General features: G+C 44.1%; 51 protein-coding genes (1 of these 51 running past the window's edge). 26 read left to right on the top strand and 25 right to left on the bottom strand.

The window, feature by feature from the left end:
- The 4 genes from ACMHKJ_RS17760 to ACMHKJ_RS17745 all read right to left on the bottom strand — a co-directional run.
- Nucleotides 1–2,531, bottom strand: the 5' portion of a protein-coding gene (locus ACMHKJ_RS17760; protein ID WP_413496019.1) for a fimbria/pilus outer membrane usher protein. Its footprint begins 28 nt before the window's first position; only the first 2,531 of its 2,559 coding nucleotides appear in the window; it begins with the start codon at nt 2,529–2,531; its stop codon lies beyond the left edge, outside the window.
- A 59-nt stretch (nt 2,532–2,590) separates the two neighbouring features.
- Nucleotides 2,591–3,262 carry a fimbrial biogenesis chaperone gene (locus tag ACMHKJ_RS17755; RefSeq protein WP_413496017.1) on the bottom strand — a complete coding sequence of 224 codons (672 nt, stop codon included), beginning with the start codon at nt 3,260–3,262 and terminating at the stop codon, nt 2,591–2,593.
- Nucleotides 3,263–3,325: 63 nt separating this feature from the next.
- On the bottom strand, nt 3,326–3,874 hold the full coding sequence (locus tag ACMHKJ_RS17750; protein ID WP_413496015.1) for a fimbrial protein: 549 nt from the start codon (nt 3,872–3,874) through the stop codon (nt 3,326–3,328).
- Nucleotides 3,875–4,756: 882 nt separating this feature from the next.
- Nucleotides 4,757–5,329, bottom strand: a complete 573-nt coding sequence (locus tag ACMHKJ_RS17745) for a histidine phosphatase family protein (protein WP_413496013.1) — start codon at nt 5,327–5,329, stop codon at nt 4,757–4,759.
- 327 nt (nt 5,330–5,656) lie between these two features.
- On the opposite strand from ACMHKJ_RS17745, the gene ACMHKJ_RS17740 reads away from it, so the two are divergent.
- The 6 genes from ACMHKJ_RS17740 to ACMHKJ_RS17715 all read left to right on the top strand — a co-directional run bounded on the left by ACMHKJ_RS17740 (nt 5,657) and on the right by ACMHKJ_RS17715 (nt 10,501).
- Nucleotides 5,657–6,160, top strand: coding sequence for a GNAT family N-acetyltransferase (locus tag ACMHKJ_RS17740; protein WP_067363906.1), 504 nt, complete (start codon nt 5,657–5,659; stop codon nt 6,158–6,160).
- A 22-nt stretch (nt 6,161–6,182) separates the two neighbouring features.
- Entirely contained in the window at nt 6,183–6,704 is a 522-nt protein-coding gene (locus ACMHKJ_RS17735; protein WP_413496011.1) for a DUF2569 domain-containing protein, read from the top strand.
- 12 nt (nt 6,705–6,716) lie between these two features.
- Nucleotides 6,717–7,157, top strand: a complete 441-nt coding sequence (locus tag ACMHKJ_RS17730) for an STM0539 family protein (protein ID WP_413496009.1) — start codon at nt 6,717–6,719, stop codon at nt 7,155–7,157.
- Between the two features lies 1 nt (nt 7,158).
- Nucleotides 7,159–7,971 (top strand): DUF2145 domain-containing protein, encoded by an 813-nt coding sequence (locus ACMHKJ_RS17725; protein WP_413496008.1) that lies wholly within the window; start codon nt 7,159–7,161, stop codon nt 7,969–7,971.
- A 344-nt stretch (nt 7,972–8,315) separates the two neighbouring features.
- Nucleotides 8,316–9,725 (top strand): purine-cytosine permease family protein, encoded by a 1,410-nt coding sequence (locus ACMHKJ_RS17720; RefSeq protein ID WP_413496006.1) that lies wholly within the window; start codon nt 8,316–8,318, stop codon nt 9,723–9,725.
- Complete coding sequence (locus ACMHKJ_RS17715; RefSeq protein ID WP_413496004.1) at nt 9,722–10,501, top strand: creatininase family protein; 780 nt, start codon at nt 9,722–9,724, stop codon at nt 10,499–10,501. Before ACMHKJ_RS17720 ends, ACMHKJ_RS17715 begins: the two co-directional genes overlap by 4 nt.
- A gap of 35 nt (nt 10,502–10,536) precedes the next feature.
- On the opposite strand, the gene ACMHKJ_RS17710 is transcribed toward ACMHKJ_RS17715, so the two are convergent.
- Together ACMHKJ_RS17710 and ACMHKJ_RS17705 are read right to left on the bottom strand one after the other, a co-directional pair.
- A complete protein-coding gene (locus ACMHKJ_RS17710) occupies nt 10,537–11,274 on the bottom strand; it encodes a phosphatase (protein ID WP_413496002.1) in 738 nt (245 codons plus the stop codon).
- Between the two features lie 112 nt (nt 11,275–11,386).
- Nucleotides 11,387–11,887 carry a 2-thiouracil desulfurase family protein gene (locus ACMHKJ_RS17705; RefSeq protein WP_413496000.1) on the bottom strand — a complete coding sequence of 167 codons (501 nt, stop codon included), beginning with the start codon at nt 11,885–11,887 and terminating at the stop codon, nt 11,387–11,389.
- Nucleotides 11,888–12,092: 205 nt separating this feature from the next.
- On the opposite strand from ACMHKJ_RS17705, the gene ACMHKJ_RS17700 reads away from it, so the two are divergent.
- Complete coding sequence (locus ACMHKJ_RS17700; protein ID WP_413495998.1) at nt 12,093–12,755, top strand: HAD family hydrolase; 663 nt, start codon at nt 12,093–12,095, stop codon at nt 12,753–12,755.
- A 111-nt stretch (nt 12,756–12,866) separates the two neighbouring features.
- Here the strand turns inward: ACMHKJ_RS17700 and ACMHKJ_RS17695 are convergent, their stop codons facing one another.
- From ACMHKJ_RS17695 to ACMHKJ_RS17675, 5 genes are all read right to left on the bottom strand, one after another.
- Nucleotides 12,867–13,349, bottom strand: coding sequence for a GNAT family N-acetyltransferase (locus ACMHKJ_RS17695; protein WP_413495996.1), 483 nt, complete (start codon nt 13,347–13,349; stop codon nt 12,867–12,869).
- Nucleotides 13,342–16,905, bottom strand: coding sequence for a pyruvate:ferredoxin (flavodoxin) oxidoreductase (nifJ, locus tag ACMHKJ_RS17690; protein ID WP_413496061.1), 3,564 nt, complete (start codon nt 16,903–16,905; stop codon nt 13,342–13,344). The genes ACMHKJ_RS17695 and nifJ overlap by 8 nt, the downstream gene beginning before the upstream one ends.
- Nucleotides 16,906–17,029: 124 nt before the next feature.
- Nucleotides 17,030–17,269 carry a putative Se/S carrier-like protein gene (locus tag ACMHKJ_RS17685; protein ID WP_413495994.1) on the bottom strand — a complete coding sequence of 80 codons (240 nt, stop codon included), beginning with the start codon at nt 17,267–17,269 and terminating at the stop codon, nt 17,030–17,032.
- On the bottom strand, nt 17,266–18,069 hold the full coding sequence (locus ACMHKJ_RS17680) for an acyl-CoA dehydratase activase (protein ID WP_413495992.1): 804 nt from the start codon (nt 18,067–18,069) through the stop codon (nt 17,266–17,268). The genes ACMHKJ_RS17685 and ACMHKJ_RS17680 overlap by 4 nt, the downstream gene beginning before the upstream one ends.
- A gap of 9 nt (nt 18,070–18,078) precedes the next feature.
- Nucleotides 18,079–19,236, bottom strand: a complete 1,158-nt coding sequence (locus tag ACMHKJ_RS17675; RefSeq protein ID WP_413495990.1) for a double-cubane-cluster-containing anaerobic reductase — start codon at nt 19,234–19,236, stop codon at nt 18,079–18,081.
- A gap of 229 nt (nt 19,237–19,465) precedes the next feature.
- On the opposite strand from ACMHKJ_RS17675, the gene ACMHKJ_RS17670 reads away from it, so the two are divergent.
- The gene (locus ACMHKJ_RS17670) at nt 19,466–19,915 is read left to right on the top strand and encodes a VOC family protein (RefSeq protein WP_413495988.1); all 450 of its coding nucleotides are present in this window, start codon (nt 19,466–19,468) and stop codon (nt 19,913–19,915) included.
- A gap of 30 nt (nt 19,916–19,945) precedes the next feature.
- On the opposite strand, the gene ACMHKJ_RS17665 is transcribed toward ACMHKJ_RS17670, so the two are convergent.
- Nucleotides 19,946–20,377, bottom strand: coding sequence for a carboxymuconolactone decarboxylase family protein (locus tag ACMHKJ_RS17665; RefSeq protein ID WP_413495987.1), 432 nt, complete (start codon nt 20,375–20,377; stop codon nt 19,946–19,948).
- 145 nt (nt 20,378–20,522) lie between these two features.
- Nucleotides 20,523–20,867, bottom strand: a complete 345-nt coding sequence (locus tag ACMHKJ_RS17660; RefSeq protein WP_413495985.1) for a DMT family protein — start codon at nt 20,865–20,867, stop codon at nt 20,523–20,525.
- A gap of 247 nt (nt 20,868–21,114) precedes the next feature.
- Here ACMHKJ_RS17660 and ACMHKJ_RS17655 point away from each other — a divergent pair, with 247 nt between their 5' ends.
- Entirely contained in the window at nt 21,115–21,555 is a 441-nt protein-coding gene (locus tag ACMHKJ_RS17655; RefSeq protein ID WP_413495983.1) for a hypothetical protein, read from the top strand.
- Nucleotides 21,556–21,563: 8 nt separating this feature from the next.
- Here the strand turns inward: ACMHKJ_RS17655 and ACMHKJ_RS17650 are convergent, their stop codons facing one another.
- Nucleotides 21,564–22,457 carry a LysR family transcriptional regulator gene (locus ACMHKJ_RS17650; RefSeq protein ID WP_413495982.1) on the bottom strand — a complete coding sequence of 298 codons (894 nt, stop codon included), beginning with the start codon at nt 22,455–22,457 and terminating at the stop codon, nt 21,564–21,566.
- A gap of 93 nt (nt 22,458–22,550) precedes the next feature.
- Between ACMHKJ_RS17650 and ACMHKJ_RS17645 the strand changes: the two genes are divergently transcribed.
- The gene (locus ACMHKJ_RS17645; protein ID WP_413495980.1) at nt 22,551–23,087 is read left to right on the top strand and encodes a DMT family transporter; all 537 of its coding nucleotides are present in this window, start codon (nt 22,551–22,553) and stop codon (nt 23,085–23,087) included.
- A 127-nt stretch (nt 23,088–23,214) separates the two neighbouring features.
- On the opposite strand, the gene ACMHKJ_RS17640 is transcribed toward ACMHKJ_RS17645, so the two are convergent.
- Entirely contained in the window at nt 23,215–24,129 is a 915-nt protein-coding gene (locus ACMHKJ_RS17640) for a DMT family transporter (protein WP_413495978.1), read from the bottom strand.
- Nucleotides 24,130–24,251: 122 nt separating this feature from the next.
- Here ACMHKJ_RS17640 and ACMHKJ_RS17635 point away from each other — a divergent pair, with 122 nt between their 5' ends.
- Both ACMHKJ_RS17635 and aac(6') read left to right on the top strand, forming a co-directional pair.
- Nucleotides 24,252–25,142: a LysR substrate-binding domain-containing protein gene (locus ACMHKJ_RS17635; RefSeq protein ID WP_413495976.1), complete on the top strand. Its 891-nt coding sequence runs from the start codon at nt 24,252–24,254 to the stop codon at nt 25,140–25,142.
- A gap of 20 nt (nt 25,143–25,162) precedes the next feature.
- Nucleotides 25,163–25,603 carry an aminoglycoside 6'-N-acetyltransferase gene (aac(6'), locus tag ACMHKJ_RS17630; protein WP_413496059.1) on the top strand — a complete coding sequence of 147 codons (441 nt, stop codon included), beginning with the start codon at nt 25,163–25,165 and terminating at the stop codon, nt 25,601–25,603.
- A 49-nt stretch (nt 25,604–25,652) separates the two neighbouring features.
- Here the strand turns inward: aac(6') and ACMHKJ_RS17625 are convergent, their stop codons facing one another.
- The gene (locus ACMHKJ_RS17625; protein ID WP_413495974.1) at nt 25,653–26,210 is read right to left on the bottom strand and encodes an SMI1/KNR4 family protein; all 558 of its coding nucleotides are present in this window, start codon (nt 26,208–26,210) and stop codon (nt 25,653–25,655) included.
- Between the two features lie 2 nt (nt 26,211–26,212).
- Nucleotides 26,213–28,411, bottom strand: coding sequence for an ornithine decarboxylase (speC, locus tag ACMHKJ_RS17620; protein WP_413495972.1), 2,199 nt, complete (start codon nt 28,409–28,411; stop codon nt 26,213–26,215).
- 510 nt (nt 28,412–28,921) lie between these two features.
- On the opposite strand from speC, the gene ACMHKJ_RS17615 reads away from it, so the two are divergent.
- On the top strand, nt 28,922–31,558 hold the full coding sequence (locus ACMHKJ_RS17615) for a T6SS effector BTH_I2691 family protein (protein WP_413495970.1): 2,637 nt from the start codon (nt 28,922–28,924) through the stop codon (nt 31,556–31,558).
- Nucleotides 31,558–32,622 carry a DUF6708 domain-containing protein gene (locus tag ACMHKJ_RS17610; RefSeq protein WP_413495968.1) on the top strand — a complete coding sequence of 355 codons (1,065 nt, stop codon included), beginning with the start codon at nt 31,558–31,560 and terminating at the stop codon, nt 32,620–32,622. The genes ACMHKJ_RS17615 and ACMHKJ_RS17610 overlap by 1 nt, the downstream gene beginning before the upstream one ends.
- A gap of 29 nt (nt 32,623–32,651) precedes the next feature.
- Here ACMHKJ_RS17610 and ACMHKJ_RS17605 read toward each other — a convergent pair whose 3' ends face one another.
- Nucleotides 32,652–33,440, bottom strand: a complete 789-nt coding sequence (locus ACMHKJ_RS17605) for an SDR family NAD(P)-dependent oxidoreductase (protein WP_413495967.1) — start codon at nt 33,438–33,440, stop codon at nt 32,652–32,654.
- A 68-nt stretch (nt 33,441–33,508) separates the two neighbouring features.
- On the opposite strand from ACMHKJ_RS17605, the gene ACMHKJ_RS17600 reads away from it, so the two are divergent.
- Nucleotides 33,509–33,877, top strand: coding sequence for a MerR family transcriptional regulator (locus ACMHKJ_RS17600; RefSeq protein ID WP_413495965.1), 369 nt, complete (start codon nt 33,509–33,511; stop codon nt 33,875–33,877).
- Nucleotides 33,878–33,964: 87 nt separating this feature from the next.
- Here the strand turns inward: ACMHKJ_RS17600 and ACMHKJ_RS17595 are convergent, their stop codons facing one another.
- The 4 genes from ACMHKJ_RS17595 to ACMHKJ_RS17580 all read right to left on the bottom strand — a co-directional run bounded on the left by ACMHKJ_RS17595 (nt 33,965) and on the right by ACMHKJ_RS17580 (nt 42,065).
- Nucleotides 33,965–35,524 (bottom strand): methyl-accepting chemotaxis protein, encoded by a 1,560-nt coding sequence (locus ACMHKJ_RS17595; protein WP_413495963.1) that lies wholly within the window; start codon nt 35,522–35,524, stop codon nt 33,965–33,967.
- A gap of 178 nt (nt 35,525–35,702) precedes the next feature.
- Nucleotides 35,703–36,881, bottom strand: a complete 1,179-nt coding sequence (locus tag ACMHKJ_RS17590) for an OmpP1/FadL family transporter (protein ID WP_413495961.1) — start codon at nt 36,879–36,881, stop codon at nt 35,703–35,705.
- A gap of 82 nt (nt 36,882–36,963) precedes the next feature.
- On the bottom strand, nt 36,964–38,994 hold the full coding sequence (locus tag ACMHKJ_RS17585) for an alkyl/aryl-sulfatase (RefSeq protein ID WP_413495959.1): 2,031 nt from the start codon (nt 38,992–38,994) through the stop codon (nt 36,964–36,966).
- A 251-nt stretch (nt 38,995–39,245) separates the two neighbouring features.
- Nucleotides 39,246–42,065 carry an autotransporter outer membrane beta-barrel domain-containing protein gene (locus tag ACMHKJ_RS17580; protein ID WP_413495957.1) on the bottom strand — a complete coding sequence of 940 codons (2,820 nt, stop codon included), beginning with the start codon at nt 42,063–42,065 and terminating at the stop codon, nt 39,246–39,248.
- 425 nt (nt 42,066–42,490) lie between these two features.
- On the opposite strand from ACMHKJ_RS17580, the gene ACMHKJ_RS17575 reads away from it, so the two are divergent.
- The 11 genes from ACMHKJ_RS17575 (at nt 42,491) to ACMHKJ_RS17525 (ending at nt 53,205) form a co-directional block, all read left to right on the top strand.
- Entirely contained in the window at nt 42,491–43,384 is an 894-nt protein-coding gene (locus ACMHKJ_RS17575) for a helix-turn-helix transcriptional regulator (protein WP_413495956.1), read from the top strand.
- A complete protein-coding gene (locus tag ACMHKJ_RS17570) occupies nt 43,374–44,288 on the top strand; it encodes a LysR family transcriptional regulator (RefSeq protein ID WP_413495954.1) in 915 nt (304 codons plus the stop codon). Before ACMHKJ_RS17575 ends, ACMHKJ_RS17570 begins: the two co-directional genes overlap by 11 nt.
- Nucleotides 44,289–44,427: 139 nt before the next feature.
- Complete coding sequence (locus tag ACMHKJ_RS17565) at nt 44,428–45,342, top strand: helix-turn-helix domain-containing protein (RefSeq protein WP_413495952.1); 915 nt, start codon at nt 44,428–44,430, stop codon at nt 45,340–45,342.
- 1,045 nt (nt 45,343–46,387) lie between these two features.
- Nucleotides 46,388–46,624 carry a helix-turn-helix domain-containing protein gene (locus tag ACMHKJ_RS17560; protein ID WP_150384589.1) on the top strand — a complete coding sequence of 79 codons (237 nt, stop codon included), beginning with the start codon at nt 46,388–46,390 and terminating at the stop codon, nt 46,622–46,624.
- 132 nt (nt 46,625–46,756) lie between these two features.
- Nucleotides 46,757–47,302 carry a type 1 fimbrial major subunit FimA gene (gene fimA, locus ACMHKJ_RS17555; protein ID WP_413495950.1) on the top strand — a complete coding sequence of 182 codons (546 nt, stop codon included), beginning with the start codon at nt 46,757–46,759 and terminating at the stop codon, nt 47,300–47,302.
- 190 nt (nt 47,303–47,492) lie between these two features.
- Nucleotides 47,493–48,188: a fimbria/pilus periplasmic chaperone gene (locus ACMHKJ_RS17550; protein WP_413495948.1), complete on the top strand. Its 696-nt coding sequence runs from the start codon at nt 47,493–47,495 to the stop codon at nt 48,186–48,188.
- 39 nt (nt 48,189–48,227) lie between these two features.
- Nucleotides 48,228–50,816 carry an outer membrane usher protein FimD gene (gene fimD, locus ACMHKJ_RS17545; RefSeq protein WP_413495946.1) on the top strand — a complete coding sequence of 863 codons (2,589 nt, stop codon included), beginning with the start codon at nt 48,228–48,230 and terminating at the stop codon, nt 50,814–50,816.
- A gap of 10 nt (nt 50,817–50,826) precedes the next feature.
- The gene (locus ACMHKJ_RS17540) at nt 50,827–51,825 is read left to right on the top strand and encodes a fimbrial protein (protein ID WP_413496057.1); all 999 of its coding nucleotides are present in this window, start codon (nt 50,827–50,829) and stop codon (nt 51,823–51,825) included.
- A gap of 8 nt (nt 51,826–51,833) precedes the next feature.
- On the top strand, nt 51,834–52,367 hold the full coding sequence (gene sfmF, locus ACMHKJ_RS17535) for a fimbria assembly protein (protein WP_413495944.1): 534 nt from the start codon (nt 51,834–51,836) through the stop codon (nt 52,365–52,367).
- A 156-nt stretch (nt 52,368–52,523) separates the two neighbouring features.
- Complete coding sequence (locus ACMHKJ_RS17530) at nt 52,524–52,856, top strand: DUF1971 domain-containing protein (RefSeq protein ID WP_413495943.1); 333 nt, start codon at nt 52,524–52,526, stop codon at nt 52,854–52,856.
- Nucleotides 52,857–52,863: 7 nt separating this feature from the next.
- Nucleotides 52,864–53,205, top strand: coding sequence for a DUF1869 domain-containing protein (locus ACMHKJ_RS17525; protein WP_413496056.1), 342 nt, complete (start codon nt 52,864–52,866; stop codon nt 53,203–53,205).
- A gap of 63 nt (nt 53,206–53,268) precedes the next feature.
- On the opposite strand, the gene ACMHKJ_RS17520 is transcribed toward ACMHKJ_RS17525, so the two are convergent.
- From ACMHKJ_RS17520 to ACMHKJ_RS17510, 3 genes are all read right to left on the bottom strand, one after another.
- On the bottom strand, nt 53,269–54,201 hold the full coding sequence (locus ACMHKJ_RS17520; RefSeq protein ID WP_413495941.1) for a nucleoside recognition family protein: 933 nt from the start codon (nt 54,199–54,201) through the stop codon (nt 53,269–53,271).
- 269 nt (nt 54,202–54,470) lie between these two features.
- The gene (locus ACMHKJ_RS17515; RefSeq protein ID WP_413495939.1) at nt 54,471–56,570 is read right to left on the bottom strand and encodes an autotransporter domain-containing protein; all 2,100 of its coding nucleotides are present in this window, start codon (nt 56,568–56,570) and stop codon (nt 54,471–54,473) included.
- Nucleotides 56,571–56,791: 221 nt separating this feature from the next.
- Nucleotides 56,792–57,061 carry a helix-turn-helix domain-containing protein gene (locus tag ACMHKJ_RS17510; protein ID WP_413495937.1) on the bottom strand — a complete coding sequence of 90 codons (270 nt, stop codon included), beginning with the start codon at nt 57,059–57,061 and terminating at the stop codon, nt 56,792–56,794.
- Nucleotides 57,062–57,671: the final 610 nt, after the last annotated feature.

The raw sequence follows: 57,671 nt of genomic DNA, 5'->3' as shown, positions 1-57,671 counted from the left end.
AGCCCGTTAATCTTCCGCTTACCTTCGGTCTGATAAGAGAATTGACATTGATATTGATTGTCATCTCCCCAAATAACCCGGACATTGTCTGCTTGTGTTGCACCTGTAAGATATAATCGTCCGTAGTTACTGACATAAAACCGTTCTGATTTATTATCAGCTACAGCATAAGCACCAAATGGTATTTGGTTACCCGCACTGTCATACAGAGTCACTAATATTTTTGCACCAAGATTGGTATTATAATCAACTAATACCATCGCACCACGGGTCGGATATATTTCCTTTAATGCTGCTTCAATTTCTGCATTCTCAGGTAATGTCCGGGTATCAAGATTAACCACATTATTACGATAAGGTACAAGATTAGAAATAATGGCCAGACCGGAGCTGTCAGTTTTTGCTTCTGAACTATTAATAATACGAACACCTTCAGCTCCCGGTGCATAAACTAATCCGTTTGTATCCCCTAACGGGCGGGATAACGTTGCACCATACTGACTCATAACTAAGGAGCCATTAAGGCCATAGGATAATTGACGATTATCTTTTTTGTAGGAATAACCCGCATTCGCATCGCCATATCTGCTTTTATATTTTCCGTATACACTGCCATAATTACCACGATCCCGGTTACCATATCCCTGCTGTACATTCCAGGATAGCTGGTTATTATCCAGTGCGACACCACCTACACCTACATAATTATCAAAATCACCATCTTTATTATAAGATGCACCGTAATTTATCCAGTTATTTTTATATTCCCCACCTAATGGAATACTAAAGCTGACAGAAAGCACATGATCATTTTCCCGGTTTTTTTCAACATCATCATTTCTGTTGTTAAGTTTATTAATTGTGTTTTTATAATAAGAGTAATTAAGATTATATGAAACTGTATTTATAGTATTTGAGTAACCTATATTATAAGATTCAACATTCTTTTCTTCATTATTATAATATGTATCATATGTTTGATGGGACACAGATACGGACAGCAAACCAAAGTCGCCGGGTAACGCCTGAGAAACAGACAGATCCATCTGTCCCTTACGCATCAGATACGCCTCTGTATCCGCTTTTCCTGAATAATAATCAAACATATCAGTCATCGTAATATAGTCACCACTTATATAACGATAACTTGCAAAGCTAATATTTGTTCCCGTGCTTTCAAGTGATTTAGAATAGCGCAAACGGAATGCTCTGCCGTTCATGTCATCAACAGAGTCAGGAGCTGCACGGGTAAACATAATATCGGAAGCCAGTGCACCGACAACAGGGATATTCATTCCCAAGCCAATATCATAGGCCTGATAACGGGAAGCAGCCTGGACTCCACCGAATAATGTTGAATTATCTGTTAGTCCATAAAAAGCATCTGACTGAACAAATTTGGTCTTATCACCATTACCACTGTCATCATTATAAGAAGACGTATTATTCATGCGGTATTGGCCTGCTGTAATGCTGTATTTATATGTATCTTTTCGCTGCATAAAATCCAGTGAAGAGAACGGGATAATAAATCGTCGCTCACTGCCATCTATACCACGTTGCACAATATATAAATTGCTCCCGTTATTTAACGGAGAGACATCAGTTAATTCATATGCACCCGCAGGAACGTTGGTTCTGTATATAACATAACCATTCTGGGAAACTTCGATAGTGGAATCAATAGTGGCAACGCCGGTAATAGTCGGCGCGTAAATATTAGAGTAATTTGGTCTCATTTGATTATCAGACCATAGTTTCACACCGCGAAATGACACATTATCAAAAACATCTGAATCTGAAAAATTATCACCAATAAGTATATTACTCTTAATCGCCCGCAGTGGTCGTTCAAGATAATTGAGCTGATTTTCCCACTTTGAACTTCCGTCAGAATACTTATTCCAGGCACTGTGATTACGATATCGCCATGCACCAATATTCATACCTGAGCGCAAATTCAGATAAATACTATCACTTTTATCATTATTTTTTGTATTGTTATGATGAGTTCCGGACATGCTGTAATCTGTAAAAATAACAGGTATTCCGTCATCCCAGAGTGACTCCAGGTTTGCCTCTAACGCTTTTTTGTCAAATGCTATCTGTGGAAAATTAAGATATAAACGATTTTGTCCCCCTATAAATGTAGCTTTTGCATCCTGAATATCCCGGATATTCACACACTCTCCGGATTTATCCAGCAGAGAATAAAACTCTGGTTTTATTCCATAGCCTGCAAGTTGCGTATCAGATAAGCAAGGCTGTAATTCTCCGGTATTTTTATCACCAAAGAATAAGATATCCTGTGAATTTACATACTGTTCATTTAGATAAATATCAACACGATAGGTACCGGGTATAAATGATGCCCGTTCAAATGATGATAAATCAATCGATACCGCTTTACCTGACGGGTCGGTGACAAATGCAGGATCAAAATAATCATCTGCTTTTGCCTGGTTTACGTTCAATAATATAACGGCAAGTATTGAACTATAAATTTCGGTTCTGGCCGGCGCCCTTAACATAATAATTTCCCTGACTTATCCTTGTCGTGAAAAATATATTAAATAAATTATATAAAATACTAAAAATTCATTTCAAATAAATTCAACTTACCTAAATCATCGACAAAAGTATACTCTACCTTTGATACACTATTATTACCTTTCAGTGAAACCAAGATATCTGACTCTGGTGAAATATAACTTGGTGCCATTAATGATTTTTTATCCACCAAAATCTCACTGATACTGATATAATATTTTGTCGGATTAATAAATTTAAGATTATCACCTGATTTTTTTATGATGACTTTCTTAAACTCTTCTACCATTTCATTTCCTGATAGTGACTCCGGCCTATAAATAACCTTCACCTGATTATTGATAGCAAATGTCAATTTATTAGCATCATCATTCTTATTTGTTGATGGTATAAATTTAACATTCAGCCAATATAGAGATTCTTTATCTTGCGGTAAGTCTTTCACTAATAAAACCCGCAAGCTATTTGAGGTATTCGCATTCAATTTAAATAACGGAGGTGTTAATACAAAGTCTTCAGTTGATTTTTCACTTTCATCTAATACCCAACTTTGAATAAGATAGCTGGAATCATTTTTATTGTGAACGTTAATACTGCCTTCATTTTTTCCATCACTAATGACAACACGGGTTGAACCTAATGATATACCTGCATAACCTGAATTGATAAAAAAACTCATCAATACAAATGCAAGGATACGTGTTAATTTCATTGTAACTCCATTTGTTATTTATAGATAGGGTAGCATTCGCTACCCTATGAAGACCTATATCGATCAGACGTATCTGATAGTATATAACACTTGTGCTCTGAGTTTACCTGACTCAACAATATCAGCTAACTGGTAAATAAATGGATAGAATTTATACGTTGCTGTTTTTTGCTCGATTTGCTGCCAGTTATTTTCTTTACCATCCACTTTGATAAATGGTGCAGCCGCGTCATCTACAGCTTTTAAACCAAGAGCCAGACCTTTCGCACTATTACTGGTTTCAGCAAATTTAATCATGCTGTCATTATAGCGATCAGTCGCTTCCAGTCTCAAATTTGCCCACTGACCGGTACATTCTGTCAGTTTAATTTGAACTGCTTCATTTCCGCGGACCTGAGTATTAGACTGTGGAAATGCTGACATCTCAAAATCACCTAACATCACAGTAAAGTTTTTCTGTCCGTCATTGACCACACAGGTAGGTGCTTTAACTGAGCCAAGAAAATAAATACGACCCTGGTCGTGTACAGTATCGACTGTATCAGCAGCAGATGCAGCAGCACTGAATAACATAGCAACAGCAGCAGGTAAAACAGCATATTTCAGTTTCATAATAATTCCTTTATAGTATATAACCGTAGTATTTAACAACCCTGTTTTAATTTCGGCTGATTGCCGCAAATTAACTGTTAACTATGTGCAGAAATAATAAGTAACATTAGCATGCTAATGTTCTTCTCGTTTATTGATATTTTTATTTTATTTAGTAGTGCTAAAATTTCCATAAGAATAATCTATACCTATTCTAACCCCAGATATCCATCACCCATAGGGTTTTAACAGCACTGATATTATCATTACTATTTTTTCAATCCAGAATATTTTTACTTTTGCGTTATTTTTAGTAATAACACCATCTGAAACATTAATATTAAATACACCAGGATAGACTTAGCATGTTACTTATAAATTAAATCCAATATGAAAAATCTTAAATTTACGGCATTAAGATTTAATTTAAAATCATTAAGTACTTATTTAAAATAACGTGCATGACTAAATATCATTCAAATATCAATTAGTTATGGTGGCTCTTTCTTTTATATAAAAATGAAAATTGATTTTATAATTATAATTACTATATCTTACAGACGGCTAATATATACACTTGCCACTAAATAATTACCATTTCACCATATAGGTTTCTGATGAAGACCAATCATATTATTCAGTCAATACAGTACATGTATACTAACATTTTATAAAGATTCACATTGAAAAAAAACGCATACAATGCTCAGATTATTCCCTTGAATTTATTTTTCTTATTTTAATTAAGAGTTATCCCACAAAGCAACATATTCACATTTCTGTTTATCTTATAGTGGATTTACTTATTTTTAATGATATTATTTAAAATAAATTTTCACTAAAAAAATACAGTACATAAAATAACCTGAAAGTGATATTAATCAGTTAGCAGATTCCGTCTGCTTACTTTTCACTGAGATGATTCAATCCCTGGCTCTCCTTCGTAAAGGTTACCGTTGTTTTTTCTTTTTTGCGTTCAATGTTCAGTACCCAGAAAGAATCAAAATCATCACGCGGCCACACAGGAACGATTTCAGGGTCGCCTCCTGTCTGTTTTATAATATCTTTTACCACTTTAACAAGGTTGTCATGCTCCCAGACAATAAAAATCACCTGGTTATGATGCTGCTTATCCAGTAACGCATCACGCAGTTCTTTTGTTTCTTTGGCATGGAACTCCAGATGTACCGGCAGAGATACCCGAATAGCCACAGGGCTTATTGTCTGAAGTGATCGCAGTGAATTACCCAGCTTGCTCTGTTTTGGCGCTGCGGCATACAGCGCGTCAGGCTGTCCGTAACGGCTAAGTAAAACATCCGGCAATGCCAGTGCCCGGTTCAGTCCTTTGGCGGTTAATTGCCCGCTGTCATTATCCGGTTTTTCCCCGTGCCGCAAAAAAACCAGAGTTTGTGCTGAATGTGCCATCTGACTGATACCCAATAATAGTAATGCTGACGCGATAACCCGCAAGTGCATAGTGGTACTCCCCTGAGCCGGGAAAACGTCAGTGTAATGGTTTTCGGCGTATTCATCATGAATTTTTAAATTATTTTTATACTCTCATCTGACCTGCATTTTCCGGCGTTTGTCAGAGTGTTACGCCACACTATCCTCTGCCCTTTTCCATTATCAGCAAGTCTGTCCCGTAAAAAATTAATTAACAGGAAAAAATATCAGCATGTTTTTTTTATTTAGCCGCAGACCACCCGCCGTCCCATTGACAGAGACAACATAATAATGAGATTAATAAAAAAATAATACATGTGTAAATGCATGTAGTGAACGCATATAAGGACGATAACATTGCGCCAGATTACAGTACGGTTGGCAGAAGCAACAGATGCAGCTGCATTATACGAAATGCATAAAGATTTTAATTCTTATGCCAATACACTTCAGATGCCCTACTCTTCCCGTAAATTCTGGGAGCAGCGCATGAGTCAGAATGAAGCGTTATCCACCCGCCTGGTTGCCGTTGTTGAAGGTGCTGTCGTAGGGTTGCTGGGTATTAATCAAAACAGTAATCCCCGCCGCCGGCATGTGGTCAGTTTTGGTATTACCGTTGATAAAAGTTACCGTGGTCAGGGAATAGGCAGTACACTGATGCAGGCAATGATTGATTATTGCGATAACTGGCTGGATATCCGCCGCATTGAATTAGAAGTTTTTGCTAATAATCCGGATGGACTGGCGCTGTATGAAAAATTTGGTTTTCAGCGTGAAGGTATTGCCCGCGATTATGCTTTCCGGGATGGTCGTTATGTGGATGCGATTATCATGAGCCGGATAAGTAATCAGGCAAAATAATCCGTATTTTCGGGAAAATAAAATGGAAGCACCTGTCATAGAAACCCGGTGGTTATGTATTGAGTGCCATAAAAAAGAGATTGCACCCCATGCAGATTACTGCAGCGAATGTACTGAAAAGCTCTATTCGCGGATAGACGGGTGGCTCTGGTTGCCGTTAATCAGCTTATTTCTTTTTATTGTTTCAGGGATCTACTCCCTGCTCGGTTATTATACTGTTCTGAGTGACGGCTATCCGCTTCCCCGTAATATGATGCCCACACTACATATTATGGCAATAACCGATATTCTTTATATTGCAGGAGCCATCATCACCCTGACTTTCTTTTTGAAACGTTCCCGGCTTCTGCCGCGCGTTTTTACCGGGTTCATATTGTTGTACATAAGTGCCGAAGCCCTTATTTTTGCCAGTATTATCGGTTTTATCCCCTCTTCTGCAGGGTTCCTCACAACCTTACCGCTGATAAAAGCCCTCTTTTATGCGATGATTTGGCTATTCTATTTCCGGGTCTCTGATCGCGTGAAAAAAACATTTATTCATTGATAAGGAAACAGCATGAACAAGTTTATTTTTCCGGCAATGGTGTTTGCTGCCTCTTTGATCGTTCTGCCCTCCTATGCAGGAAAATTACCGGAAAATCCTTATTTATCGACTGCGGTACTCAGCAGCGCCGGTAGTGTTTACAGTTCTGTTATGATAAGCGGAGCTATTTTATCCCCTATTATTTTGCCTGCTCAGCTAATTGCTGAATCAGTGGAGAATAATAAAAAAGAAAAAGTAACCACGATTACGGCTAAGAACGCAAAAAAAGAAGATATCACTCTTTTGGTTGCAACTGAAAAACTGGAAAACAATCCGGTAAAACCCGGTGATAAACTTACTATAGAGCCTGCGGAAAAAGGTGCCGGTGCGTATCTGAAAAAAGACGGAAAAGTCATTTCCCACATGGTGACACAAGATGACCGTGAATTAACCCATCAGGAGAAAATGCCATAATATGCGCCTGCTGAAATCAGTAATCCTGACTGTCCTGCTCATTATATCCGGCCCGGCATTCAGCGGCAGTCAGAACTGCACGGATAAAACCCCGCCGACCCCGCAGGAAGCGGCGCTGCGTACCAGTCAGGCAAAGGTTTTGCATGACTGGCTGGAACAACAGGGCGACAGAGTTGTTCTGCTGGTGCGCCAGGGACAGACTCTCAGTGAGTACGGGCTGACATTTTCCCATGCCGGATATGCCGTAAGAGAACGTAACGGGACCTGGCGGGTATATCACAATCTTAATACCTGCGGGACGGCACAATCTGAACTGTGGATCCAGGGTTTGTATCAGTTTATTGATGATGATCTTGCCGGAAACACCATCGCCACACTGCATTTCCCGCCCGCCTTACAGTCGCAGTTGCTGAGAGTTCTTCGTGACCCCGCACTGCGTAAAGCGCTTCATAATCCTGATTACAATATGCTGGCGCATCCGTTTGCGACAGACAGTCAGAACTCCAACGGCTGGATATTGATGGTGTTTGCCGCCGCGCGCTCTGCGGGTGTTGATTCCGTGCCCGCCGGTGTGACCTGGCTGAAGTCTGAATTTTATATCGGCTCCTCCGCAGAAGCGGGACTGGTAAAACGGGCGCTGGCAGATAGCTTTATGCCCCATGTGTCGACAGACGGTCAGCCGGTAACCGGTATTATCACCTTTAATTCCGGCGACAGCCTGCTGGGATTTCTCAGCCGCTACGGGAAATTCCGGGTCGAATGTAACCACGGTAATTTCGGGTCTTCCGTCTGCCTGAGACCGTTACCTGAGTAACAACGCCGCCCGCTGCTGATTTTACCCTTATTCATTCAAACTGCAGGTTCGTTGGCTGCATCCTGAATGACGTTGGGTATATTTTCTGCTGCCGTCAACTCTGACGGCAGCGGTTTCCACGTCACTTTCTTCCCTGCACCTCTTTTTTTTCACTCATATTGTCACTTTCCCCGATAACCCGTCCGTTACATTAAATTTTCTTTTCCTTTATTTTTCATTAATTTAGTTGCTAATGAATACTTTATCGGGCTAATAATAAAACATAACAACAGTTCGATATTTTTGATTTCAGTCGTACTTTTACCGGCAACATGCCAACACAACACGGGATAAGGAAAAACACAATGAGCAAACAAGACACCTCACATGCGCCACAAACGCATGACAGTGATTTTATGTTTACCCCCATACCCATGACACACAGGCGGGAGACCTGGAAACAGATTCTCGTGTGGATAGGGTTTGGTTATGTCGCCACCGGACTTTTTATCGGCGGTGCACTGGCAGGTGCCAACGGCGGACCGGGGATGTCGTTCCCGATGGCGCTGCTGGCGATAGCCATCGGCATGGGATTGTTATTTATTCTCACCTCCCTGCTCGGCATCATGGCACAGCGCACAGGTCTGAGCCTGGCGCTTCTCAGTCGTTTTTCATACGGTTATCTGGGATCTAACCTGCCGATGATCGCGATGGGGCTGCTGACACTCGGCTGGTTTGCCGCTATCACCGGGATGGTCGGTGATATCTGGGGATCGTTTCTGGGTAATCCCAGCGGGATAATTGTCTTTGATCCGGGCGCACACGGTTATAACGGTGCGCCTATCACTCTTGAAATTTTTATCTCCTGTGTGGTCGCCGGATTACTATTCACTTACACCTCACTTCACGGCATGAAAGGACTGGAAATTATCGCCATTCCCGTTTCGCCGATCATTATGATTATTGCTGTCGTCACCGGCTATGCGATGTTACAGGAGGGCGGCGGGTTATCTGTCTTTATTGAAAATTCAAACCGCAATGAAGGGCTGATGCTGTCAACGGCGATCACCATGGTTGTCGGCAGCTGGATTGCCGGTGCCGTGATGGGTGTGGATCTGTTCCGTTTTAATAAAAGTATTTCTGCGGTTTTCTGGGGATCTGCGGCATGTTTTATTTTTACCAATCCGCTGCTCAATGTGGTCGGGTACATCGGCACTATGACTGTCGGAATGCCGAACTATGTTACCTGGATGATTGAAAAAAGCTTTTTGCTGGCCCTGCTCGGCGTTGTCACCTGGACACTGTCTCTGTGGACCACCAACGACGCAGAGCTTTACTGTAACTCACTGTACACCGGCCCGGTGCTGGACTCTGTAGGTATTAAAGTCAATAAAAACATCCTGATACTCTCAACCGGGATACTCGGCACGGTATTGGGCGCCATTGGCTTTTACCAGATATTCTTTGCTGATTTTATTAATTATCTCGGCATTATGGCACCGCCACTCGCCGGTCCTTTGCTGGCTGATTACTATGTCACCCGCAGATGTAAATATGATATCAGCCAGATTAACAGTCAGCCGAAATGCAATTATGCAGGCGTGATAAGCGCCCTGGCGGGGATGGCTTCAGGGCTGATTATGGCAATGAATAATATTCTGTCTGACTGGCCTACCGGCTTGTTAGCCCTGGTGTTTACCATCATCCTTTATCTGATTCTGCACCCGTTACTGGCTGCAAAAGCAGCATCACCGGCAGCAGGGAGATCATCATGAAAAAAGTTGTTTTAAATGAGTTCAATACCGAAGAACTGAAAACATTGTTCGATAACGGGCAAATTGACAGCGCCATTACCATTTTCGGCAGTTGTGAAAGCCACGGTCCGCATCTGCCCCTGGGTCCTGATCTGTTTGTGCCGGAGGCGGTTGCAAAACGTGCGGCACAGCGGTTATCGCGCACCATTGTGGTACCGGGCGTGCCTTTCGGTACATCCGCACACTATAACGGCACGCCGATGGCGATTAATATCCGCTTTGAAACCGTGATTGCCATTGCGGAAGATATGTTCGAAAGCCTGATCCAGTACGGCATCAAACACATTTTTGTCTTCAATGGTCATGACGGAAATATTCCGTCGCTGGATATCGCACAGCGCAATGTCAAAGCGCGCCATAAAGATGTGGTATTCGCTTTCCTGCCGGCATGGTGGTCAGTGCTCGGCAGCCGTCTCGGGGATAATTTTTTCCGTGAATGGGGCGGGCTGGGTCATGGCGGAGAAGGTGAATCGTCAATTACTGCGGCCGTCTGCCCGGACTTATGTGATTTAAGCAAAGCCGTGCGCCAGATGCCTGAGGACAGTATCCGCCATGGTGATAATGTCCAGATCATGTGGGATATAACAGAAGTGTCTGTAACAGGTGCTACCGGTGACCCGACTTACGCCGGTATTGAAAAAGGCGAAAAAATGCTGGATGCCCTGACGGATCTTGTGGTGGAAAGCATTGAGGCACTGGAAAAAACGAACTGGAATTACGATCTGCGTACAAAATAAAGTATCTGCCCCGCGCTGCTTTGCGGGGCTTTTTATCACAGCCCGGCAAATTCAGGAATGGGCTTGCGTCCGTGGGATTCAAGGAAATCCAGTACCCGGCGCGGTGTGACATTCAGGATCTGTGCGTCGGGAAATTCAATCTCGCGGAGCATCGCAAGCACGCGTTCAAAATTCCCCAAATACCCTGCATAGTGGGAATCAGAACCGAGAGAAACCCAGCCGCCACTATCCCGTACAGCCTCTGCTATTGCGCGGCAATGTTTCTCACTACCTGTCCGTGAGTGCAGAAATGATGAGTTATTCATCTCCAGTGCCACATTGCACTCTTTTGCCGCCTGAACTACTGCCTGAATATCAACCGGATACTTAGGGTTGCCCGGATGGGTAATAATCTGCACCTTGCCGCTGCGGATAGTGGCTATCATCGCCTGTGTATTTGCGGCCTGCCCCCGAGGTTGCAGAACCGGTTCATGAAAACCCGCCAGGATGATATCCAGCTGTTTTGCCATTTTATCTGTGCAATCTGTTTCGCCGGCCAGGTTTTTAATATTCGCTTCAATGCCGTACAGCAGCCCGGCTCCGTTAATCATCCGCGGCAGAACCGGCATATTAGAAAAATGCCACGAGTGAGGTGCATCTGCCATGTCCGGTCCGTGATCGGTTATCGCGAACAGCTTCATACCTTTTTCCGCCGCCTGCGCAAAATACTCACTGACAGTACTGTACGCATGCGTGCTGGCAATAGTGTGTGCATGTAAATCAACCGGATACATAAATCAGACCCTTTTTATATTAACAACCCTTTAACCCTGTCAGATTCTGAAAGGGCGCTTCAACCCGGCATACCCGCAACCGGAACAAAAACAGACGCGGGTATCAGATTTATCATTTATCCTTTCCCGCCTGTGCACAGCGTAGTGTATCCGCAATCCATACAGCCAGTTCCGGATGCTCCTCATGCCAGACAGTGATACCGCTTGCTTCAAACAGTGCTGTTGCCACGCCGGAACCGGTTTTCAGTGTGCCGTCGAACCGGCCGCTGTAAATAAGACCACTGCCGCAGGAAGGACTGTTGGCTTTTAAAATCACATGGGTGATGTGCCGCTGCTTCAGGTATTCAAGCGCCCGTTGCGCACCCTGCATAAAAGCGTCAGTCACATCCTCACCATCCTGAGCCACCACACGGGCGTGTCCCTGCCAGACATCTTTTCCGTCTCCGCCGGTAATTTCTGCCGGTGCGCGCGGAACCGGCAGGCCGCCGAGAATTTCCGGGCACACCGGAACAGCAAGTCCGTATTCCTGAAGCTTTTTCAGCGGGGCATACAACTTATGACTGCCGTCATACCGGACAGCTTCGCCTGCCAGACAGGCACTGATTGCGATCATGAATGACCCTCAGCGTTTGCCGGCTTCCCTTGATGCAGCCAGACAGTTTAATGAATAATAATCAATCAGGTGATAGTAATTAACTTATGACAGTGCAGCAAGTGATGTTATTCCGCTGCCCTTCCTGCGCTCAGGTTTATCCTTTCCGCTAAAAAAAGTGCTAGACTCAGCAGGATGTCTTTTTTTAACCGGAGTATGAGCCGTTATGCACGCACCTTCCCCGTCAGACAAACCGGTTTTATCCGTTTTTGATTTTGACGGCACGCTGACCCACAGTGACAGTTTTGTCCCTTTCCTGCGCTTTGCGTTCGGAAAACGTATTTTTACCCTGAAGATGCTGCGGCTGGTTTTACCGACTCTGCGCTGTTTTTCCCGCAGACTGACCCGCGACGAGTTAAAAGAAGTGCTGATCACCACCTTTCTGACCGGTGTCGAAGCCCGCTGGGTGGAAGAGAAAGCGAAAATATTCTGCTCACGCTACTGGGCAAAAATGATGCGTCAGGAAGGATTACAGGCTGTTGAGGCCGAAATTGATTCCGGAGCGGAAGTCACTTTGTGCTCGGCATCGCCGGAGCTGGTTTTGCGTCCCTTTACTGATCGTCTGGGGATCAAACTGATTGGCACACAGCTGGATGTCAAAGACGGTATTCTGACCGGAAAAATCAGCGGAAATAACTGCCGCTGCGGTCAGAAAATTGCCCGGCTGAAGCATATTTACGGCGATTTATCCGCTTATCATCTGCGTGCCTGGGGTGATTCACGCGGGGATTATGAACTGCTGTACGCCGCACAAGAGCCGCACTGGCGTCACTTTCACCGCAATCCGGCAAAATATGAAAAACGCCGTAAACAGTTTTCTGTCCGCTGACGGATAACATAAAACAGACGGTGGATCTGAGCGGGCAGTGAAAACACAGCCCGCTTTTATTTACCCTGCGTTGCCGAAATCGGTCCGGTCTTAATTATATTTTTCTGATTACTATCCGGCGAATAAATAAAATAACTCCGGATCCCCGTCATCCAGGTTATCCACCTGCCCGCTGAGGATAAATCCCTGACTCAATAACAGTGTCTGCATACCTTTATTAGATAAATTAACCGAGGTAAACAGCTTTTTTGTCCGGCATTGCTTTTGCAACGCAATCAGTAAATGACGTCCGATCCCCTGCCCGCGCTGCGTTTGTGAAACCATCAGCAACTCAATGAATCCACAGTGGAAAAAATGGTAATGCAATACGCCATAAGCCACAATATCAGCCCCGCGACGTACAACACAGCACTCTCCCTGCGCGACCCATTGCCGGATGTCCGCACAACGCTGAGTATCATGTACGGCAACGGTATCCAGTGCAATCAGCAGAGGAATATCCCGCTCTGTTGCGGGCAGGATTTCCTCTGTAATGGCTTCCGTTCCTGTATGTGTATTAATTATCGCTCCCTTAATCATCAGCCTGTTAGCCATCTTCCGCGCGATTGTCTGTTTCTGCCGGTTTTGCAGGAGCAGATTTTTGTGAAGCCAGCAATTCCAGCAGGGCATACTGTTTTGCAATCCGCTGTGATGCCTGATCCACCAGCATAGCGGCTCTTGACGGGTCACTGTTATTCAGCCGGTTAAAGCGTTGCTCCTGATTTATCACATCAGATAGTGGTACAGACGGCGAACGGGAGTCAAGGATCAGCGCTGCTTTGCCGGTTCCCTCACGGCGCGGATCAAAGCGGTACAGCGGCCAGAATCCGCTGGCTGTCAGGGATTTCATCTGATCGTAACTGAAGGCCAGATCGTAGCCATGTTCCTCACACGGGCTGTAAGCAATAACCAGTGACGGGCCGGGATACGATTCTGCTTCCTGAATCGCTTTAACAGTCTGGTTCATCTGTGCACCAATTGCAATTTGTGCCACAAAAACATTGCCGTACATCATCATCGACAATCCCAGATCTTTGCGGGACTTACCTTTGCCTTCTTCTCCAAATTTGGTCACCGCACCCATCGGCGTGGCTTTTGACTGCTGGCCGCCGGTATTGGAATAACACTGGGTATCCAGCACCAGCACGTTCACATTTTCACCGCTGCTCAGAACATGATCCAACCCGCCGAAACCGATATCATAAGCCCAGCCATCACCACCAATCAGCCAGACAGATTTCGGCAGCAGATAGTGCGCATCCTCCGCCAGTTCACGCGCGCGCGGATCCGGATTATCTGCCAGTAATGCCCTCAGCCCGGTAATCGCCGCCCGTTTATCATCCGCAGACAGTGCATCATCCGTCAACCGCTGTTGCAGCGCTTCCGGTAATTGTGACGCAAAGGACATCAGCAGCCGTTTAACCCGTTTTTTATGCTGATCCACCGTCAGCCGGAAGCCCAGCCCGAACTCAGCATTGTCTTCAAACAGTGAATTTGCCCACGCAGGTCCCCGCCCGTCTTTATTGGTGGTATAAGGCGTGGTCGGCAGATTGCCGCCGTAAATCGAGGAGCATCCGGTCGCATTGGCAATCAGCAGCTGTTCTCCGTAAAGCTGGGTCAGCAGTTTGATATAAGGCGTCTCACCGCAACCTGCACAAGCGCCTGAGTATTCAAACAGCGGTGTTATCAGTTGGGATGTGCGGATATCAATGCGCTCAATCTGTGAAGCGGGGGTATCCGGCAGTTGCAGGAAGAAATCAAAATTAGCTTTTTCTTCTGTCAGATGCGCCAGACGCGGCTGCATATTGATGGCGCGGATAGCCGGGTTTTCCCGGTCTTTTGCCGGACATACCTCATAACACAGGTTACAGCCGGTACAGTCTTCCGGTGCAACCTGTAAAACATAATCCAGCCCTTTCATGTCGCGGGCTTTGACCGGCAGACGCTGTAATGTTTCAGGCGCATCACCGAATGCAGCCGGCGCTGCCACTTTCGCGCGGATAGCCGCATGAGGACAGGCCGCCACACAATAATTGCACTGTGTGCAAAGTGAGGGTTTCCAGATAGGGATCATCTCTGCAATATTGCGTTTTTCCCAGCGCGTGGTGCCAACCGGCCAGGTACCGTCCGGCGGAAATGCCGAAACCGGCAGTGCATCACCCAACCCTGCCAGCATCATAGCCGTCACGGTTTTAACAAAGTCCGGTGCATCATCCGGTACTACCGGCGGGCGTGGCAGACTGTCAGGATCGACAGGTTGCAATGCAACCCGGATCAGAACGTCAGGCGTACGGGCAATCGCCGCCAGGTTGTTCTGAACCACCTCATTTCCTTTATTGCTGTAACTGCGGATCACCGCCTGTTGCAGACAGGCCTCAATTTCAGTCAGCGGCAGCAGTGCGGTCAGGTGGAAGAATGCAGTCTGCATCACGGTATTGATCCGCGCACCCAACCGGCATTCGCGGGCTATCTGATACGCATTGATGACATACAGCTGAGCCTGTTTTTCAACCAGCAGCGCCTGAACATCCTGCGGAATATGATGCCAGACCTTGTCTGCCGGATACGGACTGTTAAGCAGAAAAATTCCGCCCGGCGCAAGTTTTTCAGCAATAGCGTATTTATCCAGGAACTGCCACTGATGACAGGCAATAAAATCTGCCCGGCTGATAAGATAAGTCGCGCGGATCGGCTGCTCACTGATACGCAAATGTGAAACCGTCAGTCCGCCTGCTTTTTTGGAGTCATAGACAAAGAAGCCCTGCACATAATCAGTGGTATTATTACCAAGAATACTGATTGTATTTTTTGCCGCAGAAACTGTACCGTCGCTGCCAAGCCCGTAAAACAGCGCGCTGAGGCGGTGATTGATCGGTAGATTTGCCGGAACCGGCGCCAGTGAAAGCCCGGTAACATCATCCATAATCCCTACGGTAAACCGTCTTTTCGGCGACGTTAATGTTAATTCGCGGAAAATAGCCATCACGCAATCCGGATCAAACTCTTTAGATGATAATCCGTAGCGTCCGCCGGTTACCCGTGGCAGCACCGCCCGCTCCCCGTTCTGAAATGCCTCGGCAAAAGCGGTCATCACATCCAGATAAAGCGGTTCTGCCTGCGCGCCCGGCTCTTTTGTCCGGTCGAGCACGGCAATATTACGCACTGTTTCAGGAATAGCCGCCAGAAAATCTGCGGCAGAAAACGGTCGGTAAAGATGGACTTCCAGCACACCGACCGTTTCACCCTGAGAGACCAGTTTGTCCGCAACTTCTTCAGCAGGACCCGCTGATGAGCCCATCAAAACAATCAGCCGCTCTGCCTGCGGATGTCCGTAGTAAGTAAAGGGTTGGTAATGACGCCCGGTCACCTGCGCAAACTCCGCCATCGCTTGTGTCACATGCTGATATGTTGCGTCATACCACGGGTTGGTCGCTTCCCGCGCCTGAAAATAGGTGTCCGGATTTGCTGATGTCCCCCGTACAACCGGATGCTCCGGTGACAGTGCCCGGTCGCGGTGAGCGCGGACAGCGTCAGCCGGGATCAGTTTATTCAGCTCAGCACGGCTTACCGCAGTGATTTTATTCATCTCATGAGACGTGCGGAAACCATCAAAAAAATGAATAAACGGAATACGGCTGCGCAGCGTCGCTATCTGAGCGATTGTGGCAAAATCCTGTGCCTGCTGGACACTGTTTGAACATAAGAGCGCGCAACCGGTCTGGCGGACAGCCATAACATCTGAGTGATCTCCGAAAATTGAGAGCGCATGTGTGGCAACAGTCCGCGCAGCCACATGCAGAACAAACGGCATCAGTTGTCCGGCGATTTTATACAGGGACGGGATCATCAGCAGCAATCCCTGGGAAGAGGTAAACGTTGTGGATAATGCCCCGGTCTGAAGTGCGCCATGTACTGTGGCAATCGCGCCGCCTTCTGACTGCATTTCCATCATACGGGGAACATCTCCCCACAGATTCGGCTCACCACCTGCGGCCCAATGATCCGCATACTCCGCCATCGTGGAGCTGGGTGTAATGGGATAGATGGCGATCACTTCATTCAGTTGATACGCCACCCGCGCCACCGCCTGATTTGCATCAGTGGTGATCATGCTGTGTAATTCGTTGCTCACGATAATATCACTCTATGGTTTTTTTATTTTTTACAAAATAACAGAATAAAAAACGGGAGATTATCGTGATTGTGGTGTGTTATCTGTGTGTAAGCGACAGAACCTATTCTGCGATCAGTATGTATTCATCCTGTCCGCAGAGGTAAATATTACTGACCTGCGGGCGGGCGCGAAGCCCGGTCAGCATTCCGGCATCCGTATTCAGCCGTATTCCCAACCCGCAGGCTTTTCCGAGTGATGACGGAATATCGGTCACTGTGAACGGGCAGCCTTCCGCGGTGAGGTGTTTGCGCATCGCCACCACCCCCAGCATGTTGTCAAACAGGATCAGATAATCATTCACAGAATGTATGCCTCCGCCGGGTTTGCCGCCTGTTTCTGTAATTGCCGCAGCCCGTAAATTGCCGCACCGATCGCCCCGGCAAATTGTCCGTCAGGATGAGTAATAACCTCTGCCCCCAGATGCTGTGACAGCCGCTCACAAAAGACCTGACTGCGGCTGACACCGCCGCTGAACAATACTGCGGGAACGGTACTCAGGCGCTTGGCAAACCCGGCAGTACGTTGTGCCATTGAATTAACAATGCCTGACAGAATCGTCTCCGGATCAACGCCCGCTGATCGCAGGCTGATCACTTCCGATTCAGCAAAAACCGTACACATGCTGGAAATAGCATGTGGCTCAATACCCCGGATAGTATCATCAACGGCGGTGATGTCGGTTCCCAGCGTCCGGCTTATCACATCCAGAAAACGCCCGGTTCCGGCGGCACATTTGTCATTCATCAGAAAATCAGTGAGATGCCCCTGTTCATCCAGACGGATAACTTTGCTGTCCTGCCCGCCTATATCAATCACCGTCCGCGTCTGCGGGTGCAACCAGCGCGCGCCGATCCCGTGACAGGAGATCTCCGTGACCTGCTTATCCGCAAAATCAGCCAGTTTCCGCCCGTAACCGGTCAGGGTAAGAAACGGCGGTAAATCACACTCACCGCACAATGTTTCCCAGGCTTCCAGGATCGCCGACTGTGGTTTGAACGGCGTCGGAATAAGAAAACGGCGCAGGATCTCCCCGCCGTTTTCATCACTGAACAGAATACCTTTTGTCGCAGTAGAGCCGGAATCAATACCAATACTCAGCATTACAGCCCCCTATAACATTTCAATAAAGGCGGCAATACGGGTAGCAAGCTGTCCGGTGTCAGACGTGGAATAATCCGTTTCAATCGCCATATACGGAATATCATGCTTCTCACGGATATGACGATTTATCAGCAATGATTCTACGGCATAGGTATGACATGCCTGCAAAATAACATCAATAACACCATCGACATGATAATCTGTCACCATATCACTGAGCATATTCAGGCGCTGTGTATTGGGTGAGATACAGGAGCAACCGATAGCCAGGTATTTTTCGGTAAGGGCATCATAAACATCGGTTTGCGGATTTTCATCCACACATTGTTCCGTTGCTTTCGCGCCGGTACAGTTTTCGTAACCAACCACCCAGCCACCGTTTTCTTCAATGATACGCACTACTTTTTCCGCTGCACCGCCGATAGGACAGCCGGTAATAAGAATGCGCGGACGCGGATCCAGACGTTTTCCTGCGGCATATTCCGCACGGACTTTCGCCGTCAGGGTTTCCAGCTCATTGATGAGCACTGTTTTATCAAATTTGAATGTTGCACCATAGACCACACTCAGAAGCTCACGCCCGGTCAGTGCAGGCGGATTCAGTTGCCCGAGCCGGTAAAATTCCGTTAAAGCGCGGCGTTCGCGGTTGCGTAAATTAATCGCATCGCGGATCCCCTGCTCTGTGATTTCACAGCCGAACTGCTCTTCCAGACGTTTTTGAAAGCGGATAATTTCTGAGCGCCAGAGCGCGACAGATTCTGCACTTTCACTGTTATTCGGTAATTGCATCACATGGACAGGTTTATATTCTGCCATATATTCATACATCTTTTTCTTGCCGTCGCAGGTGGTTTCACCAACAACAATGTCAGAAAAATAGAAATACGGGCATTTATCGGTTTTACCGAATCCATAGCTGCTTTTTATCAGAGGACATAAATTGCGGGGTAAGGTTTTTTCTGCTTCTTCAATAGTTTCATCACTGGTGGAGCACAGAGAAACAACGGCAGCGCCAGCCGCCATAGCAATCTCCTGCGGCATAAAAGTACAGTAGGTTCCCACTAACGGAATACCCTGCTCTTTCAGTTCCATAACAGTAAGAAAGCCCTGCTGACGGGCATCGGAGAAATCAGAGAAAATAGACGGGAGTTGTGTAACTAATGACATAAGTAGACCTACCATTATCATTGCTAATATGTGGATGTGGCGTCAGGGTAGACCCATTAACAGTGTGGATAATTGAGGCAAATCATATTCGGGGTGAATATACCGGAGTGAACTGAAGTAACGTGATCTTTAATCACAATGCCCGCTGCATTGCCGCACCTTACGGAGAGATGCTATTTCGGGGCAACTGTGTAAGATGGATTATCACCCCTCTGACGGAGTCTGCGTTATGTCTGATTTTCCTGCTGTTCCCGGCGTTTTGTTTGTTGCCGGTTTTGGTCCGGTTACCCGCGAGCCTGCACGCAGTAAACATTTTTTTGCGGACAGTATCGGTCTGCCGCTGGCACCGATGGACGGTGCGCCGGATTATCTGATTGCAGACCATGACAAGTTACACGGTGTGAAACATTTTGCACTCTGGCCGCTCAGCCTGGCAGCACAGTCCTGTTTTGGTCAGGATACATGGCCGCAGACTCACCCGGAGCCACAGGCATGGGTAGAATTTGAGGTCGCGGATCTGCCCGCTGCCACCCGTTTTCTGACAGAACAGGGCTATCCGCTGCTGGTTGCGGACAGAACAGAACCGTGGGGACAATCCGTCACCCGCCTGCAAAGCCCGGAAGGTCTGCTGGTCGGGCTGACTATCACCCCGTGGTTGCGTGATAACGCCACCGAGTAATCATCCGGCGCGTGGTGGTTGTTATCCCTGTTACTGACGCAGGCTGACAGCCACCCGGTTAAATGCATTCATCAGCGCAACCGCAATGGTCAAATCACTCATCTCTTCATCAGAAAAATATGCTTTAACCTTTTGATACAACGCATCATCAGTTTGCTGCGCTGACAGGTGTGTAACTGATTCTGCCCATAACAGGGCGGCACGTTCACGGTCAGTAAACCGCTCACTCACCTGCCAGCCCGCCAGTGCATCCAGTGTTGTCTGCGGCACTGATTTTTTGCGCAGGGCACTGCTGTGCATCTCAAGGCAGAATGCGCAGCCGTTAATCTGAGAAACACGCAGGTAAACAAGTTCTGTTAACTCCGCACCCAATGCGCTGTTTTCCAGCGCATTTTTACAGGCTATCAGGCCTGAATATGCCGCAGGGCTGAGATTCGGATACTGTAAACGTAATTGTGACATGGCTGGCTCGCTCTTTATAAAAGGTCAGTAATATCCGGTAAACCGGAAGGAACAGTATAATAACTGTATATAAGAACAGTCACGTACTCATGATATGGATAAATTCACAGTATCGTTATCATAAATGTGTGATGCGCGGTTACGTTTAAAACGGCCCTTTAAAAATAAAAAATGCGCCCACAGCAATAAAACCAAAGCCGACAAGGTGATTAAGCGTAACGCCCTCCCCCAGATACATCACGGAAAAAACCATAAACACACAAAGTGTAATCACTTCCTGAATGGTTTTCAGTTCAGCGGCACTATAATACTGATGCCCCAGCCGGTTCGCCGGAACGGCCAGGCAATACTCGGCTAGCGCTATCATCCAACTGAAAAAAATTACAGCGTACAGCGGTTTATCTGTAAATTTCAGGTGCCCGTACCAGGCAAACATCATAAAAATATTGGATAAAACCAGAAGAATAACGGGAAAAAACTTTGCCAGCATGGGGAGATCCGTCAGAGGAGAAGAGTTGCGTTTCTCTATTTTACGCTGATATTTGCAGTAATTCGATATGCATGCATTTATAATTATTTCGAAATGTAACTATCCCGCCATGCACTTTAAAATTTGCGTTATACACGCATTCAGACCTTTATTCTTTCTGTTAATTTCAGGAAGATTGATCCGGACAGATTGTACGACCATGGATAACCACTTACACTAATCACATGTAAAAATAATTATTCTATATATGCATTTACTTACTCTTATTTTATTATTCATTTGTTTGACCGGTCATGCTGCGGCTGTCCCGCTGAACGGGTACTACAAATGCGAAATATCACCCGGTAGTTACCAGAAAACACAAGGTGTTCTGCGTGACTACTATTTTACGGATAAACAACGGTATTCTGTCGTTCTTTTTCAGAACAACCGGTTTATCGTACTCGATACACACCCGGCGCCTTATCAGTCTCCGCCGCTTACCCCTATTCAGCAATTTGCAATGATGTCCAAAGATGATTTGCAGGAGATCGGCGAAGATACACTGGTATATGCTAAAGTTCTTGGCGGTCTTGCCTATTTTACGCCATCAAAACACCGTTTTGTATTCGGATTTGCCAAACGCGGTGGCGGCAATAACGGAGCATACCTGCTGGAACTGATAAACTGTCACAGCATTAATCAATAGCTTGCTTATCAGTTACATACTTTCATAACCGCTTCTCTCAACCAGCTCAATGCCTCGTCCCCGTCACTTCGCTGATGCCATAACATCTGAAAATTTAGTGGTGCAATCACCAGCGGTGGTGCAAATACCTGCAATGACTCACTAATATTATCCGGTAACGCGCGCTGTGCGACCGTCAGAATTAAATCCGTTCCCTGTGGTAACTGTGATGCAATCTGCCAGTAAGGTATTGAAACCGCAACACGCCGCCGGTAATTAAGCAGTTGTAACTGCCGGTCTATCTCATTGGCTTCATAAGGTTTCATACTCGCCAGAATATGAGGATGGGAAAGCCAGTCTGCCATCGACATTTTCCCCTCTGTGCAATACCGTTTATCCGCCACACTGACCATGGTGTCCGTAAAAACAGTTTGTGTGCGCAGTGTGTAATCCGGCGCAGCAAAAACCCCAAACGCGAGATCGAGGCTGCCTTCCTGTAATTTACTCTGCATCTCCTCCCGGTTGCCCTGCCAGATTTGCAGATTCACCGCAGGCGCGCTGTCACGCAGATAGCGGATAAGCTTCGCACACAAAATAGCCGCACCATAATCAGACATAGCAATATTAAAGCGCCGGGCGCAATTTTCCGGACGGAAATCCTGCTGCGCTATCAAATCATCAAGCTGCCCTAGCGCCTGTGTCAACGGTGCATAAAGCGCTTCCGCCTTGCTGGATAACTGATATTGCCCCTGCCTGCGGATAAGCAGCGGATCCTGAAATAACTCACGCAACTGATTCAGTGTATGACTGACCGCCGGCTGGCTGCGGTGCAATGACACCGCAGCACGGCTGACATGGCGCTCTCTCAGTAACGCATGAAGCGTAACAAGCTGATTTAAATCCAATTTCTTTATATTATTCATATGGCGAATAGTACTCTATAAAATTGATCATTTCCCGCCCCGACAGAAACACCCTATGATAGATGTTAACAAAACGTTAATCGGGAGACAACGATGACAACATTATCTTTATCAGGTATCGCCCTGATTATCTGTGCTTTTTTTGCCGGTGCTGTTGTACCGGTCCAGGCTGTCAGTAACGCAGTATTAGCGCGCAATCTGGGACACCCGCTGTGGGCCAGCCTCGTTTCATTATTAATCAGTATTATTGTTTTAGCACCGTTATTATTAATATTTAAAGTACCAAAGCCGGTATTAAGTACTGAACTGCTGCATCAGCCACTCTGGATCTGGCTGGGCGGAATAGCGGGAATGCTGTATCTGACCTCCGCCCTGATCCTGGTACCGAAAATCGGCGGGATCACGTTTTTCGTGATGGTGATTGCCGGTCAGTTGGTGATTTCCGCACTGATTGAGCACTTTGGTCTGTTTGGTATGCCAAAACAACCGGTTCAGATAGCGAAGCTGGCAGGGATAGGTCTGGTGGTCGCAGGTGTGTTAGTGATGCAGTTTGCAGGCGAAAAAAAACCCCGTGATATCAATAACGGGGCAGGAAAAAGCACACAAGTCGAACAAATAATAAAAAGATAGGTTTGTGCACCCAACATCATTCAGAATGCAGGCAGGCGGCAAGCTCTGACCGCCGGGGAGCATACCCGGCGGGCTGAGAACAGCCAACGAACCTGCAGTTTGAATGAATAAGGGTATGTCCGGAATTTTACTGCACTGCTTCAGTATCCTTCACCGCTTCCGGACGGCGTGAAGGACGCTGTAATAAAAAGACCCCGCTCATTATCAGTACCATTGACAACACTTCTGTCAGACCAATCGGCTCATTGGCAACCGTCACCCCGGCAATCAGTGCCACAACCGGCGGAATATAGGTCACAGAGGATGCAACTACCGCGCCCAGATTGAGGATCAGATAATAATAGGTCAGATACGCAATCCCGGTCCCGAGCAAGCCCAGCCCGATAATCAGCCCGAGACTGGCGGTAGTATCCTGTGCAATCGCGGTTATCCCGGTAAACGGCGTGATAAAGGTTAAAATCAGCAGCGCCAGACCAATCTGATAAGTTGCCAGCGCCGGAGGAGCAATTTTTTTATCTGCCAGAAATTTTTTGGCATACACAAAAGAGATCCCCACACTCAGTGAGCCCAGGATCATATAACCGACACCCGCAAGACTGATACTGTCCCCGCTGACCTGCCACGGTTTGGCGATAAGAACCACACCGGCAAACCCCAGCAAAATCCCCCCCAGCCGCCCGGCGGTGATTTTTTCCTGCCGCAGAAAAACAGCAGCAACAATAAACGAAAACAACGGAATCGCCCCGCTCAGCACACCGGAAACACCGGAGAGCAGCAGTGACGTACCGGAGGCAAATGCCCAGTAATAAATTACCGTTGCCAACAGTGCCATCACCAGGAAATGCCCCGTATAACGCAGATGCGATTTACATAATGCTTTTTGTGTCCACGCCAGAATCGCTATCGGGACAAAGCCGAACAGAACCCGCAGAAAGACAATTTGCACCGGGGTTATCCACTCACTCGCCCAGCGCATAAACACAAAATTGGTACCCCAGATAATGCCCAGAAAGGCAAATGCCAGTGCTGTTTTGTTATTCATTTGTTCATGACTCCCTTTACTCTCCTTTTTCTGATGGCGCTATTGTTCAAAATCAGCGGGTGTGTTACAACCGATTTAAATTCGCTTATGAAATAATAAAACTATTCCATGGATGTTGTTCTATGAATGCTTATCCGCCGATGAAAGCCTTGCTGGCATTTGAAGCCGCCGTACGTCTCGGCAGTTTTATTAATGCCGCTGAATCTCTGCATGTAACGCCCGGTGCGGTCAGTCAGCAGATCAAAAAACTGGAGGAAGAGCTGGGTGTCATGCTCTTTTACAGGGAGATCCGCAAACTGACCGTGACGGAAACAGGACAAAAATACTATCGCTTAATTCTGCCTGCACTGGCGCAGATCCGCAGTGCGGGTGAAAAAATCCGTTACCGCGCACACCACCAGCTGACGATTTCTATGCCGCCCGGGCTTGCCGCAAAATGGTTCTCTCCGCGGATGAGTGATTTTGTCAGGGCTTTTCCGGGGCTGGATCTTCATCTGAACGCCACGGCAGAGCTGGTTTCGCTGGAAACCGATAATGTGGATTTAGCGGTCCGTTATTGCAGCCATTCACAGGTACAACCGGGTTGGATACAGCTGACTGATGCACCATGCCGCCTGTTTTGTCATCCGGATTACGCAGCGCGTTTTGCACTCAAGGTCCCGTCAGACCTGACAAAGGTAACATTGCTGCACACCACGCTGTATCCTTACTGGGATGCCTGGCTGAAGCAACATGCGGATATAGTGCCCGGGGAGACACCTCTTCCCGGCGGGCTGCATTTTGATCAGATCCTGCTGGCCATTGATGCAGCAAAACATCAGCAGGGGGTGCTTATCGCCAATGATTTTCTGGTGGAAGATGAACTGGCGCAACAGACGCTTCAGCCGCTTTTTCCGGATCTCACCCGGCAGCCCGGCAAAGGCTTTTATCTGCTGCGCAACCGCCACAGTGCAGATCCTGCGATGGTCAGTGAGGTCAGTGACTGGCTCCATCACACCTTTATGACTTACTGAGGGAATAATATATGAATACAATTATTATTAAGTATAAACATGATGTTACCGAGCAAGAGTGGCTGACATTGCGCAGTGAATTATGGCCGGATTGCCCGGCACAAAAACATATCGATGGAATCAGGGATATTATCCGCAACCCTGCACTGAATGCCTTTTTCCTGTGTACAGGAGATTCTCCTGCGGTTGCTTTTGCTGAGGCTGCGATACGCAAAGATTATGTCAACGGCTGCTCCACCTCTCCCGTCGCTTTTCTTGAAGGAATTTACTGCAAAGAAGCAGTACGGCGTCAGGGATTTGCCGGGCGGTTAGCCGGGCAGATCAAAGCATGGGGAGCAACAAATGGCTGCAGTGAGCTGGCATCCGACACCTCACCGGAGAATACAGCATCACAACAGTTACATCAGGCGCTTGGCTTTCGTGAAACAGAGCGGGTCATCTTTTACTGCCAATCAATCTGACCGCTGCCGGCGTCGTCGTCATCACACCACCGGAGCCGGTCAGAATTGTTCAGTTACTCTGTTTTCCCCGATCAGCGATCAGTTTCATCATATCTTTCTGGCGAACCGCCAGTTCCCGGATCTGCTCTGTATAGCACCCGGCAAAATCCTCCGGCAGCGGCGTTACTTCCCCTGCGGAGACTTCAACCATTGTCCCGGTTTCATCTATGCCCCAGACAACATTACCGTCACCGATAATCTTCATCAGTGGTATAATATCCGTCACTTCATAATCCATAAGTTGCTGATATACAGATGTTATACGTGCCCACTCCGGTAATTCTTCTGTATCCATACCCAGAAGCACAACGCCGCGCCAGAATGTCCATGCCGGACCAACAGAATATACTTCCGCTTCCGGCCAGAACTCTTCACGCGCCATCACACACAGCCCGTTGGTGCGCTGACAAAATGCCGCATATTCTTCGGGAACAGGAAAACCCGCCAGCGTGTCAATTGCCGCAACCGTTTCTTCATCCGGTGCCGGTGCCGCTACCACCTGAAAATATTCACTGTCTAACTCTTCGAGAATTTCCCATATCCGCTGGTGAAATTGTTCTGCCGTCATAATTAATTTTCCTTTTTATCATGAATAACATACGCATACACGCGAAAACGCCCGTGTTCATCCCGTTCAGAATAAGCGCCCTGTAATTCCGGAGCAAAGCCCGGGAAACGGTCTGCTGTCTCTTCCAGTGCCAGAAAATAGTGCTGAACAGGCGCTTCCCATACTTCGCCGGGCACCACACACAATACCCCCGGCGGATACGGCAGCGCCCCTTCAGCCGCAATACGCCCGGAAATATCCGCCACCGCCACCCGCTCAGTATTGCCACGGATAAATTCGGTATGCGCCACTTTCGGTGACATCCGCACCGCCGGGAAATGAGTGCGCCGGAACATCTCTTTCTGCCGCTGCTTTACATTGTGCCGGACAAATAAATCATGCATTTCCTGACATAACTGCCGCAGTGTATATTCCGTATAGCGTTCCGGATATGTGCGGCAGAGTGACGGCAGCACGTTTTCCAGCGGGGCATCCGCATTCAGTAATTGCTCAAAGCAGGCAATCTGTCTGACCAGATGCTGCATTTTTTCTGTTGTTTCTGCCGGTGTCAGTAAAAATAAAATGGAATTAAGGTCGCATTTCTCTGCCACAATATTATTTTCCCGCAAATAATACGCCAGTATTGTTGCAGGCACACCAAACGCCTCATATTCCCCCGTGCAGATATCCACACCAGGGGTGGTCAGCAGCAGTTTGCAGGGATCGACAAAATACTGATCTTCCGCATACCCGTCAAAGCCGTGCCAGCGCTCACCCGGGATAAAATTGAAAAATCGCCGGTCTGAGGCGATAACCCCGGTTTCCGCATCAGCCCACGGGCGTCCGTTTACCGTTTCCGGGATAAACGGGCGGATAAACTGACAGGTGCGCAGCAACAGTTTACGCGCCTCAATCCCGGTTCTCACACACTCCGCCCACAGGCGTTTCCCGGACTCCCCCGCATGCATTTTCGCATTCACATCCAGCGCGGCAAACAAGGGGTAAAACGGGCTGGTGGAGGCATGCATCATAAACGCGTTATTCATCTGTTTATGAGAGACATACCGCGCCTGTCCTTTGATATGACGGTCTTTTTTATGGATTTGTGATGCCTGGGAGAAGCCCGCCATCTGTTTGTGAACGGATTGAGTAACCAGAATACCGGGGTCATTTTCATTCAGCGCTAATAGTAACGGAGAGCACATCTGCATCATCGGGATAAACTGCTCATATCCCACCCAGGCAGAGTCAAACAAAATGTAATCACACAGGGAACCAATGCTGTCCACTACCTGACGGGCGTTATATACCGTGCCGTCATAAGTACCAAGCTGGATAACCGCCAGACGGAACGGACGCGCCTGTGTTTCCCGCCCGGGGGCAACTTCCGCAATCCGCGCCCGCAGATAATCCTCATCAAAACAGCGGGCATCGATCCCCCCGATTAACCCGAAAGGATTACGGGCAGCCTCCAGATACACCGGGGTTGCTCCCGCCTGAATCAGTGCGCCGTGATGGTTTGATTTGTGATTATTGCGATCAAACAATACCAGGTCGCCGGGCGTCAGCAGAGCATTGAGTACCACTTTATTTGATGAGGACGTACCGTTGAGCACGAAATACGTTTTGTCGGCATTGAATACCCTTGCCGCATGTTGCTGAGCTGCACAGGCCGCGCCCTCGTGGATCAGTAAATCACCCAGCGCGGTATCTGCATTGCACAAATCAGCACGGAAAATCGCATCACCGAAGTAGTCCGCAAACTGACGCCCAGCGGGATGACGGCGGAAGAACTCCCCGCCCTGGTGACCCGGACAGGCAAATGAAACCGGATTTTGCGCGGTATAATTCATCATACGCCCGAAAAACGGCGGCGGCAGCCCGTCACTGTATGCCTGTGCCGCCTGTAGCAACACCTGCGGGTAAGCCCGGTTATCCTCTTCATTCAGATTAATAACCCCTGCAATCCCCTGCGGCAATGAAGTAAGTACGGCATTGTCTTTGCCGATCATCACAAAAACCGGCTGACCAAACCCCTGCTGTTCAATACGCCGGAACTGTCCGTTTTCAATATCATCTGTTGTGATAAGGCACAGCGCCACATCAGTAAAATCACACTCTGCAAGGGAAACCACCTCACAGGATATCTCTGTCAGGTCAGTGAGCAACGTGCGCAGGAGAGTACTGCAAAGAGAGCTGACAGCGAATTTTTTATTTTTCATAGCGATCCGGCATGATAATTATCCCTGACACAGGGTGTCAGCGGAAAAAAAAGAAACGGGTATTTTCAGTAATAATACGGCGGTAAACAGAAATTACAGAAGGAATGACCTGTTAAAAACATTCAACAAAATTCTGTTCCATCTGATTCTCCGGATAATAGCCAGGCAGATACGGCGGCTTCCTCAGTCAGGATAAAACAGGGATTGTATGCCCCCTGTTGCTTCCGGAATATGAAATTTGATTATAACTTTCTTATTTCAGGGGAAACAAACAAATAACGTTAACCAAGCTTAATTTTCTCTCTGACATAATCACCAATCTTTAAATACCCTTATTACAACAAAGCAGGCTTATCCTTTATACCGCAAAAAATGACATTACTAAACAAGCGATACAAACGGTAATAAATTTACCATTTGAGCATAGCAACGGCCAACTTAAGGTAAATATTAATATGTTCACATAATGATAATGGTACAATAACGTTAACTAATCGGATAAGAGATGAAATGATGGGTAACTTACAAGCACAAAAGAATAAAGGATGTAATTTTTGTCAACGATACGGCCTCCCAATCCTTCTTGTACGACCTGCCGTCATGGAAAAAAATGATCACTTACCTGTCATGCCTGAAACTATCGAAAACAAGGTTATCGCTCAGGGAGAAACTGCATACACATTGCGCTTATTACGTAGTGGTTTTTTATATATCCGGGATGAATTTGCGAATAGTTGGATCAATTATTTTGTAACAGAAAAAGGTTATTACTACCCATTACAAAACAATCAGGATGTCCCGGAATCAGTGACGAATGGCAAAATAAAACCATGTATAACCGAGCCGTCAGAACTTGCCCGGGCCTCATTGATTACTCTGCCGGTACTGCCGCCACCAATGAAAAATGATCTATTCTGGTTAGCCTGGTCAGAAGTCGAATGGACTGATTCAGTACGAAAAAAGCATGAAGATAAAGCGTATCGTGAACAGTATATGCAACGATTCGATTTAGATAAATGGCTGCACAATACAGAAGAAAAACAAACACTGCCAATCACAGCCCTTCAGGATACAGTTGCAGAATACAGTCGAGGCACCCAAAAAAATAATATTAAAGCCTGGTCTCCAACCCCTTTGGAAAAAATGAATCCCATGGCAGGAATAACATTGCAGCAAGCTGCAAATGATTTAATGCCGGGAAAAGGCGCTATTGTTGTATTACAAGATCCCCCGGCTCTTGCTCAGGATCTTGCAGCACTAATGAATCACCGGCTTGAAACTCATTTTGAAAAGCATCCGAAATATGAACGTGGGCTTGCCCTTTCGGCTTCACTGGAGATGCTGAAAGAAGCACTGTGCGCACAATACGCGCGTGACAGAATCAGTGAAGGCATGCAGTTCGAAAAAGATGCACGGCAAGGCATTGCGGTTACAAGCGGTATTATATCACCCTCATTCGCTGCCACTCATGCTGATTCAATCCATAATTTAGTGAATCAATCACTAAAAACCCAAATAGATATTTATTGGGCAGGATATGAAAAATATATCGACAGAGAAAAACAAACCGCATTTTTAGCGGATTACAATAGCAAACTGTCAATGTATAAGCAGCAGGTCATCACCCCCATGGTCACCATGTATTTGGCGCATTTTAAAAGTCAAATCATGCTGGATTATTTTAATCATAATTTTGACCCGAATGATATTAACAGCGGAGCATTGTTCACGCAGTCAATCCTGGATTGTATCAGCGGAATGCAAGACAAAGAAGAAATACAGCAGTTTGTTCAGGCTCAGCTTGCCACCCCTGAAGTATCAGAAAGTAACCTTCTTTTGCGTGCTGCATTATTAAATCAGACCCTCTGGATAGACAATATTACACAAGCCATATCATCTGATAGTGAATATGAAGATTTACCCTGGTATAGGCTTGCCGAAGGCTTTAAAGATATCGCTAACCACAACCTGTTACAAATTCAATTAATTTCAGAGAAATATTTTAATTCACTCAGTAGCTTTCTGCTGAAAACCCTGAACAATGCAATTAATAAAGCCCCTTTGCCGATATTAGTCTCAATGGCATCCATGGACGGTAAAAAGTTAGTCCGTATCAGTTATACCGGTGAGCGTAAACATTTTATCACTGCGGCAGTAGAACAAGTCGCATCAATGACCGATCTCGACAGTAAAGCATCCCATCAGCAAATCAGACATTATTTAGAAATTGAAGAAAGCCGGGGACGAATATCAGGACTACAGCTTGACGGAAAACAGGAAGGTCGTTTTTTCTTAGCGGTCGATGTTAATGATGCAGAGTCATCAAAAAATAGTCCAAAACCAGTACGCTCCCAGGTTGCAGTAAAAGCGTTCCGCTCTGCAGAACAAATCCGGGAAACCGTATTTCCGACAGAATGGCGCAGAAAATTATCGCTCGCGAAAGGAAACACTATTAATAAACTGACAAATGATGCTGCACAATCTCTTCCCTTTTCGGGATGTGTCCTTTCAGTTATGCTGCAAATTCATGTTCTGTGGAAAACCACTGATGATGCAATGAAAGGGCAGGTCAATAATACCGAAGTGGTGACCAAATTTATTGCCAATATTATTTCTGCCGGAGGGGCATTATTAGATGCAACGGAGCGGGTTATTTTTAAATTTCATACACTTCGGCTAAAATCATCAATACGGTTAAATTATGGTCGAATTAAACTTGTCAAATTAGCAACGTTTCTTAAAAACGGAATACGTTTTTGTGCCTGGTTTGGAGCGGTCGCCGTCGGGTGGGATATCTATCATTTATATGATGAATTTGCGAATAAAGAAAATAATGTATTAGGTACTGCTTATATAGCATCGGCTACCGGTGGGTCAATGCTATTTGTAGCCTCATTATCACCGGTATTTTTAGCCTTCCTGGGACCTGTCGGATTACTTATTGCCCTTACCCTGGTTTTTGGTTCAGCCATTTTTATTGGTATTCACAGCAAAGATGATATTCAAAAATGGCTATCTGCATGCTTGTGGCGAAAAATTCCTGAAAATGAAAAAACAAAAGGACGCCCCCCCGAGATATGGATGGACAGGCTGATGGAAATGACGGAATTAGCCAATATTATTGGTTACACGCAGGAGAGTGCGTGATGGCAAAACTACATCGGGTCGGATTATTAACCCCCTTTACCGTCAACCGACCGTTAACACGGCAGGAAAAACAGCACCACTACCGCCAGGGGAGAGTCAAAAAACACGAAGGGGAAGCCGCTGTTATCGACTTTGAGACTGTGATTACCATGAACTCTTCCTATCTGGAGGTGGTTGATAATAATTACGCCAATCTCGGACAAGTATCATCCCTTTTGATGGTTTTCGAGATAATGATCATAACTCTTATTATCGCTATAATTATTAATGCCGCCTTAATTCCTATTTTAATTGTAAGTGTTATGTTTATACCGCTCCTCATTCTTTTTGGTAAATTTCTTTTAATGGAGTGGTTTCGAAAAACGCATTATCCGGTTCGCTTTAACCGCAAAGAGCAGCTTGTTCATGTCTACCAGACAAACAATGACATTATTACCGTTGGGTGGCGCGATATCTATTTTTCCACCTATGAATTTCAACGTAATTATTGCTTAGTGGGTCACCTCTTAGATAACGATAATGAAACTGTGCTGAATACGTTTGGCTTTGGGCATACCGGTTCCAAATTAGCCTTAGACCATTATTGGGAGTTTATCCGCTGCTATATGGAAGAAGATTGCCTGAAAGAACTGGCTGATACTGTCATTCTCTGCCCGCCGATAGCACAAAAAAAAGAGAGTTATACGTTTGGTTTACAGTATATAGTCAGAATGGACTCCCGTTTAGAGTGGCCATTTGCCGTTTTAATGTTTCCCATCCATTTAATGGAAAGTATTGCCCGCACTATCGCAATGAAAACAAGCAAAATTCCGCAATGGTCACAAGATGTTCTTGATGCCTGTATCGTCAGCCCTGACGACCCCATTAATGTCAATGCAGAAAAAAACCCGCAAAACCTGTGGCAGTATGTACTTGCTAACGAAAAGATTGAGGTTTATCAGCCCCGCTATGACAGACAGGAATCGGCTAATTTACGTATCCGGGAAAAACTGGAAAACAAAAGAAAATCTCTCCGCGATAGGGATGGACAGGCGGAAAAACCGCCGGGATGGCGGTCATCATAGCATGAGAAACACCGGACATTACACCCTGTTTACGGCGTTATTTTCTGGTTTGCGCGGCTGTTTTCCGCATGGGAAAAACGGGTATCGGTCAGCTGAAAACTAAACTCATCGCGGTCAATCATGCCGGTAATATTATCTGAGTCATACAATGCAAGGGCAAACTCCGCCATCTGTTCGCTGGTATGGTAGCGCCCGAAAACCGTGTCATAATCATACGAGTCCACCTTATTTGCCACCTGTCCAAACGCAGTCTGTGTCGCCGCCGGTGCCAGAACTTTGGCACGCAGTTTTGCTCCGCTGCGGACAAGTTCCCGCGCCAGCCCTTCCGTGTACGCGCTGACAAAGAATTTCGACGCGCAATAGGTGACCGCTGACGGAACAATCGTGTAGCCCCCCGCCGAGCTGATATTGATAAGCTGCGCGCCATCAACATGCTGATAATCCTGTACATACAGCGCGGACAGAACCATCAGCGCATTCACATTCAGCGCGATCATTTTTTCCGCCTCTGCGACAGGCTGCTCCGCCACACTGCCGTAATAACCAAAGCCGGCATTATTGATCCACGTAATAATGGTCAGTTCTGACAGAGAATGATAAAGCACCGCCGCACTGCCGGATTCTGATAAATCACACACCCGGATTTCTACATTCACCTGCGGGTTAAGTTGCATCAACTCTGCTTTCAGTTCCTGCAATATGGCTTCCCGCCGCGCCACCAGCACCACACTGCTACCCCGCAGGGCAAATGCCACAGCCAGCGCCCGCCCGATACCGGAACTTGCGCCGGTGATCACCACATAATTCTGATTGTTCATACAAACCTCCTTTGACATTAGTCAGCGGAGCGTAAAAGATAGAGTGAACTCAAGGTCAAGAGGTTTGTATGTATTATTCAATCAGCCAGTTTTCTGTATTAACCGGTTTTAGTATCCATACCCTGCGGTTTTATGAAAAAGCCGGCATTCTGGCGCCTTTGCGCCTGGAAAATAATCACCGTAGTTACTCCGCCCGTGATGTCGAATGGATAACCTTTATTACACGACTGAAAGAAACGGGTATGCCGCTGAAAGAAATAAAATATTATGCAGATTTACGGGCTCAGGGAGATGAAACCGCACAGGCGCGCATGCTGTTATTACAGGAGCACAATGAGACATTGCGCCAACGAATAGCGGTACTCAATGAAAGTGTTCAGCACCTGGATAAAAAAATCAGTTACTACAATAAGTTACTTAATCCTGACACAAAATAACCACAGACAAAAACCGCTTTTATCGCTCTGTCGCACAATACAGGAATCACTGTGCCGCATCAGGACACAGTGACAACTATAGCGCCGTCAATCCGTGGCGGTAAGACGAAATCTTTCCACTGAGTTTTGCAACGTCTGAGTCTGTTGCTCCAGCCCTGCAGCGGTTTCAGATACTTTTGCGACCAGTGCCGCATTTTGCTGTGTAACCGTATCCATCTGAGTGATCGCTGTTCCGACCTGCAATATTCCCTTGGTCTGCTCATCTGAGGCAACCGCAATCTCTTTCATAATAGAGGTCACTTCTGTTGCCGCCCGGACAATCGCTTCCATCGTTTCGCCGCCACCGGCAACTAACTCAATGCCCTGATCAACACGGGAAACAGCATTAGCTATCAGCCGCTCAATCTCTTTTGCCGCATCCGCACTACTGCTGGCAAGATTGCGCACTTCTCCGGCGACCACCATAAAACCGCGTCCGTGAACACCCGCTCTTGCCGCTTCAATCGATGCATTCAGTGCCAGGATATTCGTCTGGAAAGCAATACTGTTAATCACACTGGTAATTTCGGCTATTTTCCGTGAACTATCAGAAATATCATCCATGGTACGGATAACAGACGCTATCATCTCATGCCCCTGATGCGCCGTTGAGGAGGTCACTTCTGCCAGTTCACTGGCATGCCCGGCATTATCTGCATTCAGTTTAACCGTGGCCGTTATCTCTTCCATGCTCGCCGCTGTCTGTTCCAGCGCGGCAGCCTGCTGCTCGGTCCGTGAGGAAAGATCAGTATTGCCGCGCGCAATTTCAGCCGCACTCTCTCTCAGAGTATCACTGCCTTCACGGATAGAATGAACGGCATCGCGCAGACTGCTTTGCATCTCACTGAGCAACGGAAACAATTTGCCCACACAGTTGCGACCGGCGGCCTCACTTTCCACCTGCTGACTGAGGTCGCCGCCGGCTATCCGGCGAAAATGCTGACGCACGCTCATCAACGGACGCTGCATCATAATAACAAGATATCTGTCGGCAAAAATCAGCACCAGAAGGCCGAAAAGTGTTCCGGCAATAATGACTATTCGCGTGGCGGCCATCCGCTCATCCACCAGCAATCGCGTTTTCTCTATCTGAGCATCTGCTACCTGAATATATTCTACCGTTGCCGTACCAAAATCCCGGCTCAGTTGCGGTGTCACATTATGGGACTGATTGCGGTATGCGGCGATATCGCCCTGCACCGCCAGTTTCATCTGCACTTTAATACCCTCATCAAGCAGAGCCTGCCAGCGGGCAATAATATTGTCAGAAACCTGCGGATCCATAGGGCCCGGTGAGATCTCTTTCATCTGTATCAGGCGCTGCTCCATATTTTTCAGCGCTTCCTCAGATTGTGCAAAATCAGGTTTTTCACCTTCTGATTTTCTTTCCATCTCACGATTTAACCGGGAGACAAACCGGAAATATTGATCATTTCCCTGATTTAACACAGTCAGTTGCGTGACTAACTGGCGATCGGTCGTATTACCTGCGGATACTCTCGACAGCGACCAGTCACTGTAAAAACTTACACATCCTAATGTCAGGCACAAAATACCGAGTATCGACAACATGACGAACCGGATGGACAAATTTCGAAGTATCCACATACAATTTCCTTTATGGTGCGATAAAATGATCTGAAGAGGCTATACAGATCCTGTTATCGGCAGAAAATCTGAAAGGTATACTTTTTTATTATTGTTATGTTATCAATAAATGTGTTGTTTTTAACAATGCAATATGCCCTGGATCTGAGGTCAATGAAGAACGCTATCCTGTTGTTAATTAAAACTTATGTTTTAAGCCCAGCATCACAAAATGCAGCCTGTTATTTTCATATACGCCACTGATACCCGGCTGCTCAAATGGCATATCGCCAATCCGGACAAACGTATAGCCAAGCTCAATAGTTGTCGACGGTACTATCTGATAATCCCCGCCTAAACCAAAACGCCATGCTTTTCCCACCGGGATATTCACAGTCCGGTTGACATCATTAACAGGGCTGCTGTCATATGCGATACCTGTGCTGATTCTTAATTTATCTGAAACAGAAAATTGCGTGCCAATGCTTGCGTGCCAGGTATCCTGATACCCTAAATTTTTGGTTGTACTAAATTTCGGATGTGAAATATCCATTTCACCGAAACGTGACCATTGCTGCCAGTTAATACTGCCCAATAATACCCATTGTTCATTTAACTGATGATAACCGCTCAGTGTCAGGCTTTGCGGCATAACGATATTAATCTGACTTTCCTGAGGAATATCAGCACCGGGAAATAAATTCCCTTTCAGCCGCCATTCAGACTCAGAAACATAATTTAAGCCAATGCGCGTATTCTCATCCTTTTCATAAATAACCCCCAGTGACGCTGCATATGCCCAATCATTTGCGCTGAAATCTAACCTGGCAGCAGAAGACATGTTTGGCAAAGGTGTGCTTTTCATCTCAATTTTTCCCTGCGAGGCTATCAGACTCATACCAACAGACCACTGTGGATTTATCCGCAATGCCAGGCTTGGCGCCATCACAATACCGGTAATATTTCCATATTGAACATAACGGCTGCCTTCCCATTCCGGCTCATAATTCAGTCCCAGTCCGTGGCTGCCAAACAGACCAATACCGGCAGACCAGCGTTCATCTAACGCATGAGTGACATAAAGAGTGCCGAGCGGCGCGGTTTGCACCGGGTTTCCGCCGGAAACACCGCCATTGTCCAGCTTTATTGTCATATCACCACTGACGACCCCGGCACTTAATTGTATTTGTGTTCCGTCAAGTAAGGCCATTCCGGCAGGATTTCCGGCAATCGTTGAAGGTCCCTGCGCTTTTGCCGCAGATCCCGCGTTCGCGGATGCGCTATTATCCGGACTGGTTTCATATAATGCCAATCCTCCGGCAAGAGCCGGACAGTTAAATAACAATGTCAGCAATAACCCATTAATATATTTATTCATTTTAAGTAAACTTGAGATGTGAATAAATCAGGCTCCGGAGAGCCTGATAGATTTAAAAACTAAGAAATTTAAAAACTAAGAATTAACGGTTAACCGGGGATTTTTTATCAAGGCTGAAACCGTGACTGTAACTACTGTGGTCATTTGGTGTCACGATATTAAACCAGAACGGGAAATCATCGAGATAAGTATTGAGTTTTGCCAGTTGCGCTTTATCACCTGTAATAGTCAGGCGACCCTGCTTTTGCAATGTCTCCGGATCTTCTTTTTGTCCCATAAAATCACGTAACGCATCACGGTTAAGAGTCAGGCTGACATCTGGTTTATCAGATAAATACCCCTGAATATGGCTCATATTGCCATTCTGAACTGTAATAAGGTATTTTTCATTACTGTCCGAAACAGTCAGGTTTGCCGTTAAGGTATAATTATCTTCAGCCACCTTGTTGCCGTCCATACGCACCGCCATATAATCCAGGAAACTGCTCACCGGCATCTCCGCCATCATATCCGGACTGCCCGCCTTGGTTGCCATACCATCAGGAACACCATTACGCAGCTCATACGCCCCCATCAGGAAGCTGTTCCGCTCACCCGCAGATTCACTCTGATAACCGAGCTGCTCCAGACAATCAGCCTGTAATAAACGGGCCTTTTCATTTTGCGGCTGCGCGAACACGGCATAATTAACCACTTCAGCGCACCAGCGATAATCGCCATTTTCTGATGCTTTTTTCCCTTCGGCGAGAACCTTGTCAATCCCGCCCATTGCCGCGACATAACGCGGCGCGGCTTCTGCCGGCGATAATGTTAATAGTTTTGCCGGGTTGAGATCCGAATATCCGAGATAACGGTTGATTACTGCTTTGGCATTACGGTGGTAGCTTCCGTGATAGCCCCGGTTATACCACTCTTTCGCAAGCACTTTCGGCACTTTAAACTCATCCTGAATCTCATCAATGGTAACGCCGTGATTCGCCAGGCGCAGTGACTCATTATGAATAAAGCCATACATATCCCGCTGCTTTTCGAGGAATGCGGTAATATTCTCATTTCCCCAACGAGGCCAGGTATGCGATGCCATGATCACGTCAGCCTGCTGACCGAACTGCATCAGTGCCTGGTTGATATATTCACTCCAGACTTTCAGGTCACGCACCGGCGCACCACGCAATGTATACGCATTATGCAGACCACCGATGGTATTTTCAGCCGCCCAGAATGTTTTAAACTGAGGCAGCCAGGTGTTCATTTCGACTGGTGCTTCCGTGCCCGGCGTGTTTTGCATCACCATTATTACGCCATCAACCGTAATTTCTTCGACCGGTTTTGATATCTCTATATTAGGTTTAATAAAGGATGTCTCACCGAGTGCAACACCTTTACCTATCGCCGCATCCACCTGACCTTTTGCATTTTTCGGCAGCATATTACCGTATTGATAGGTTGCCCGGCGCGCCATTGCATTACCGGCTAACACATTTTCACTGACCGCATGTTCAGTAAATCCCGCAGGGGCGATCACTTTCACTTTGCCGCTGTCCACATCTTCCTGGCTGATAATGCCCTTAACGCCGCCGAAGTGATCCGCATGAGTGTGGCTGTAGACAACCGCAACAATTGGTTTTTTACCCAGATGTTTACTGACCAGTTCATACGCAGCTTTAGATGTGGCCGGTACTGTCAGCGGGTCAAAAACGATCCATCCGTTATCACTTTGAATAAACGTAATATTTGCCAAATCATAGCCACGGACCTGATAAATACCGTCAGTCACTTTATAAAGACCATGATTCATATTGAGCATAGCCTGACGCTTTAAGCTCGGATGAATGGTATCAGCAGATTGTTCGGCATCAAGAAGAAATTTATAAGAGCCTAATTCCCATACCACCTTTCCATTCGCATCTTTTATTTGTAAATCTTTTTCCTGTGCAATTAATCCTTTTTTTGCTAAATCAAAATCATCAATATCTGACATTGGTAATGTTTTCAGTATCTCATCAAACATATTTTTTGTTGATGCCGAACTATCTTTGGAACTGATATCGCCAGCCTGTGCCAGCGAATATGCAGGGAGTGTTAACGCTAATACAAGAGTTAGTTTTTTCATTTAATACAAATATCCTATATTTACTATTCTGAGATATACGCACAGCCAGTCACTTATCATTACAGGTTTTATATATAAAAATGACATCTGGTATATCCGCATTTATGTTACATAATCATTAAAGAACAAGAGTTGACATTCCTTAAAAAACGTTACTGAAAATAAGATACAGATATAATCATACTGACAGGTAATTCTGTTTATAAATAAAGGTATTTGTTATTTGAATACCCTGTTATCTGTGGATGACATCAGAATGAAAAACGGTAGCCCGCATTAAACCGGTAATGCCCGTATTTATCGCTGTTCGCCTTTTCCATATCGATGTAAAAAGCCTGCTTTTCTGAAACCTGAGCGGAAACACCAATACCGGCAAGCAGCCATTTATCACCGAAGCTTTCGCTTTCAGTTGTATTATTTAAACGAAAATCAACATCGGCTTTATGTTCTTTGATATAGGAGAGCTTTGCATACATATTTAACGGCATCGGACCACTTTTCACATCATAACCCATATTTATCCCGGCACGACTTTGCAAAGACTGATAACTGTCAACCCTGACCTGTAATCCATTGGACTCATTAAAATCAGTGCCTTCCTGATAACCGTATGTCAGTTGTACCTGAGGCTCAATATAAAGACCTTCCTGCTTCTGATTAAAATGAAAACGCTGCCCTGCCTCAACAGAGGTGGCATAGTAATTTGATGATGTTTTTGCTCTGACATTGTACCCGGCGGTATCACTGACACCAAAGTCATACGTCAGATCAGAGAATTTAATTAATGAATCAATATAGAAACCGGACTGATGAACATACGTACTATACAACCCTAAATGGTAATTTTTAACTGAACCATTTCCGGTTTTATAATCCTGATCAGCGTTAACAAGGCCTGCCATCGCACCAAAATAGAGCGATCCGCCCTCAACCACCAAACGTTTATCAATACCCGCCTGTGTTCCTCCGTAGGTTGAATTAAAATCGCTCACCGCGTTACTTGTTCTGCTGTTAAATCCCCCGCCGAAACCACGAATCCAGACATCACCTTCAGATTGGCTGTCACGTAACTCCCCCATACGCTGCGACAATGTCTGCGTTTCTGCAATATTCAGCAAATAGCCGGCATTAACGGCACTTATTGGTGCTCTGCCGCCCTCACTGATAACAGGTTTATCATCGCCGCCGCCGGATTGACCACCGGGGGCATAAAGCGCCCAGTTATTACCATCTTGTTTTAATTCATAAACATACCCGCCGAGTTCCACTTTATTTTTCAGGCTGAAGCTACCATTTCCGTCAGCGGTCTCAACAACTGAGTGTTTCTCCGTCCCATTAGTGTCAGCGGAACCATTATTAAGAACATTCAGTGTGTGTGAACCATCAGTGCTGCCTGTCACTTTCAGCACATCACCGGAAACGCTTTTTGTACTGGTTGTCGAAAGATCTGTACGCAAGATAAATTCACCGCTGCCACTCAGGTCGTTAACACTTAAAACGCGGAAATCCTTACCATTCGCCGCACCCAGTGCAACGGTGGCATTGTTTGCCAGCGAAAGAGAATTGATTGCTGAGTCATCCGTCAGCTCCCAGTAAGCATCATCAACAGAAATATGGGTTGTTCCCCCGCCCGGCGCCAGCGCCCCGGGAAGTACCGCCCCTTTCCAGACAGAGCCACTTTTAAGAAAAACATTCGCCAGCGAGTTTTTATCGTGAGTCAGAACATTGCCGTTCCATACTGCATTCTGGCTGAGATTAAGGTTTAATGTCGCCTTATAACCATTTTTATCAATGGTATAAGCGTCTCCCGTCAGCCTTGCATTGTCTGACAGATTAAAAACCATGTCACTGTCCGCATTAAGGGCATCGATATAAATTGCACCTTTATCACCACTTACGTGGCTGCCGGCACCGCTGACATTCACCATTGAACCGCCGTCAAGCGATCTCAGTGCCCACTTATCAGATTTGAGAACCGTATTGTCTAATATTAATGATGAAGCATTACCTGATAAACCGGATGCACCATAAGCAAAAAGAACACCATGCTCTTTATCTGCGGTAGTGATATAGCTATTAGAGAATGTCGCCCCGGCATTATTGCCCTGAATTTGTATAGCCTGTGCATTATCTTCAGCATTTAACCGCATGCCATTCGCCACCAGGTGACTATCTGCTGTAATAAAAACAGCCACTGCTGCATTATCACCGGATACATTTAATTCTGAATTTGTCAGATCAATAGTTCCGCCATTCGTCGAATGCATGGAAATATTACCTTGCGCACCATCACTTTTTTGACTTCTATAATTAATTACAAGATTATCACCGTATATTCCACCATCACGACTTCCTGCTGTGAATATAGTTTGTCCCAGATTACTGGTAATGCTGCTGTCTTTCAGGCTGAGATTCTTATGGGCTAAAAACACCGAAGAACCTGAATCATAGTTAGCATCAGAAATAACAGTAAGCCGCTCACCGGTAAATGTGCTTTCATTTTGTGATGCCATCGAATAAACAGTATCAGAACCTGATCCTTCAATATTGATGACAGTATCTGACATCACCAAATCTGCACCATTTTTTAAAGTAAAAACCCGGCCATTTGTTGAAGTTAATTCAGAATTTTTTATATTTCCCCTCGAACCCGCATCCTGTAAATCAAGGAGATACAAACCACCGATTCTTCCGGTATAATCGCCTGTTAACTTTGCACCATCAATATTAAGGCTACTGCCGGTTTTTATTAAAATACCAGTACTCGCCTGGTTATTACCGGAAAAAATATACTCCCCTCCGGTAATATTAATACTGCCGGCATTGATTGCCGATAACCCATATCCCGCGTTTCCGATACCGGATACAGTACCGGTGACATCAGTCATATTTAACTTTCCGCCATCAACCTCAATACCACTGCTTCCTCTTATATCAATAGCGTCACCACTGACCAGATTTTTTTCCTGACCTGCGCCAATAATTATAGGAGAGGTAACAGATTCAGCAAATGCAGCTCCCGGAGTGAATAAGATTGAGTGAACAAACAGTGCTATTACTTTTTTTTTCATACGACACCAGCCCCTTATATAAAAATTAACATTTTATCATCATAATAAATATATTTTATAACATTTAACAACGCCAGACTTTAATCAATTATAATTAATTGATTTAAATAGATAATCACGTTAAAAACTCAGAGAGATAAATACAGTATTTTTTGTTTTTTCCCAGAAATAGAAAATAGTGTCAGTAATCAATTTTCATTACTATGCAACACAAGCAACAGACTAATACAGTTGATATAGCACAGTCCTAAAATTAATAACTCAAATTGTCAATAATTACGTAAATATATCTATAAATGTCACAAAATGTGTATTAGCATTAAAACCAATACAATGTAATATTGAATATGAAATCGTTCATAAATTAAAATCTCTATTTGAAATCTATACATCAGAGATAACAATTATAAGAAAGGGCTGACAAAATGAATTCTGAGATTTATCATTACTACATCATAGGGGATCTTATTAGCTGGATTGAGGATAATCTGGAGAACGAGCTTAATGCTAAATTAATTGCAAATAAATCCGGCTATAGTATCAACTACCTGCAACGGAAATTCAAAAAAATAACAGGTTACTCTATTTCAGAATATGTGCGCCGTCGCCGTATATTTCGGGCAACACTATACCTTTGTCTGACACGAAAAAGTATTGCAGAAATTTCAAAATGTTTAGGGTATAAATCATCATCAGTATTTATTCATCTTTTTAAAAAAAACTTTCACACTACTCCTTTAACGTACAGAAAAAATAAAATATTAGATCTTTTTAATGCTCTGCCACGAATTGAGTTAATGAAAGAAAGACCAAATATTGAAGTCGACAGAAATATAGAATATGAAGAAATAACTCTTTATGGAAAAATATATAATTATACAATTGCCGTTACTGATTTTGATAAACCACACTATCCCATAAGAAAAGTTTTCCGCGAACAGTTTTTTACAGAAACAGACTTCAATCCTGATCATTACTGCACCGCTGGCTGGTATTCGCCCTCATTTGATGATCAGCATATTGATGTTTCTTATTTTATTGGTACCGATGATATAACGAAGATGAATTCCTGCCAGGAACACTGTAAATATATAACTATGCAGTTTAAAAACACCAAATCATTTAAATGTACAGATAACATTATCAATCCCTATGATATCATCATTGACGTTTTGTTCAGAATATTAAAGGAGTATAATGAAGGATGGACGACTGAGTGGGATTTTGAAAAATTCGGATTGACTGATAATAACAGGGTAACATTAGAGTATATAATACCGATCAAGTATATTGATAAGCAGGTTAAAAATGAAAATTAATCATAATGTTTTTAAAATAAGTAATCTGGTCGCATTCCATTCTATTGTTAATCATGGCAGTTTTTCTATGGCAGCCAAGTTTACACACCGTTCCCAGGGACAGTTAAGCCAGATAGTCAGTGCGATAGAAGAAGCCAGTGGTACAGGGTTGTTTATACGAACAAGCTCCGGAGTCCAACTAAATGAACAAGGTCATATTTTTGCACAGGAATCCCGTAAATACCTCGAATCCTATAATATTTTCTTGAAAAATATCAGTAACTTATCTGAACCTGATAATAAATCCATTGTAATTTATGCACCACCCGGTTTTATTCATTATTTATCATCCCATATAATACAGCCATTATCAGTTAAATTCCCTTATATTTCAGTAACAATGAAAAAATGTCATCCGGGTGATATTAATAACTATGACCACCTTCTCCGTGAAGCCGATATTATTTTATCTTTTGTTCCGTCAATACACCCTATGACGGTTAATACAGAGTTAGAATTAGAAATGGGTTTCTACACCGGTATACATTATGCAGAAAATACTAAGCTGTCACATCCATTACATTTATTAAAAGAACAATGTATTGTTGTTGATAGCTATGGCTCAGAACATAATGTATGGCGATATTATGATGATGGTAAAATAAATAAATTAGATATACAACCAAAGTTTCAATGTCATGACATAATATCTGCCATTATTATGGCAACGAATAATGTAGGAATTGTCTACGTCCCTAAAATAGTGGCAGAGGAATATGTTAATGCAGGAAAACTCAGACCGCTACTTTCCTCATTTAATCTTAAAGTGCCATATTACATTATTTATAAAAAAGAAAAAAATATAAATAAAAATACAACACCCGTTCGATCCTTTATTATAAAACATGTAAAATCAATGAGCTGAAAATTGTGCGGCATTACAAAATATGCAGATATGAATACAATAACTTACATTACTTTTTAGTTCTATATGTCCGTTAATATATGATAACTCAATGTAAAATATAATTAAATCTAACATGTGACTAATTGGTAACCGACAAATGAACATAGATAACATACGCGAAGATATTATTAAAAGTTTGATATTATGGATAGAGCAAAATTTAGAATCTGATTTATCTCTGGATATCGTTTCCGGGCGTTCAGGTTACTCAAAGTGGCATCTTCAGCGTTTGTTTAAGATTCATACAGGAATTGTTCTCGGAAAATACATACGATCCCGCCGCCTGTCCTGTGCCGCCAGAGCACTGCGGATAACAAACAGCAGTATTCTTGATATCTCACTTAAATTTCGCTTTGATTCACAACAAACATTCTGCCGGGCATTTAAATCTCAATTTATGATTACACCATCAGGCTACCGGAAAAAAATTGGCTGGGACACTACCGGGTTTTGCTTCCCGCTACGCCCGGAGCGTGATATCCATATTCAATCTGATTTGATAGTACTGCCGGATTTGAAATTACTGGGCTCTGACCATTACTATCAAAAAAATACGGCAGACCCGCATACTGAAACAACCCCATTTCGTCACCGGTTCTGGCATCAATTTTTTAGCGGCATTGATGCAATTCCCTGTGACCTGTACGCAATGCATGCTCCGTCAATTTCCTCCGTCGATGACATTAATTATGTCTATACAACGGCAATTAATGAGTCATTATTATCCAAACAAGCCTCCCGCAGCTCTGCCCTCTCCGCCATTGCACTACAGGGGGGCAACTATCTCAGAATCAAAATAAACCCTGAAATACTGGCGGAAGATACGCATGACTATAATCATATAATCCATTCTGCTTATGAAAAAATATTGCCAAAATTTAAGATGTCACGCAGAAAGGGACCCGACATTGAGCACTATAAACTAACGACCCCCTATACATATAGTGACTTTATGGCTGACGGTTTACCCTGTATGAAAGAAATTAATTACTATATCCCGGTCATTTCATGACGCTGTATTTTGTTCAACTTTCAAGCTGTCCATCACCGTGATGGCATGGCTCACACCTGCGCCGTGTGAAACGATAATTAAAGATCCCCGGATTATCGCCGATATTAATACTATCCTCTGTATATAGAGACAATTTAACGCACTGATACTAATGGAACTTTACCTTACAGCCATACATTATTATTTTTTTATTAGGTAAGGTGATATTTACACCAATCTTACTCTTTATATGTGTTATTTTGCGTTAACACCTTGAATTTTAACATGCATGTATAATAGTAATAATTTGTAATATTTCAGATTATTTGTTTATTACAAAACTAACCAATTGAAATATAATAACTATTTTTATAATATCATGTAATAAATATTACATATTTATGTTAAAAATATTCTGTAAAAATGAGAATAACGACTTTATATATAAAAATACTATCATAATGCTTAAATATAATTTTTATCCATTTTTTAATTGGATTTTTATGCTGTAAAATAACATATAATCAACTTATTATACTAATAAAATGCACTTGTGTTATATGATTGTCCGTAACTCTTTAATTGACTTTATACTTAGTGTTTATGTTTAATGTTAAAATTCAAATAATTAAATTCACTTAATCTATAAAATAACGACTTCGTATAACTTGCTAAGCTTCAATGCTATTTTTATCAATTAAAAAAACATTTATTAATTAATTATTCTTTTATTTCATATAGTTATAATTTTAAAAAAAAACAATAACCCGTAAAATACATCATGTCATATTTTGTTAATTTTTAAAAAAGATTATAACGATCAAAATATCATTATCAATAGTTTTTGACTATTAATAATTGCCATTTGATCGTTATAACTAACTTTACTTAACGCATCTAAGAGCTAATACTTAATTCCGAAACGCAACTGGCTATTTCCGGAAAATATTTTATTTTTACTGATTTATTTGTCCTGATTTGTTAATCCATGCTATCTGATTATTTATTCAGGCAATCTTATTAGTCATTTTCTATAGAGAAAATTAATAAATTTTGAGTGTTGATCATGATGAATATAAATAAAATTGTTGGAAAACAAATAAGAGCAAACAGAAAAAAACAAGGATTATCCGGTTCAGAACTAGGTGATAAGTTAAGATTAAGCCAACAACAAGTCTCACGTTACGAACGTGGTGAGTGTAATATACCTCTTGATATGCTGTTTACCATATCCCTTGTTCTGGAAATACCTTTTGTGAAATTATTTGGCGATCTTAATAAAAGCCATGAATTAATGTATTGATTTTTTTATTTATAAATACACACAACACTAAAAATTGTGTCTGAAGATTAATGTCTTCAGACGTAGTGGTTTACTATTCTTCACAGATAGTAAAATTTAAAGATGGCGTTTATTTTTTAGGAATTCAGTATTATGAAATTAAATATTATTGGTGCATCTATTGTTTCAGCATTGTTATTTTCCGCAGCCGCGTCTGCTGACCCGGTTATCGTAAATGGCGGTACTGTTCATTTTAATGGTGAACTGGTTAACGCTGCGTGTGCAGTCAGCACCGATACCAGCAACCAGACTGTTGAATTAGGCCAGTACCGTACTGCTAAATTAAAAGCAGCTGGTGATATGACTACGCCGGTTCCTTTCAAAATCAAATTAGTTGACTGTGATCCTACTGTTTCAGCTACTGCGGCAATCGCTTTCTCCGGTCAGAGCCTGACAGGTGATGCAACGTTATTAGCTGTTAACTCAGGTACTAACGCACCAGCAGCACAAAACGTCGGTATTCAGATCAGCGATACCGCATCTAAAGTATTACCGCCAAGTGGTGCAGAATTCTCTACCGCTAAAACCTTACTCGAAGGAACGAATACCTTAGATTTCACTGCCCGTTATGTTGCTAAAGGCGTTACAACACCGGGCCAGGCAAATGCTGATGCAACGTTTGTTGTTAAATACGAATAAGTTAAATACGAATAACAAATTACGTTCTGTAATTAAATAATTAAAAGCTCTCTCTGTATAAAGTTAATTTTATATTAACTTTATCGACGGATCACATCTGTAAAAAGGAACAGAGAGAGTTTTATAACTGATTTATGAAATACCATACTCTATGCGTTATTTCTGACAGAAAATATCAAGAGGTATCTTCGTGATTTCTTATTTTAAAAATAGTGCATGGATATTGTTTTTTACATTAATATCAGGTTTTGCTTATTCTGCTTCAAATCAGAACACCGGAATTGCACTCGGTGCAACACGTGTTATTTATCCTCTGAATGCAAAGCAGACATCATTATCTGTAATTAACCACAGTCCGAAAGAACGTTTCCTTATTAACTCCTGGGTTGAAAACGAAAATGGGAAAGAGAAAAATTTCGTTATTACACCACCACTGTTTGTTATGGAACCAAACAGCGAGAATACCCTGCGCATTGTTAATTTGGCAGATAACCTGCCAAAAGATCGCGAATCAGTTTTCTGGTTGAATGTGAAAGCGATACCGTCTGTTGATAAAGATTCTCTTGAAGGGAAAAATGTTCTGCAACTCGCTATTTTATCGCGGATAAAATTATTTGTCAGACCGGATAATTTATCCATCCAGACTGAAGATGCCGCCGAGAAAATCAAATTCAATCAGAAAGGCGGAACCATCTATATTGATAATCCGTCCCCTTATTACACCACTCTCGTCAATATCGTTTTAGACGGACACCCTCTCGATAATGTCATGGTCGCTCCTTTTACCATACACCAGATACAAGGCAAAAGCGGGCAAAAACTGACATACCAAAGTATCAATGATTACGGCGGATTACGTAAACAGCGTGAAGTCAGTCTGAAATAAGTCGTTAGCGATTAATTTTTATTCAGGGAATACGGCGAAATGAGTAACATTAAAAAGGTCTTCACTTACACACCGGTTTATATTGCTGTGCTTGCAGCAGTGGCCTATCTTTTGCCTGCGGGAACCGCTGATGCAAAACCCTCTTTTAATGCCGCCTTTTTGTCTGATGACCTATCTGATACGGATGTATCTGATCTGTCCCGTTTTGAAACCGGCGGTTATCAGCCACCCGGAAATTATCTGGTTGAAGTATCGGTTAATGGTGAATTTGTTTCATCATCAGAGATAACGTTTACCGAACATAAAAATAAAGACGGTGAGCCGGTTTTATTTCCCTGCTTTAGTGCAGACACAATTACCGGTTTCGGCGTTACTATCGCAAAACCGGAAGAATTAACCGATCAGGAAAAACAGTGCTTTCCGTTTACACAAAAAATTCCCGGATCCGAGTACCATTTTGACTTTCAAAAGCAACGCCTGACTATCAGCTTTCCGCAGGCCAGCCTGTCAGGTCAGGCGCGCGGTTATATTTCACCGGATAAATGGGAGTCCGGTATTCCGGCATTGTTTGTTAATTACTTTGCCTCAGGAAATAATAACTCGGATAACACCAGCAGTTATTACGTCAGTCTTAACTCCGGATTTAATCTCGGTGTCTGGCAGTTTCGCCAGTCAAGCGCCTGGAATTACAATAAAAATAAAAGTACCAGCAGCAGCCAGTGGCGCAGTCTGATGAATTATGTCCAGCGGCCGATAATTGCACTGAAAAGTCAGCTGGTTATCGGTGATGGCAACTCAGACGGTAATGTATTTGATTCTGCCGGCTTCCGTGGTGTACGCATGTTTTCTGTCGATAACATGTACCCGGACAGCCAGCAGGGCTATGCGCCGACGGTTCGCGGCATGGCCAAAACAGATGCAAAGGTGGTTATCCGTCAGAACGGGTATGTTATCTATCAGGTTTATGTACCGCCAGGCCCTTTTATTATCAATGATTTAAATCCTGCCACATCCAGCGGTGACTTGCAGGTTACAGTCGAAGAAAATGATGGTTCAACACAGCGCTATGTTGTGCCTTATTCAACATTACCTGTTTTACAGCGTGAAGGCCGGGTAAAATATGATGTGATGGCCGGTGAATTCCGCAGTGGTAACAGTAATCAGAATACACCGACATTTGTTCAGGCGACATTGCTTGCCGGTTTATCACGTGATGTATCTGTCTATACCGGAACACAACTTGCAGATAAATATAAAGCCATATTAGTGGGTGTCGGTCAGAATATCGGACAGTTCGGTGCATTTTCATTTGATATTACCCATGCAAACAGTGAATTGGCCGATGGATCCCGCCATAAAGGTCAGTCATTACGTTTCCTTTATGCAAAATCACTGAATACTACCGGAACGACATTCCAGTTACTGGGTTACCGTTATTCCACCAAAGGTTTTTATACTTTAAATGATGTCGCATATAAACAGATGAGCGGCTATGAATTTGCACCTGACGGCGAAGACGGCGATAACAGCAAACCTATTATTATTAATTACCATAATCTGCTTTATAACAAAAAAGGTCGCTTCCAGGTCAACCTTTCTCAGTCATTCGATAACTACGGATCACTGTATTTATCCGGTAACCAACAATCGTACTGGGATAAAAGCGGTAAAGATGAATGGTATCAGGCGGGTTATTCCAACAACTGGAATGGCATGAATTATTCAATTTCACTGAGCACCACCAAAGCGCTGGAAATTAAAGAGCGCGATAACATGATCTCAATGAATATTTCAGTTCCGTTCTCTTCATTTTCATCCGGAAATGCACGGAGCAACAGCGCCTTTAATAATGCTTATGCCACATTCTCTGCCACCAATAACTCCGGCGGACGGAAAGCGTATCGTACCGGCGTTAACGGAACACTTCTGGAAGACAGAAACCTGAGTTATACCGTTTCGCAGGGGCATATCAGCCAGCAGGGCTATAACGGCTCAGCCGGTCTGGATTATCAGGGCACATACGGCGATTTCGGGGTCAGTTATAACTACGATCCGGATCAGAACCAGCTGAACTACAGGGCTTCCGGCGCATTACTGGTGCATGAAAACGGGATCACGTTAGGGCAGTCTCTGAATGAAACCACGGTGCTGGTTAAAGCCCCCGGTGCCGCCGGCGTTGCTGTCGAGAACTATACCGGGGTGAAAACAGACTGGCGTGGTTACGCTCTTGTGCCTTATGCCTCGGCTTACCGGAACAACCGTATCGCCCTGAATCCTGACTCATTCAGTGACAATACCGAGATTAAAAACAATGTGCTGAATGTCGTGCCGGTCAGTGGTGCTGTTGTCCGCGCATCATTTGATACCAGTATCGGTATCCGCGCACTTATTACGCTGACCCATGACGGCAAACCAATCCGCTTCGGCAGTATGGTGCAGGAAACCGGCTCACAAATAAACAGTATCGTCGCTGATGACGGGCGCGTGTATCTGACCGGTCTGCCGCTGAGCGGAAAACTTCTGGTGCAATGGGGAAATACCCCGGCTGACCAATGTACTGCGGCTTATGACTTTACCCGTCAGGAATTAAACGGGCCGTTACTCCGTGCAGCGCTTGAATGTAAATAGAGAGTTAATGATGAAAAAAATATATTGGGCTCCGTTATTAATGACATTTTTACCTCTCCCGGCACTTGCGGTGGTATGCAGTAATGCCTCCGGTGGAGTCGGCGAAGTATATTATGACTTATCAAAAAGTTTTTCTTCCGCAAATAACCAGGTTGGTCAGGTCGTGCAAATGTCTAAAAACTTTGCCGAACGGGTCGACGGTATATGTCCTGTACATAAGGGAAACAGTACCACTATGCGAAGCTATGTGGCAAATACACCCGTGGTGGAAACGGAAGGAAAATATAAATATCTGAGGCTCAATGATTATCTGATTGGTGCAATGAGTATTACTGACAGTTATTCAGGGACATTTTATCCGCCGCAGGAATATGTCCAGATGGGAATGCACCCTAATGTGGTATTAGGAAAACCGTTCGGGATCCAGGACAGTAATTTCATTTTCCGCCTGAAAATCACCCGCCGGTTTATTGATCAGGTTGTCATTCCGAAAAAAACACTCTTCACTGTGTATGTCACCACAAATTATGGTGAAGCATTAAGTACGCCGGTTTATACCATCAGTTACAGTGGCAATATTAACGTTCCGCAAAATTGCAAAATTGGTGTAAACGATATTATTGTTATTGATTTTGGTAAAATTGGTTCCCAGCTTTTCAGCCAGGCCGGTGCCGGTAATAAGCCGGATGGTGTGAATAAGAAAACAGAAAATCTCGCAATCCAATGTACTAATGTCGAAGCAAAAGCCTATCTGACATTACGTATTGAAGCTGAGAAAGTTCAGGGGAAAATGATTGTCTCGGATAATCCGGATGTCGGATTTATGGTCGGTGACAGCAGCGGCAATGCATTAACACCGAATAATATCAGCAGCCTTATCCCTTTCCAACTGGATGGCACCGGTGCTTCACTTACAACTATTACAGCCTGGCCTGTCAGTGTAACAGGAAATAAGCCGAAAGAAGGTGCGTTTCAATCCCGTGGTTATTTACGCGTTGACTATCAATAGGCCGGATAATGAAAAAAATATTAAATCCGGTATTACTGTTAATCGCATCCGGATTACTTAGCCCACATTTTGCAGCCGCTTATGAACTCGGCAGAGTGAATCTTCAGTTATCCGGTGAAATTGTGGCTTATACCTGCGGTGTGGAAGTTTCTCAGGCAAATAAAAAAGTCAATCTGGGTCGCTGGCCACTGAAAAACCTGAAAGCAACGGGCGACCGAACGCAATCGATGCCATTTAGTTTTCAGCTGCAAAATTGCCCGCCTTCCTCTTCCGTGACTATTGTTTTCAGCGGAAAGAAAGATAAGCAGGATAATACATTGCTGGCACTCACAGAAGGAGCCGCTGCCGCAAAATCAGTAGCTGTTGAAATACTGGATAACCAGAAAAAACGACTGCCGCTTGATACCAAAAGCCCGAAAATTGCCATGGATATTAACGGAAACGGACAGGCTCAGTTCTATGCAAACTATATTGCCACAGGTAGTCAGCCGACACCCGGCACAGCAGATGCTGATGCGACCTTTATGATTACTTACGAGTAATTCCCCGTTACGATGTTCCCCGCCGGTCTGTTTATTCAACAACTGACGGGGATTTTGTGCTATTTTTTTAAAAGATGCATTTAAAATGCTTTTTTATATCCACTAAATTTCATAAGATAGTTCCCTAAACATGCGTTCATGTTCAGGAGAAAACAGATGGATCGCATTATTATTCCTACGCATTATATTCATATCCGCAGCACCCCTCTCTGGACTAAAGAGACAGCCCCGAAATCTATCTGGCAGAGGCACCTGGACAAAGGTACACGCCAGGGCGTTTATCCTAAGCTGTCAGTTATGCAGGGAACCATCGTTTATTATGCCTATGCCGATGAAATAAGCCGGGAGCCGACAGACACGCTGGTTATTGAGGCCGGTCAGTTCGGTGTATTTCCCCCGGAAACCTGGCACCGGATAGAAGCGATGACAGATAATACCGTATTTAATGTCGATTTTTATGTCGCACCGGAAATTCTGACCGAGGAGTAACACAATGATGAATGAAGAAAATAAAGGTTATCTGTTGGCGCTCATCAATGATGTTAATAAGGTTAAGGCGGAAAAAGTCTTTCTTAATCCGAAAAAACTGTACATTCCTGAGATAGCTAATGAAGAGATGTCTCTGTTAATCCGCGAACTGGATAATAAAGAGAGCATCAACGACAGTACATTTACTGTCACCATTACAAACCAGAACAATGGTGTTTCTGTTGATAAAGAGGTTGATTCTGTTGATGTTTTATCAGATCCTGAAATGACCGCACAGGTCATTAAAGATCTGATAAACATCATTCGTGGTTATGATATGGATGAAGAAATAAATATCTGCGGCTGGTAAACAGTAAACAAGTACAGTGAGGTGGTGCTATATCCGCCGCCACCTCCGTTATTTATACCGGCCTTAAAACAAGACGATATGTAAAACAGTGCGCAGCAGGATACCAATAAGCACTGCCGGAATAACATACCTGAATAAACGGACAAACCGGGAGCTTATCCCCAGAAAAATACCAATCCCGGGCAGGTCAAATGTCTGGATTAATAACCCCGCCGATGCATTTATCTGATTTGCCGTTACCATTCCCTGCTGAGCAAAATCCGATATTACACCAAAATATGCCGTTCCCCCGGCCACACATTTCACCAATGCAGGAAGAACAAAAATATCCGGAATATGCAACAACTGAAGTAAAGGCATCAATATATGATGAAGCCATTCAATCAGCCCGGCTGACTGCATAAGCCCCACAATGCTTAATGACAAAATAAGCATCGGGATTGCCCCGAGCGCCAGACGAATAGCATCGGCCCCTGCACTGTTTATGACAGACAGCAGCCCCTGATTATTTTGTTCAGCATCCGGAAGTGGCTCTGCACTGCTTGTTTCAAGCGCTGACAATTTTCGCCCGGTAATATACCAGGTAAATGCCGCCGCACACAAACCACCGAGTATTGAAATTGAGATTGATGCCATCCAGTGTAAACCGAACGGCATTAAAGGATAAAACACATTCCCCTGCCCCATTGCAAAACACATTGCCAGCGTCGCTGCCATATGACGATCAGAAACACCCCGTTTATCCATAATGGATAATGTTGCAAGAGGAGCCGCAAAGCTGACAAAATTTATCTGGATCAGTGCGAACGCACTCATGCCGGTCAATCCGAATGGTTTAAGTACTGGCGCCAGCCAGCGGACTATCACATCCAGAACACCTCTTACTGAGAGATACTTCATTATGATCAGCATCACGACCATAATCGGCAATAAAGTATAAAGCGCTACATCAACGGATGATTTCCCCGCTGATATGATGATACTAATAACGTCCATTTATCTGTCACTGCATATAAGTCAATTGATTGTCAGGATTATAAACCTGCCAATCTATAAGTAATTTACTTTTTTCAGGCAACTAAAATAAAGAAAATAACACTGACATATCCTGTATTTATAGATTAAAATTTTATTTGAATTGATAAAAATAAAATTATAACGCACACGAAGGTTTTGTCGGGAAGAGTCGGAGAATATCCGGCAATAAAATACATTACCGGATATTTCTCCGCAGAACATTCAACGCTCTGAGTAATTAATAAAATTTACCAGTGATAAGAGTAACTCAGACCAACCTGTACGCCGTCATTACGATAATCCGTAGTGTGGTAGCCTACATTTGCGCGCAGTGTGGAATCTGGTGTAATAGTATAATTCAGACCAACATTAACGTAGGGTTTTACACTCTGGCTTTCCCCGCGATCATAAATGTAATCTGAATCATTCACATAGCGGATAAGACCGGTGAAAGCATCCCGTTTATGATTGATCCGGATATCAGCACCAATACCACCATCAAATTCGATACTTTCATTAACGCGATGATTTATATTAACACCAAGCTGTAAATCAAGATTTTTATTTCCGGCACGACCATAAACTGCGGGAAAATTGATATTATCCGATTCAGTATAACCGGCACGGCTTACATCATGATATTTCAGTACCGCTGACGGCGTTATTTTAGTCTGTTCACTGAGTGCGATACCATAACCCGTCTGTAAGCTGATATAATAACCTTTAATATCTGAGCTACCTTTACCTTCCTCGGTATTTTTTTGAGCTTTACGGGTAATCTCCAGCCCCTGCTGTAAGAATGCAGCAGAAAGCTCAGAACTGAATCCTGTATTATCCATATTCTCCTGATAACGCAACCAGGCGCCTGCAGCAGGATGATGACTTCCACGGGTATCATAACCTTCAGCCAAATTAGTATTATTGGCAAAATTTAAAGAAGCACCCGTTGTCCAGTTTTCTGCGCGTAAACGAAATGAACCAAATAAGCCGGTCGCAACACGATTATTTTTCTGCACATTGTCGTATTGCGTAAACAGACCAACACAATAACTGTCACTGCCCATCTGACAGCGACTGTCGGCCAGGTTATATAGTGCCGTCTGATAAAGATCCAAAATCTGATCACTATTATTCACCATCTTACTGAGAGACTGACGTGTTTTATTCACGTCAACCGGATTTGAGATCTCAGGGCCAATAGGTTTCAGTGGCTCTACAGGCATCACCGGTTTTGACGGCTCAAGCGGCGTCGCCGGTATTACTGGTTCAGGCGGTATTACATGTTCCGGTGTATAATTCAGCTTCCATAGAACAGCCGTTGTTTCGTTATTATTGCCCTGGACGTAACCTGCCACCACTTTACCGTCATCAGAAATAGCTTCTGCGCTCGATTCACCCGCCAGATTATTCTCTAACGGTTTTAATTCATACATCTTCTTTTCATCTGATACATACACAAATGCGCGTGAATAATCACCTTCATTTGATGACGACCCGACAATAAACTGGCCATCCCGGGAGACTGAAGATGCCATTGAAAACCCGCTGTTATCTTTTCTTAATGTCCCCAGATCCCGTATTCCCTCGATGTCAGTATGACGGAAAGCATGCATATCACCATTTTCATTTGCAACAGACCAACCTACAGCCACAAGACCATTTGAAGAAATAGCGCTTGCACTTGACTCTCCATCATTATCTTTTATTAACGAACCTAAACTAACAACACCCGTTGAATCGGTATATTTAAATGCCTGTAAATTATTTTGTTTATTTGTCGATCTGCCAACAATAACGCTGCCATCCGTATTTACGCCATTCGCACCGGAAAACGCTGTATCACCTGAATCTAAAAGTGAAAAACCCTTCTCTTCGGAAAAACGAAATGCACGGTTGTCAGCAATACCAACCATCGTTTTACCATCACCTGAAATCGCACTTGAAGAGGTTTCACGAAATGACGGGGAATCAGACAGATATAAATTTCCTGTATCAGTATTATAAATATATGCTTTTGATACTCCGCCACTATTCATATCACGGATAGAGCCGGTGATAACTTTTCCGTCAGCAGAGATCCCGGTAATATAGGTATTTTTTCCCTCTGACTGTATTTTTGATAAATCAACAGACTGACCATTTTTTATCAGGAAAGGACGGTAGGTATCAGCCGCGATTTCATACGTACCACCGACAACACTGCCATCAGCCGAAATTGCTGTTGCCTGCCCGATTGTTTCAAGAGCAGACAGCTCATAATCTATTGCTGCAAAAGAAAATGAGGTTCCTGAAAAAAACATTAATGCTAATAAAGATTTTTTAAATACTTTCTGTTTATTCGTAGACATAAAAACTCAAATAGTGTTTAGCGATTTTAATAAAACAATCCGTATTGATTTAATATAAAAAAAACCAACAAGACGATCAGTTACTTTCTGTACATTGATTACATTGGCGATAATATAATGAGCCATTACATAATCCTATATCTATAGAGTAATTATGTTTGGTGACACATTATTATTATTTTTGATTTTTAATGAATTTAAAAACCATAGAATATGGCCAGTCAGGATTTTAGAATATCTTCATAACCACAAAGAGACATGATATCTTTTAAAAACCAATCTATATTGGTTCTTAATATGATTGATATATTTACTAAAGTAACAATATCAATACGACTAATCCCGCGCTCATAACAGGAGTACTGCTGCTGGCTGACTCCGAGAAGTGTAGCTACCTCTCTTCCTGATAAATGACGTTCTTTTCGTTTATCAAATATGCGTTTTCTTATTATTACACTTATATTATCTTTTATTTCATCGCTGCTGGTCATGCTAAATCACCCCGGAGAGGTATATTTTTAATATTACAATAGAAGAGATCATTGTTTTGCAAAAATACAATTACAGCTTAATCCATAGTGAGCAAATAACATTCACTTCAGATGAATATCAATAATATCTGACATATGATGCCCTGATGATTAGGTTACTTCCTCCGGGATATCTGTATTTATCTGATATCACTGTTTACCGGCATAATTCACCAGATAGTCAGACCATACTATCGGCAGGTGGCTTTGGTTTAAACCAGAGTCCCTAATTTATTGGATTTTTCTCACTAAGACAAACAAAAAATGTTCATGAGATGTGATTTTTGTTAAAAAAAAAATTAAAAACCAACAATGCTTTAGAATACGCGCATGATGGATATTTAACTCTAAAAAATATAAATTAGTGGAACATAAAACTAACATGACAATGATATGCACAATGTGTGACTAATAATATCATAATTGGCAGATCAATATACGAAGATGCAACCGATTGAATTTAAAATTATTTAATTACTTTAAGAGAAAAAAATAAGCAACCGCAGAGCAGCAGTACCGGATCAAAAATGGCATATCAGACAAGCCCCCACCAACACCTGTCCATAACAAT

Source organism: Morganella psychrotolerans (assembly GCF_965118875.1).
Classification (GTDB): domain Bacteria; phylum Pseudomonadota; class Gammaproteobacteria; order Enterobacterales; family Enterobacteriaceae; genus Morganella; species Morganella psychrotolerans_C.
This window is presented reverse-complemented; position numbering and strand designations above follow the sequence as displayed.

Bases quoted from the DNA above. Each gene is read 5' to 3' on its own strand.
- ACMHKJ_RS17645 (WP_413495980.1), top strand. From the start codon at position 22,551: ATGACAACATTATCTTTATCAGGTATCGCCCTGATTATCTGTGCTTTT.
- ACMHKJ_RS17735 (WP_413496011.1), top strand. From the start codon at position 6,183: ATGGAAGCACCTGTCATAGAAACCCGGTGGTTATGTATTGAGTGCCAT.
- ACMHKJ_RS17530 (WP_413495943.1), top strand. From the start codon at position 52,524: ATGGATCGCATTATTATTCCTACGCATTATATTCATATCCGCAGCACC.
- ACMHKJ_RS17705 (WP_413496000.1), bottom strand. From the start codon at position 11,887: ATGATCGCAATCAGTGCCTGTCTGGCAGGCGAAGCTGTCCGGTATGAC.
- ACMHKJ_RS17590 (WP_413495961.1), bottom strand. From the start codon at position 36,881: ATGAATAAATATATTAATGGGTTATTGCTGACATTGTTATTTAACTGT.
- ACMHKJ_RS17585 (WP_413495959.1), bottom strand. From the start codon at position 38,994: ATGAAAAAACTAACTCTTGTATTAGCGTTAACACTCCCTGCATATTCG.
- ACMHKJ_RS17560 (WP_150384589.1), top strand. From the start codon at position 46,388: ATGATGAATATAAATAAAATTGTTGGAAAACAAATAAGAGCAAACAGA.
- ACMHKJ_RS17570 (WP_413495954.1), top strand. From the start codon at position 43,374: ATGAAAATTAATCATAATGTTTTTAAAATAAGTAATCTGGTCGCATTC.
- nifJ (WP_413496061.1), bottom strand. From the start codon at position 16,905: ATGATCACCACTGATGCAAATCAGGCGGTGGCGCGGGTGGCGTATCAA.
- ACMHKJ_RS17750 (WP_413496015.1), bottom strand. From the start codon at position 3,874: ATGAAACTGAAATATGCTGTTTTACCTGCTGCTGTTGCTATGTTATTC.
- ACMHKJ_RS17625 (WP_413495974.1), bottom strand. From the start codon at position 26,210: ATGACGGCAGAACAATTTCACCAGCGGATATGGGAAATTCTCGAAGAG.
- ACMHKJ_RS17600 (WP_413495965.1), top strand. From the start codon at position 33,509: ATGTATTATTCAATCAGCCAGTTTTCTGTATTAACCGGTTTTAGTATC.
- ACMHKJ_RS17650 (WP_413495982.1), bottom strand. From the start codon at position 22,457: ATGAATAATATAAAGAAATTGGATTTAAATCAGCTTGTTACGCTTCAT.
- speC (WP_413495972.1), bottom strand. From the start codon at position 28,411: ATGAAAAATAAAAAATTCGCTGTCAGCTCTCTTTGCAGTACTCTCCTG.
- ACMHKJ_RS17510 (WP_413495937.1), bottom strand. From the start codon at position 57,061: ATGACCAGCAGCGATGAAATAAAAGATAATATAAGTGTAATAATAAGA.
- ACMHKJ_RS17610 (WP_413495968.1), top strand. From the start codon at position 31,558: ATGGCAAAACTACATCGGGTCGGATTATTAACCCCCTTTACCGTCAAC.
- ACMHKJ_RS17670 (WP_413495988.1), top strand. From the start codon at position 19,466: ATGTCTGATTTTCCTGCTGTTCCCGGCGTTTTGTTTGTTGCCGGTTTT.
- ACMHKJ_RS17525 (WP_413496056.1), top strand. From the start codon at position 52,864: ATGAATGAAGAAAATAAAGGTTATCTGTTGGCGCTCATCAATGATGTT.
- ACMHKJ_RS17595 (WP_413495963.1), bottom strand. From the start codon at position 35,524: ATGTGGATACTTCGAAATTTGTCCATCCGGTTCGTCATGTTGTCGATA.
- ACMHKJ_RS17575 (WP_413495956.1), top strand. From the start codon at position 42,491: ATGAATTCTGAGATTTATCATTACTACATCATAGGGGATCTTATTAGC.
- ACMHKJ_RS17615 (WP_413495970.1), top strand. From the start codon at position 28,922: ATGATGGGTAACTTACAAGCACAAAAGAATAAAGGATGTAATTTTTGT.
- ACMHKJ_RS17695 (WP_413495996.1), bottom strand. From the start codon at position 13,349: ATGGCTAACAGGCTGATGATTAAGGGAGCGATAATTAATACACATACA.
- fimD (WP_413495946.1), top strand. From the start codon at position 48,228: ATGAGTAACATTAAAAAGGTCTTCACTTACACACCGGTTTATATTGCT.
- ACMHKJ_RS17580 (WP_413495957.1), bottom strand. From the start codon at position 42,065: ATGAAAAAAAAAGTAATAGCACTGTTTGTTCACTCAATCTTATTCACT.
- ACMHKJ_RS17665 (WP_413495987.1), bottom strand. From the start codon at position 20,377: ATGTCACAATTACGTTTACAGTATCCGAATCTCAGCCCTGCGGCATAT.
- ACMHKJ_RS17730 (WP_413496009.1), top strand. From the start codon at position 6,717: ATGAACAAGTTTATTTTTCCGGCAATGGTGTTTGCTGCCTCTTTGATC.
- ACMHKJ_RS17720 (WP_413496006.1), top strand. From the start codon at position 8,316: ATGAGCAAACAAGACACCTCACATGCGCCACAAACGCATGACAGTGAT.
- ACMHKJ_RS17655 (WP_413495983.1), top strand. From the start codon at position 21,115: ATGCATTTACTTACTCTTATTTTATTATTCATTTGTTTGACCGGTCAT.
- ACMHKJ_RS17715 (WP_413496004.1), top strand. From the start codon at position 9,722: ATGAAAAAAGTTGTTTTAAATGAGTTCAATACCGAAGAACTGAAAACA.
- sfmF (WP_413495944.1), top strand. From the start codon at position 51,834: ATGAAAAAAATATTAAATCCGGTATTACTGTTAATCGCATCCGGATTA.
- ACMHKJ_RS17660 (WP_413495985.1), bottom strand. From the start codon at position 20,867: ATGCTGGCAAAGTTTTTTCCCGTTATTCTTCTGGTTTTATCCAATATT.
- ACMHKJ_RS17755 (WP_413496017.1), bottom strand. From the start codon at position 3,262: ATGAAATTAACACGTATCCTTGCATTTGTATTGATGAGTTTTTTTATC.
- ACMHKJ_RS17745 (WP_413496013.1), bottom strand. From the start codon at position 5,329: ATGCACTTGCGGGTTATCGCGTCAGCATTACTATTATTGGGTATCAGT.
- ACMHKJ_RS17565 (WP_413495952.1), top strand. From the start codon at position 44,428: ATGAACATAGATAACATACGCGAAGATATTATTAAAAGTTTGATATTA.
- ACMHKJ_RS17515 (WP_413495939.1), bottom strand. From the start codon at position 56,570: ATGTCTACGAATAAACAGAAAGTATTTAAAAAATCTTTATTAGCATTA.
- ACMHKJ_RS17605 (WP_413495967.1), bottom strand. From the start codon at position 33,440: ATGAACAATCAGAATTATGTGGTGATCACCGGCGCAAGTTCCGGTATC.
- ACMHKJ_RS17675 (WP_413495990.1), bottom strand. From the start codon at position 19,236: ATGTCATTAGTTACACAACTCCCGTCTATTTTCTCTGATTTCTCCGAT.
- ACMHKJ_RS17680 (WP_413495992.1), bottom strand. From the start codon at position 18,069: ATGCTGAGTATTGGTATTGATTCCGGCTCTACTGCGACAAAAGGTATT.
- ACMHKJ_RS17710 (WP_413496002.1), bottom strand. From the start codon at position 11,274: ATGTATCCGGTTGATTTACATGCACACACTATTGCCAGCACGCATGCG.
- ACMHKJ_RS17700 (WP_413495998.1), top strand. From the start codon at position 12,093: ATGCACGCACCTTCCCCGTCAGACAAACCGGTTTTATCCGTTTTTGAT.
- ACMHKJ_RS17520 (WP_413495941.1), bottom strand. From the start codon at position 54,201: ATGGACGTTATTAGTATCATCATATCAGCGGGGAAATCATCCGTTGAT.
- ACMHKJ_RS17635 (WP_413495976.1), top strand. From the start codon at position 24,252: ATGAATGCTTATCCGCCGATGAAAGCCTTGCTGGCATTTGAAGCCGCC.
- fimA (WP_413495950.1), top strand. From the start codon at position 46,757: ATGAAATTAAATATTATTGGTGCATCTATTGTTTCAGCATTGTTATTT.
- ACMHKJ_RS17640 (WP_413495978.1), bottom strand. From the start codon at position 24,129: ATGAATAACAAAACAGCACTGGCATTTGCCTTTCTGGGCATTATCTGG.
- ACMHKJ_RS17540 (WP_413496057.1), top strand. From the start codon at position 50,827: ATGAAAAAAATATATTGGGCTCCGTTATTAATGACATTTTTACCTCTC.
- ACMHKJ_RS17725 (WP_413496008.1), top strand. From the start codon at position 7,159: ATGCGCCTGCTGAAATCAGTAATCCTGACTGTCCTGCTCATTATATCC.